50 protein-coding genes and 2 tRNA genes are annotated in these 49,606 nt (G+C 65.1%); 27 read left to right on the forward strand and 25 right to left on the reverse strand.

The genetic code is table 11. The annotated features are described in order from the left end of the window. From RT424_RS01425 to RT424_RS01445, 5 genes are all read left to right on the forward strand, one after another. The coding region (locus tag RT424_RS01425) for a flagellar biosynthetic protein FliR (RefSeq protein WP_313433958.1) at window positions 1–708 on the forward strand (708 nt) is incomplete at its 5' end. Continuing rightward, window positions 705–1,844, forward strand: a complete 1,140-nt coding sequence (locus tag RT424_RS01430; protein ID WP_313433959.1) for an EscU/YscU/HrcU family type III secretion system export apparatus switch protein — start codon at window positions 705–707, stop codon at window positions 1,842–1,844. The genes RT424_RS01425 and RT424_RS01430, both read left to right, overlap by 4 nt. Window positions 1,845–1,904: 60 nt before the next feature. Beyond that, window positions 1,905–3,335, forward strand: a complete 1,431-nt coding sequence (gene fliD / locus RT424_RS01435) for a flagellar filament capping protein FliD (protein ID WP_313433961.1) — start codon at window positions 1,905–1,907, stop codon at window positions 3,333–3,335. Window position 3,336: 1 nt separating this feature from the next. Next, window positions 3,337–3,708, forward strand: coding sequence for a flagellar protein FliS (gene fliS / locus RT424_RS01440; protein WP_313433963.1), 372 nt, complete (start codon window positions 3,337–3,339; stop codon window positions 3,706–3,708). A 165-nt stretch (window positions 3,709–3,873) separates the two neighbouring features. Further along, window positions 3,874–4,476, forward strand: a complete 603-nt coding sequence (locus tag RT424_RS01445) for a LuxR C-terminal-related transcriptional regulator (protein WP_313433964.1) — start codon at window positions 3,874–3,876, stop codon at window positions 4,474–4,476. A gap of 227 nt (window positions 4,477–4,703) precedes the next feature. Here the strand turns inward: RT424_RS01445 and RT424_RS01450 are convergent, their stop codons facing one another. Further along, a complete protein-coding gene (locus RT424_RS01450) occupies window positions 4,704–5,159 on the reverse strand; it encodes a hypothetical protein (protein WP_313433966.1) in 456 nt (151 codons plus the stop codon). Between the two features lie 208 nt (window positions 5,160–5,367). Then, window positions 5,368–6,087 carry an alpha/beta hydrolase gene (locus RT424_RS01455; protein ID WP_313433967.1) on the reverse strand — a complete coding sequence of 240 codons (720 nt, stop codon included), beginning with the start codon at window positions 6,085–6,087 and terminating at the stop codon, window positions 5,368–5,370. Between the two features lie 269 nt (window positions 6,088–6,356). Between RT424_RS01455 and RT424_RS01460 the strand changes: the two genes are divergently transcribed. Continuing rightward, window positions 6,357–7,184: a DUF3617 family protein gene (locus RT424_RS01460; protein ID WP_313433969.1), complete on the forward strand. Its 828-nt coding sequence runs from the start codon at window positions 6,357–6,359 to the stop codon at window positions 7,182–7,184. 12 nt (window positions 7,185–7,196) lie between these two features. Here the strand turns inward: RT424_RS01460 and RT424_RS01465 are convergent, their stop codons facing one another. From RT424_RS01465 to RT424_RS01480, 4 genes are all read right to left on the reverse strand, one after another. After that, window positions 7,197–8,351: an aminotransferase class I/II-fold pyridoxal phosphate-dependent enzyme gene (locus tag RT424_RS01465; RefSeq protein ID WP_313433971.1), complete on the reverse strand. Its 1,155-nt coding sequence runs from the start codon at window positions 8,349–8,351 to the stop codon at window positions 7,197–7,199. Window positions 8,352–8,862: 511 nt separating this feature from the next. After that, window positions 8,863–9,663 (reverse strand): SDR family oxidoreductase, encoded by an 801-nt coding sequence (locus RT424_RS01470; RefSeq protein WP_313433973.1) that lies wholly within the window; start codon window positions 9,661–9,663, stop codon window positions 8,863–8,865. A 13-nt stretch (window positions 9,664–9,676) separates the two neighbouring features. Then, entirely contained in the window at window positions 9,677–10,429 is a 753-nt protein-coding gene (locus RT424_RS01475) for an SDR family oxidoreductase (RefSeq protein ID WP_313433975.1), read from the reverse strand. A 159-nt stretch (window positions 10,430–10,588) separates the two neighbouring features. After that, a complete protein-coding gene (locus RT424_RS01480) occupies window positions 10,589–11,698 on the reverse strand; it encodes a helix-turn-helix transcriptional regulator (RefSeq protein ID WP_313433977.1) in 1,110 nt (369 codons plus the stop codon). A gap of 135 nt (window positions 11,699–11,833) precedes the next feature. Between RT424_RS01480 and RT424_RS01485 the strand changes: the two genes are divergently transcribed. From RT424_RS01485 to RT424_RS01505, 5 genes are all read left to right on the forward strand, one after another. Continuing rightward, window positions 11,834–12,964 (forward strand): LLM class flavin-dependent oxidoreductase, encoded by a 1,131-nt coding sequence (locus RT424_RS01485; protein ID WP_313433979.1) that lies wholly within the window; start codon window positions 11,834–11,836, stop codon window positions 12,962–12,964. Window position 12,965: 1 nt separating this feature from the next. After that, entirely contained in the window at window positions 12,966–14,129 is a 1,164-nt protein-coding gene (locus RT424_RS01490) for a sulfotransferase (protein WP_313433980.1), read from the forward strand. After that, window positions 14,129–14,938: a sugar phosphate isomerase/epimerase gene (locus tag RT424_RS01495; RefSeq protein WP_313433981.1), complete on the forward strand. Its 810-nt coding sequence runs from the start codon at window positions 14,129–14,131 to the stop codon at window positions 14,936–14,938. Before RT424_RS01490 ends, RT424_RS01495 begins: the two co-directional genes overlap by 1 nt. A gap of 4 nt (window positions 14,939–14,942) precedes the next feature. Then, window positions 14,943–16,202, forward strand: coding sequence for a DUF1214 domain-containing protein (locus RT424_RS01500; RefSeq protein WP_313433983.1), 1,260 nt, complete (start codon window positions 14,943–14,945; stop codon window positions 16,200–16,202). Window positions 16,203–16,323: 121 nt separating this feature from the next. Next, window positions 16,324–16,399, forward strand: a tRNA-Thr gene (locus RT424_RS01505). 20 nt (window positions 16,400–16,419) lie between these two features. Here RT424_RS01505 and RT424_RS01510 read toward each other — a convergent pair. The 3 genes from RT424_RS01510 to RT424_RS01520 form a co-directional block, all read right to left on the reverse strand. After that, complete coding sequence (locus RT424_RS01510; protein WP_313433985.1) at window positions 16,420–17,055, reverse strand: glutathione S-transferase; 636 nt, start codon at window positions 17,053–17,055, stop codon at window positions 16,420–16,422. Next, entirely contained in the window at window positions 17,045–18,043 is a 999-nt protein-coding gene (locus RT424_RS01515) for a rhodanese-related sulfurtransferase (RefSeq protein WP_313433987.1), read from the reverse strand. The genes RT424_RS01510 and RT424_RS01515 overlap by 11 nt, the downstream gene beginning before the upstream one ends. 132 nt (window positions 18,044–18,175) lie before the next feature. Beyond that, window positions 18,176–20,089: a ribonucleoside-diphosphate reductase subunit alpha gene (locus tag RT424_RS01520; protein WP_409521422.1), complete on the reverse strand. Its 1,914-nt coding sequence runs from the start codon at window positions 20,087–20,089 to the stop codon at window positions 18,176–18,178. A 1,103-nt stretch (window positions 20,090–21,192) separates the two neighbouring features. Here RT424_RS01520 and RT424_RS01525 point away from each other — a divergent pair. The 3 genes from RT424_RS01525 to RT424_RS01535 all read left to right on the forward strand — a co-directional run bounded on the left by RT424_RS01525 (window position 21,193) and on the right by RT424_RS01535 (window position 21,910). Further along, the gene (locus tag RT424_RS01525; RefSeq protein WP_313433989.1) at window positions 21,193–21,438 is read left to right on the forward strand and encodes a GlsB/YeaQ/YmgE family stress response membrane protein; all 246 of its coding nucleotides are present in this window, start codon (window positions 21,193–21,195) and stop codon (window positions 21,436–21,438) included. Between the two features lie 71 nt (window positions 21,439–21,509). Beyond that, window positions 21,510–21,704, forward strand: a complete 195-nt coding sequence (locus RT424_RS01530) for a DUF4169 family protein (protein ID WP_313433990.1) — start codon at window positions 21,510–21,512, stop codon at window positions 21,702–21,704. Continuing rightward, a complete protein-coding gene (locus tag RT424_RS01535) occupies window positions 21,704–21,910 on the forward strand; it encodes a hypothetical protein (RefSeq protein WP_313433991.1) in 207 nt (68 codons plus the stop codon). Before RT424_RS01530 ends, RT424_RS01535 begins: the two co-directional genes overlap by 1 nt. 39 nt (window positions 21,911–21,949) lie before the next feature. Here the strand turns inward: RT424_RS01535 and RT424_RS01540 are convergent, their stop codons facing one another. Together RT424_RS01540 and RT424_RS01545 are read right to left on the reverse strand one after the other, a co-directional pair. Beyond that, entirely contained in the window at window positions 21,950–22,450 is a 501-nt protein-coding gene (locus RT424_RS01540) for a hypothetical protein (protein ID WP_313433992.1), read from the reverse strand. Window positions 22,451–22,566: 116 nt separating this feature from the next. Beyond that, window positions 22,567–23,643, reverse strand: coding sequence for a L,D-transpeptidase family protein (locus RT424_RS01545; protein WP_313433994.1), 1,077 nt, complete (start codon window positions 23,641–23,643; stop codon window positions 22,567–22,569). Between the two features lie 156 nt (window positions 23,644–23,799). Here RT424_RS01545 and bioF point away from each other — a divergent pair, with 156 nt between their 5' ends. From bioF to RT424_RS01570, 5 genes are read left to right on the forward strand one after another with little or no spacing between them, the layout of a single operon-like run. Next, window positions 23,800–24,963, forward strand: a complete 1,164-nt coding sequence (gene bioF, locus RT424_RS01550) for an 8-amino-7-oxononanoate synthase (protein ID WP_313433996.1) — start codon at window positions 23,800–23,802, stop codon at window positions 24,961–24,963. Beyond that, window positions 24,960–25,580: an alpha/beta hydrolase gene (locus RT424_RS01555; RefSeq protein WP_313433998.1), complete on the forward strand. Its 621-nt coding sequence runs from the start codon at window positions 24,960–24,962 to the stop codon at window positions 25,578–25,580. The genes bioF and RT424_RS01555 overlap by 4 nt, the downstream gene beginning before the upstream one ends. After that, complete coding sequence (locus RT424_RS01560) at window positions 25,577–26,353, forward strand: methyltransferase (RefSeq protein ID WP_313433999.1); 777 nt, start codon at window positions 25,577–25,579, stop codon at window positions 26,351–26,353. The genes RT424_RS01555 and RT424_RS01560 overlap by 4 nt, the downstream gene beginning before the upstream one ends. After that, window positions 26,350–27,009 (forward strand): dethiobiotin synthase, encoded by a 660-nt coding sequence (gene bioD / locus RT424_RS01565; protein WP_313434001.1) that lies wholly within the window; start codon window positions 26,350–26,352, stop codon window positions 27,007–27,009. The genes RT424_RS01560 and bioD overlap by 4 nt, the downstream gene beginning before the upstream one ends. Next, window positions 27,006–28,259 carry an adenosylmethionine--8-amino-7-oxononanoate transaminase gene (locus RT424_RS01570; RefSeq protein ID WP_313434003.1) on the forward strand — a complete coding sequence of 418 codons (1,254 nt, stop codon included), beginning with the start codon at window positions 27,006–27,008 and terminating at the stop codon, window positions 28,257–28,259. The genes bioD and RT424_RS01570 overlap by 4 nt, the downstream gene beginning before the upstream one ends. A gap of 145 nt (window positions 28,260–28,404) precedes the next feature. On the opposite strand, the gene RT424_RS01575 is transcribed toward RT424_RS01570, so the two are convergent. Both RT424_RS01575 and RT424_RS01580 read right to left on the reverse strand, forming a co-directional pair. After that, the gene (locus RT424_RS01575) at window positions 28,405–30,630 is read right to left on the reverse strand and encodes a tetratricopeptide repeat protein (RefSeq protein ID WP_313434005.1); all 2,226 of its coding nucleotides are present in this window, start codon (window positions 30,628–30,630) and stop codon (window positions 28,405–28,407) included. A 129-nt stretch (window positions 30,631–30,759) separates the two neighbouring features. Continuing rightward, window positions 30,760–30,834: transfer RNA gene (locus RT424_RS01580), tRNA-Gly, on the reverse strand. Between the two features lie 213 nt (window positions 30,835–31,047). On the opposite strand from RT424_RS01580, the gene trxA reads away from it, so the two are divergent. After that, a complete protein-coding gene (gene trxA, locus RT424_RS01585) occupies window positions 31,048–31,950 on the forward strand; it encodes a thioredoxin (RefSeq protein ID WP_313434164.1) in 903 nt (300 codons plus the stop codon). A 2-nt stretch (window positions 31,951–31,952) separates the two neighbouring features. Next, window positions 31,953–32,567 carry an LON peptidase substrate-binding domain-containing protein gene (locus RT424_RS01590; protein WP_313434007.1) on the forward strand — a complete coding sequence of 205 codons (615 nt, stop codon included), beginning with the start codon at window positions 31,953–31,955 and terminating at the stop codon, window positions 32,565–32,567. 46 nt (window positions 32,568–32,613) lie between these two features. Here RT424_RS01590 and RT424_RS01595 read toward each other — a convergent pair whose 3' ends face one another. The 8 genes from RT424_RS01595 to RT424_RS01630 form a co-directional block, all read right to left on the reverse strand. Then, entirely contained in the window at window positions 32,614–33,030 is a 417-nt protein-coding gene (locus RT424_RS01595) for a hypothetical protein (protein ID WP_313434008.1), read from the reverse strand. A 71-nt stretch (window positions 33,031–33,101) separates the two neighbouring features. Further along, window positions 33,102–33,737: a MarC family protein gene (locus tag RT424_RS01600; protein WP_313434010.1), complete on the reverse strand. Its 636-nt coding sequence runs from the start codon at window positions 33,735–33,737 to the stop codon at window positions 33,102–33,104. Between the two features lie 5 nt (window positions 33,738–33,742). Then, window positions 33,743–34,444, reverse strand: coding sequence for a hypothetical protein (locus RT424_RS01605; RefSeq protein WP_313434012.1), 702 nt, complete (start codon window positions 34,442–34,444; stop codon window positions 33,743–33,745). Window positions 34,445–34,461: 17 nt separating this feature from the next. Next, window positions 34,462–35,358, reverse strand: a complete 897-nt coding sequence (gene folD / locus RT424_RS01610; RefSeq protein WP_313434014.1) for a bifunctional methylenetetrahydrofolate dehydrogenase/methenyltetrahydrofolate cyclohydrolase FolD — start codon at window positions 35,356–35,358, stop codon at window positions 34,462–34,464. Window position 35,359: 1 nt separating this feature from the next. Then, window positions 35,360–35,644 carry a YggT family protein gene (locus tag RT424_RS01615; protein WP_313434016.1) on the reverse strand — a complete coding sequence of 95 codons (285 nt, stop codon included), beginning with the start codon at window positions 35,642–35,644 and terminating at the stop codon, window positions 35,360–35,362. A 280-nt stretch (window positions 35,645–35,924) separates the two neighbouring features. Further along, a complete protein-coding gene (locus RT424_RS01620; protein ID WP_313434018.1) occupies window positions 35,925–36,476 on the reverse strand; it encodes a hypothetical protein in 552 nt (183 codons plus the stop codon). A 46-nt stretch (window positions 36,477–36,522) separates the two neighbouring features. Continuing rightward, entirely contained in the window at window positions 36,523–37,422 is a 900-nt protein-coding gene (gene argB / locus RT424_RS01625) for an acetylglutamate kinase (RefSeq protein ID WP_313434020.1), read from the reverse strand. 64 nt (window positions 37,423–37,486) lie between these two features. Then, window positions 37,487–38,164, reverse strand: a complete 678-nt coding sequence (locus RT424_RS01630; RefSeq protein ID WP_313434022.1) for a queuosine precursor transporter — start codon at window positions 38,162–38,164, stop codon at window positions 37,487–37,489. A gap of 103 nt (window positions 38,165–38,267) precedes the next feature. Between RT424_RS01630 and RT424_RS01635 the strand changes: the two genes are divergently transcribed. The 4 genes from RT424_RS01635 (at window position 38,268) to RT424_RS01650 (ending at window position 42,377) form a co-directional block, all read left to right on the forward strand. Further along, window positions 38,268–39,593 carry a NupC/NupG family nucleoside CNT transporter gene (locus RT424_RS01635; protein ID WP_313434024.1) on the forward strand — a complete coding sequence of 442 codons (1,326 nt, stop codon included), beginning with the start codon at window positions 38,268–38,270 and terminating at the stop codon, window positions 39,591–39,593. Between the two features lie 242 nt (window positions 39,594–39,835). Beyond that, complete coding sequence (gene tldD / locus RT424_RS01640) at window positions 39,836–41,254, forward strand: metalloprotease TldD (RefSeq protein ID WP_313434026.1); 1,419 nt, start codon at window positions 39,836–39,838, stop codon at window positions 41,252–41,254. A 113-nt stretch (window positions 41,255–41,367) separates the two neighbouring features. Continuing rightward, complete coding sequence (locus tag RT424_RS01645; RefSeq protein WP_313434027.1) at window positions 41,368–41,784, forward strand: hypothetical protein; 417 nt, start codon at window positions 41,368–41,370, stop codon at window positions 41,782–41,784. Window positions 41,785–41,906: 122 nt separating this feature from the next. Further along, window positions 41,907–42,377 carry a methylated-DNA--[protein]-cysteine S-methyltransferase gene (locus RT424_RS01650; RefSeq protein WP_409521417.1) on the forward strand — a complete coding sequence of 157 codons (471 nt, stop codon included), beginning with the start codon at window positions 41,907–41,909 and terminating at the stop codon, window positions 42,375–42,377. 180 nt (window positions 42,378–42,557) lie between these two features. Here RT424_RS01650 and RT424_RS01655 read toward each other — a convergent pair whose 3' ends face one another. Next, the gene (locus tag RT424_RS01655) at window positions 42,558–43,538 is read right to left on the reverse strand and encodes an aldo/keto reductase (RefSeq protein ID WP_313434030.1); all 981 of its coding nucleotides are present in this window, start codon (window positions 43,536–43,538) and stop codon (window positions 42,558–42,560) included. A 69-nt stretch (window positions 43,539–43,607) separates the two neighbouring features. Between RT424_RS01655 and RT424_RS01660 the strand changes: the two genes are divergently transcribed. After that, window positions 43,608–44,006, forward strand: coding sequence for a MerR family transcriptional regulator (locus RT424_RS01660; RefSeq protein WP_313434032.1), 399 nt, complete (start codon window positions 43,608–43,610; stop codon window positions 44,004–44,006). Here RT424_RS01660 and RT424_RS01665 read toward each other — a convergent pair. The 3 genes from RT424_RS01665 to guaA all read right to left on the reverse strand — a co-directional run bounded on the left by RT424_RS01665 (window position 43,994) and on the right by guaA (window position 47,477). Then, window positions 43,994–45,040, reverse strand: a complete 1,047-nt coding sequence (locus RT424_RS01665) for an NAD-dependent epimerase/dehydratase family protein (RefSeq protein WP_313434034.1) — start codon at window positions 45,038–45,040, stop codon at window positions 43,994–43,996. The genes RT424_RS01660 and RT424_RS01665 overlap by 13 nt on opposite strands. Before the next feature lie 42 nt (window positions 45,041–45,082). Then, window positions 45,083–45,646 (reverse strand): TetR/AcrR family transcriptional regulator, encoded by a 564-nt coding sequence (locus RT424_RS01670; protein ID WP_313434036.1) that lies wholly within the window; start codon window positions 45,644–45,646, stop codon window positions 45,083–45,085. A gap of 250 nt (window positions 45,647–45,896) precedes the next feature. Continuing rightward, window positions 45,897–47,477: a glutamine-hydrolyzing GMP synthase gene (gene guaA, locus RT424_RS01675; RefSeq protein WP_313434037.1), complete on the reverse strand. Its 1,581-nt coding sequence runs from the start codon at window positions 47,475–47,477 to the stop codon at window positions 45,897–45,899. A gap of 521 nt (window positions 47,478–47,998) precedes the next feature. Here guaA and RT424_RS01680 point away from each other — a divergent pair. Then, window positions 47,999–49,606, forward strand: a 1,608-nt coding sequence (locus tag RT424_RS01680; protein WP_409521423.1) for a DNA gyrase subunit B, incomplete at its 3' end; no start/stop codon positions are given.

The following is a 49,606-nucleotide window of genomic DNA, read 5'->3' on the forward strand; positions in this document are numbered from 1 at the left end:
GGTGCGGCGCTGGTGGCGGCGCCGCTGTTCGGCATAGCCGGCGTACCCCCGCAAGTGCGGGTGATCGGCGCCGGGGCCCTCGCCGTGCTGGTCTGTGCCTGGACCCCTGTCGTGCCGCCGCCGGTACTGCTGTCGGCGGCGGGAATGCTTGCCGTCATGGGTGAGGTCCTGGTGGGGCTGTCGCTCGGCTTCGTGCTGCAACTGTCGTTCGCCGCGCCGATCCTGGCCGCCGAACTGATCGGCGGATCGATGGGCATGAACGTGGCCACCGCCGTCGATCCCAGTTCCGGCGCGCAGTCTCCAGCGCTGGGGCAATATTTCGCGGTCGTGCTCTCGCTGGTGTTCCTGGCTCTCGGCGCGCACCTGCAATGGTTCGCGCTGATCGTGGAAAGCTATCGCGCGCTGCCGCCGGGACAGACCTGGCTGGGCGCCGCGCGCTTCGCGCTGATCGGCGCCTTTGCCGCGCGCATGTTCGCCACCGCCGTGACCATCGCCCTGCCTGCCTGCCTGATTCTGCTGGTGGTGCAGGTGATCACCGGCGTACTCGGCCGATCGGCGCCCTCGCTCAACCTGTTCTCACTGGGGCTGCCTGCGGGCGTGCTGGGCGGTATCGCGGCGTTGTTGGTGGGCGCGCCGGTCCTGACCGACCTCGTCGTGCGGCTCTCCGCCGACGCCATCCAGCAGACGGCGGAGCTTCTTGCGCCATGAGTGAGCAGGAAGGCGAAAAGAGCTTCGCCCCGTCAGAAAAACGGAAGCGCGAGGCGGCCCGGCGCGGCGACGTGATCCGCTCCCGCGAAATGGCTACCGCCGCCACGGTGGCGATCGGCGCGGTCTGGCTGATGCTGGCGGGGCCGTGGATGCTGGACCTGCTGGCAGCCGTGCTGCGCGCCGGCTTCACCTGGGACAGGGCGGCGCTGGACGACTTCACGCCGGGCCGGATCCTGACAGGCGCATTGATGGCCATGCTGCCGCCGATCCTCGTACTGGGCGCGGTCGTCATCCTCGCCTCGCTACTATCGCAGCTGGGGTTCGGCGAGGGCCGCTGGATCGGCGGCAATCTCGCGCCCAAGGGCTCGCGGATCAATCCGCTCTCGGGGCTCAAGCGCATGTTCGGCCCGACCGGGCTGATCGAGATGGTCAAGGGCATGGCCAAGGTCGCCCTGCTCGGCACGATCGCCTGGGTCTGGGCGAAAGACCGCCTGGACACATTCGCCCGGCTGGGCCGGGGCAACCTGTTCGGAGAACTCGCCTACGCCTGGGATGCACTGATCCAGTTGCTGTTCTGGCTGGCGGCGGGACTTGTCGTGATCGCCCTGGTGGATCTGCCGGTGCAACTGGTGCGCCGGATGTTGCGCCTGAAGATGACGCTCCAGGACGTGCGCGACGAGGCCAAGGAAAACGAAGGCTCGCCCGAGAAGAAAGGCGCGATCCGGGAACGCCAGCGCAAGATCGCCATGGGCGGCCTGGTGCCCGCAATGAAGGAGGCGCAGTTCATCGTTACCAACCCCGCGCACTTCGCGGTGGCGCTCGCCTACGATCCCGCCCGGGCGCCCGCCCCGATCGTCATCGCCAAGGGCCGGGGCGAGAGGGCCCTCGCCATGCGCGAGCTTGCCCCCGAATTCACCGTGCCGGTGCTGCGCTATCCCGCGCTGGCCCGGTCGGTCTACTTCACCACGCGCGAGAAGCAGATGATCCGCGAGGACCACTATGTCGCGGTGGCCGCCATCCTCGCCTTCGTACTGGCATTGAAGCGGGGGGAGCAGCGCCATGCGCCGGAGGTCTCGGTGCCGGTAACCGTCCGCTTCGACGCTGAGGGCCGCCTCGATCCGCGACAGGACAGATGAAGCAGCCTTTTCCGTGAAGATCATCCTTAACAAGCTTTCGCCACTGCCGTTCTTCCGCGCATGGCTATCTCCCCCACCTCCACTTCGCCGACCACATCCTCGCTGGTGACCGCGCTGGGCGGCGGCAGCGGCGTGGACATGGCCGCGCTGGCGAACAACCTCGCCACCGCACAGTTCGCCAACCGCAACGACCGGCTGACCGCCCGGTCCGACAAGCTCACGACGCAGATCTCCACCGCATCCAACATCAAGTCGATGATGCTCTCGCTCAGCACCTCGCTCGGCACGCTGGTGCGCTCGGGAGATCTCGCCCGCAATCCAAGCGTGGCCAACGGCGCGGTCGCCTCCGGCACGCTGACCGGCACCACGACGCCGAAGGGTAGCTATTCGCTCGAAGTGACCCAACTCGCCGGCGGCCAGCAGCTTGCCAGCCGGGCTTATGCCGCGTCGACGTCCACCGTAGGCGCCGGGACGCTGACCTTGCGCTTCGGCACCGTGTCCGGCGGCAGCTTCGCCCCGGATACGGCCCATGCCGCCGTAGATGTGACGATCGCAGCCGGAGCGACGCTGGCCGACGTGGCCAAGGCCATCAACGCCACCAATTCCGGCGTCAGCGCCTATGTCGCCCAGACCGTGGACGGTGCCCGGCTCGTCCTCAAGGGCCAGGAAGGCGCCGCCAATGGTTTCGTGCTGGAGGCGGCTGCGAACCCGGCCAATCCGGGCCTTTCCGATCTGGCCTGGACCCCGGCCTCGACCGAAGGCCAGCTTCTGGCCGGCGCCCGGGATGCCGCCTTCAAGATCGACGGCCTGTTCATGACGGCGAAGTCGAACACCGTCTCCGACGCCATTCCCGGCGTGAAACTGCAATTGAAGACCGTCAACCCCGGCGCCCCCACCACGGTTACGTTCGCAGACCCCGCCAGCTCCATCTCCGGCGCCATGCAGGATCTGACCGATGCCCTCAACGAAGTGATCTCCGCGCTCAACACGTCCACCGCGATCGGCGGCGAACTGGCCGCGGACAGCGGCGCGCGGGCGCTGAAGCGCGCGCTTTCCGGACTGGCCGGCTCGACGGTCATGCCCAATGCCACGGGCGTGGCGAAGACGCTGGCGGACCTGGGCCTGAAGACCCAGCGCGACGGCACGTTCGCCCTGGACACCGACCGCCTGACCAAGACCATGGCCGCCGATCCGGAAGGGGTCGCCGCGATGTTCACCAATGGCCTCCACGGCGTCTACGCCAGCTACGACAAGATCTACCGCGCCGCCAGTTCCACCACCGACGGCAACTCGCTGGGCGGCTCTATCGGGCGTTACACCAAGCAGCTCACGCAGATCGCGGAGAACCGCACGGAGCTTGCCGAGCAGCAGGAAAAGCTGCGCGCGCGCCTGGCGAGCCAGTTTACGGCTTCCGAAACGCGCATCGGCATCTCCAAGTCCACGCTGACGATGCTTCAGAACCAGATCGCCCAGTGGAACAAGAGCACTTGAGATGCGACGGCAACTTTCCCCGGTCGAGGCCTATCGTCGGGTAGACTTCGACGCCCGCGTCAGCGGAGCCGGTCCCGCCGAACTCGTGCATCTCTGCTACGAACACCTCGTGGCCGCGCTGGGAACCGCGATCCATGCCGACCGGAGGGGCGACAACGGGCTCAAGAGCCGGTCCCTCACCCGCGCCCTCACCGCCATCACCGCCCTGCACCTGGGAGTCACGGGCGACAGCGACGTGGCCGCCGCGCTCAACCAGCTCTACGATGCGGCCCGGCGCACGGTCCTCGACAGCGCCATCGCCTTCGACCCGGCCGCCATCGCGAACTTGCGCGCGGATTTCGCGGAGATCGGCCAGGCCCTCCTCGCCAGATGAGTTTCGGTAGAGGGTTAGGGCCGTTTCGGTTGTGGGAATTGCCAGTTCGCCACCGTTTACGGAGGTGCGCTACCGATCATAGGTCGATTTCGGAGCAGGTCCGGCAAGCGCCGGACGCGTCATGCGAATATCCCCCTAGGCACAAGCCGAAGAGGGAGAATATTCATGGAGCGGATTTCCAACCTCATTCTCATCGACAACGATCTGCGTAGACGCGCCGCCATAAGCCATGCCCTCTCGGCAGCGCAGATCCATGTCGAGCCGTTCGAGAATATTTCCGAACTTTCCGGCGCCTGGCCGCGCTCGGGCGTCATTCTGATCCAGGACGAGGCCGGATCGATCGACGATCTGATCGATAACATGGCCCGGCATGGCGAATGGTTCCCCATCATCGCCTTCAGCGAACAGCCCAGCGCCAACCGGATCGTCGAAGCCGTGCTGGACGGTGCCATCGACTACATCGCCTGGCCCATCGCCGCCGAGGAACTGAACGCCACGCTAGCGCGCGCCATCGACCGGGCCGAGCACGTCGGAAACACCAAGTTGCGCGAAGTCATGGCGCGTGCCCGGATCGATCGCCTGACCCGCCGCGAACGCGAGGTATTGGGCGGCGTCGCCAGCGGGTTGTCCAACCGGCTGATCGGCGAACGCCTCTCTATCAGCCCGCGAACCGTGGAAATCCATCGCGCGAACATGCTCAACAAGCTGGGCGCCAACCATACCTCCGATGCCATCCGCATCGCCATCGAGGCTGCCCTGGTCAATTGAAGTGCCCGCAGCCCCCGCCTGCGGCACCTGCCCTCGGGCATGAACCTAGCGCCTGTCCTACCAATGGTTAGGAGCCGCCATGCTACAGGATCGGTGCCGGCACGCCACTCCAACAGGGCCGGCCCCGCGTCGAATGAACGGGCCGTTCCCCTCCCGGCCACTTCGCGGGAACGCCGAACTGGCGGCGCTTCCGCATCGACGTGCGACGTTGCGGAACGCCGCCCCGTTCAGTGAAGCCTGACGCCCAGGGGCAGCCTGGCCTGGCTTTTTTCCTGGTTCCGCCGCTCCATCGTCGTCAGAAGTTTCGACACATAGGCTGCGAGGAGCGCCAGTGAAAGCGTGGCGGCCTCACAGATCATTTCCTCCGATCCATCCGCCATCACCAGCGTCGCCAGGCAGGTGCCGTTCATCCCGCGAGACAGCATGAAAGTATCGTCCGGGCCGATCAGGGCCAGCACCGCGCTTTCCGAGGCGTTGCAACCCAGCATCGCCTCGATCGCGGCAGGATCGAAGTGCGGACGATGCGGCTTGCCGTCCTCACGCGGGCGCGGGTCGTGCAGAAGCAACAGCACCGCCTCGCGAATGCGATCATGCTCCTCTGAAGGCGCGCTGCCCGCGCAATCGTGCAGGAAGTCCCGAAGACGCGCGGTCCAAACTTCCTTGCTGCATACGGGTTGGGTCAAGGGACTCGCCACCGAACTGTTGGTTGATATGCGCCAAAGGCTCCAACCGGCGCGGACTGTCAATCCGCACAACCCGGCACAAGGAGGTGCGCGTCCCAGGTTGCTACAGAGGTGCGACCAATGGTGAAACGCTACTCGCTGTTAAATGCCGTTTCACCAGGTTCGCAGATTCAATGACTTCCGTCGCGACTGGCGCGCATTGCCGCCTTCAAGCCTGCCGGGCGACGGCATCCAGTCGCTCCGCGACCCACTCCGGTTCGGTCAACATCAGGTCATGCCCGGTATCGATGTCCCACACCCGTCCTTGAGAGCGCGCCTCCAGCAGCGCCATGTCCCGGCCGGGAATCGTGGAAGTGCAGATAAGGTGGCTTTCCGGAATCGCCCGCATCGCCGCTTCGTTACGAAACGCGATCTTCTGCTCGAAGCATTTCCAGGGCTGCGCGGTCAGCCTGGCGTCGGTCCAGGCGCCCAGCGCGGGATCGGTAACGCCGAAGAACGCCGCGAACCCCGGCATCGGCGCCATGACCAGTTCCACGCCGTTCACCTCGTGCAGCCCCTGCTTCGCAGCGCTGATCTGCTCATGGGCATGATCGTGGAGAGACTCGCCGTCACGGGGATAGGCCGCGTCGAGGTAGACGCGATGGCCGACGCGCTCCGGCCGGCGATCCGCCGCGCCGGTGATGACCATGCCGCCATAGCTATGGCCGACGAGTATGGCATCGGTCAGGTCCTCGAATTCGAGCAGCCCCGCCACATCGTCGATATGGGTGTCGAGGTCGATGGCGGCGCTCAACACATGGGCCCGATCGGCTAATCCGCTGAGGCTTGGTGCGTGCACTTCATGCCCAAGTGCGCTGAGGCGCTTCGCCACCAGCTTGTAGCACCACCCGCCATGGCCACCGCCGTGGACCAGCACGAAAACCGCCATCGCTTGCCTCCCGCCATCTTTCGGGCATCAAGCGCCCAGCAATCCTGCACGTCAATCGCGGCAATTTCGCCCCTGCGATCGATCGATGGCCCGACCGTCCCGATCCCGGGGTTAAAACCTTGAAAAGGCGATGCCGGGAGAAGCGAAGCACTTGTGGGACTAACGAAGGCGCATATCATCCTATGATGAGAGAGAGGAACCCGGCGCGGCAAGCCGTTTGCTTTCTGGCTACCGCAACAATCGCGTTCGCGGCGCCTTCGCCCGTTGCCATGAGCCAAGAGCCCCTGCCCAATCCCGTACCTGCTCCCGCGTCTGATGTTGCAGTCCCCGAAACTCCATCCGGCGAGGATATCGTCGTGCTGGGCCAGAAGATACGCAAGGTAAGGCTGCAATATGCGCTCTGGGGCGCGCATATGAAACGCTGCGACGCGGTCATCTCCAGCGGCGACGCCGGCATCGACAGGTTCGTCTGCACAGTGCTCAACGCCTGCATCAAGGACGGCTTCCGTGATCCGGTCCCGGCCAAGGCCTGCCTGGACGAACGGATCGCCTCTGTGGAGTATCGTCCGCCGCCGTGGGACAGCGGGGAGCCCGAACCGGCTGGCCCCGAACCGGCCGGCATCGTCAAGCTCGATCCGGTTTCGACGCCCTCTCCCATCCCGTCGCAGCCGCCCGAACCGGAGATCGTCGTAACCGGAGGGCGACCGCACGTCGTACCGGGGCTCTGGCGGATAGAAGAGTCCACAACCTTCAGCGAGACGATCAACCGCCGGTTTCAGCCCCGTCCGGGCCAGATCCGTACCGTCTGCATTTCGCCCGAGCATGTCGAGCCGGCTCTGGAAAACCTTCTCTCGGCAGCGATCGGCCTGTCCGGCGGGGGACTTTGTACGATGTCCACCGTCCGTGTGAGAAACGGCAAGGTCACGGGCGGAAGGACTTGCAGCCTGCCAATGGGATCGCTCAGCTATGACCTGCACGGCAAGGTAAACGGGGATACGATGGAGGCCGCCGTTACGATAGTAGGCGAAACCGCGCATTCGAAGACGCGCTATCGTCGGCGCGTAACCGGCTCCCGCATCGGCACTTGCCCTGCCTGACCCGAACCCGGCTTACTTGCGCGCGGCGAACCAGGGCACCATGCGCGCGATCGCTTCCTCCACCAGCGCAGTCGAGACGGCGAAACTGAAACGGATGAAGCTGTGGCCGTCGACGGGATCGAAATCGATCCCCGGCGCGGTCGCCACACCCGTATCGCGCAGCAATTGCCGGCAGAAGGCCAGGCTGTCGTCCGTCAGGTGCCCGATATCGGCATAGATGTAGAAGGCGCCATCCGGCGGCGCGATGCGGTCGAGCCCGAGGCTCGGCAAGGCCGCCAGCAGCAGTTCGCGATTGCGGGCATAGTTCTCGACATGGCCTTCCAGTTCGGCCGTCTCATCCATGGCGATCAGCCCGGCATGTTGCGCCAGCACCGAGGGCGTCAGGAACAGGTTGTTCATGCGGGCCCGCGCGGCCGCCACCAGTTCGCGCGGTACCACCAGCCAGCCGAGCCGCCAGCCCGCCATCGAATAATACTTCGAAAAGCTGTTCACGACGACGGCTTCGGGCAGGTGCTGGAGCGTGGATTGCGCGACATCGCCGTATACCAGACCGTGGTAGATTTCGTCCGAGACGACACGGATGTTCTTCCGGCGGCAGACCTCGGCAATGGCGGCGAGTTCGTCAGGCGCGATCACGGTGCCGGTGGGATTGGCCGGGCTGGCCAGGATCAGCCCGTCCGGCACGGGATCGAGCGCATCCAGAGCGGCGGCGGTCACCTGATAGCGCTCCGCCGGCCCGCAGGCCATTTCCACCGGTTCGAGATAAAGCGTCTTCAGGGTATTGCGATAGGCCACGTAGCCCGGCCTCGCCAGCGCCACCCGCGCGCCGGGCACGAAGAGGCTGGAGAGCGCCAGCACGAATGCAGGCGAGGCGCCGCACGTGAGGATCACCCGCTCTCGATCGACCGTGACGCCGTAGGCTTCGTGATAGTGCCGTGCGATGCGGTCCATCAACGCCGTGCTCTCCCAGTAACCGCCGGGATCGTTGTCCAGAACGTGGTGAGCGGCGGCAATGGCGGCGGCGGGCGCGCCGGTGGACGGCTGGCCATACTCCATGTGGATCACGTCACGCCCCTGCTCCGCCAGCTCATAGGCAAGGCGGCCGATCGCCATGGCGTGGAAGGGGTCAACTTGCGCGATCCGGGCGGCGGGAGTCGATGCGGTCATGGGCGGCTTGCTAGGCTGGTTGGACCAGGCAGGCAATCGGGTCCGTGTCAGGGCGGAGCGTGATCTGCCTCACGGCGCGGGTTCGGGGAAGCTGCCATAACCATGTCGTCCGAATCGGAAGCGACATGCATCCGGCCCGGACACTGCCGTGAACCGGCCGACCCGTGATGCGACCCCACGGCAAGGCCATCCCGGCAGGCGATTTCGCATAACTCGGCGGCAATCCGGCCAGACGGCCGAACCAGTTTCCTCTGGACCAGCGCGTCTGGGGCCAGCGTGTCTGGGGCCAAACGCTCTGGGGATTGCCGCCGGCTTTGTTCGGTTTTCCAAGATCCGGCCCGACCGGATCGCGGCGCCGGTTCCTGTTCGCCCAGCGCGATGATCCCGGGGGGGAAGTCATCGCATGGGGGTGGCCTCCTCGCCGAGGCCTGGCGAATTTCAGAGGACCGGCGCCGCGCCTAGGCAATTACGCACTGGACGCGGCGTTCCTGTCGCTTTCTCACTCAGGCACTCACGCCGGATTGACGCTGGCAATACCCGGACGCTCCGCGCCCATGCCGGAAAAGCCGATGCAATAGCCGCCATCCACCGGCAGGACGACGCCGGTCACATAGGCCGCCTCGTCGCTGGCCAGGTAAAGCGCGGCTTGCGCGATATCCTTTGCCAGCCCCCAGCGCCCCATCGGAATACCCGCAAGAACCGGAAACTCGGCCGGTGGCTCGGCATGTGTGCGAGAAGCTTCAACCAACCCGGTCCACATCGTGCCGGGGGCGATGGCGTTTACGCGGATGCCCTGATCCGAATAGTCCAGCGCCGCCGCCTTGGTCAGCTGGTTCACGCCCGCCTTGGCAGAGCCATAGACCGCGTGGTGCTTCCAGCCGACGACGGCCGAGGCCGAGGTCGTGTTCACGATCGATCCGCCGCCGGTCCGGAGCATGGAGGCGATGCCATATTTCATGCCGAGAAACGCGCCGCGCAGGTTCGTCGCATGGACGCGGTCCCAGGTTTCCAGGGACTGCGTGTGCAGCGGCGCCATCGGTCCGCCGAATCCGGCGTTGTTGCACAACACGTCGAGCCGACCGAAGCGCTGCTCGGCGGCGGCTATCATGGCCTGCACCTGGACTTCGTCCGAAACGTCGCAGTGAATGCCTGCCGCATCGCCGCCCAGCGAAGCCGCCACGTCGTCCTGCCTGCCCGAGATGTCCGCAAGCACCAGCTTCGCGCCTTCGGCGTGGAACAGTTCGGCCATGGCCTTGCCCATGCCCGAACCCGCACCGGTCACGATGCAGACTTTGTCCTGAAGTCTTCCCATGATCGTTCTCCTCTCAGGCACTGGTGTCGATGGTCGGACGGATCGAGATCTCGGAGATGTTCGTCCGACGCGGCATGGCGAGGATGAAGACGATGGCCTCACCGATGTCGCGCGGTTTCACGGCGCCCTCCTTGCTGACATGGGCCTTGATCGCGGTGCGCCACTGCGGATCGGAGATCGAATCCGCCACTTCGGTCTCGGTGGCGCCCGGCATCAGGGTGGTGACGCGGATGTTCTTGCCGCCCAATTCCTGGCGCATCCCGTCCGTCATCATGTTGACCGCGTGCTTGCTGGCGGAATAGGCGCTGGTCATCGGCCCGCCCTTGCGGCCCGCCAGCGAGGAAATCGTGATGATGTCCCCCCCGCCCTGCGCCAGCATGTGCGGCACGGCGGCGGCGCTGGTGTAGACGGTGCCCATCAGGTTGATATCGATCACCCGGCGATAGATCGCCGTATCGCAGTTCTCGATCCCGCCCGCCTCCATGATCCCGGCCGAGTTGATCAGGATGTCGATCCGGCCGAACGCGGCCACCGTCTTCTCCACGGCGCCGCGCGCGTCTTCCTCTAGCGTCATGTCGCCGGGGATCGCCAGCGCCTTGCCGCCGACGGCCTCGATCTGCGCGACAAGCCCCGAGAGCCTGTCCACCCGGCGCGCGCAAAGGGCCACCGTCGCCCCCGCTTCGGCCAGACATAGCGCCGCCGCCTCTCCAATGCCCGACGACGCGCCGGTAACGAGCGCGACCTTCCCTGCAAGCTGGCCCGACATGCCTTCTCCATTTTCCCACGGCTCCTTGCGGCCGCTTTCGTATCCATTGGCTGAAGGGTGCCGAAGCTGAAGTCAACGGAAAACGCTGAACACATGTTCAAATCGCCAGCGCGAGGCGGCCGTAATGTATCCAGAATTGGGAAACGCGCCTTTTCCTGCTCAAGCAATCGCCAACACGCTGCGATGAATGAACCGCACCAGGTCCGCCTGCCCACGCGCGCCGGTCTTGGCGTAGATCCTCTTGGAGTAAGTCCGCGCCGACTCCACCGTCAGTCCCACTTCCGGCCCTGCCTCGGCAATCGACAACCCTCGGCTCAGGGCCAGCGCCAGCCGCGCCTCGCTCGCCGTGAGGTCGAACAACTGCGCAAGTTGCCCGCATCGATCCGCCGAGGACCAATGATCGGCATGAAGGTAGCAAAGCACCGCCGGTGGCGCCCGTGTCGTGCCCATGCGGCGGCCCGAGGGTATCAGCAGCAGGTCGAGCCAGGGCTCCCGGCGCAGTACCAGCGCACGCGGCCGGGCTTCTGGATCGCGCGCCAGTTCGCCGATGGCCTCCGCAAGCTGCCGTCGCAGCCGAGGATCGTGCGCGCTCAACCTGCCGTCGCGAGTCCGTGTGAGGCCGCTGCTCCCCGCCAGCATCCGCGCGCCCAGGGGATCGGCATCGAGCACCCGCCCCTCGCCATCGAGCGTGACCCAGCCGAAGTTCATCCGCCGCACGGCCTCGCGCTCGATCGCGGCTCCCATGCGCTCACGCTCCAGCGCCACGAAGCTGCCCAGCGCCGCGCGCAGATGGGGAGCAAGGGCTTCGAGCAGCCTGTCGACGTCCTTTGCAAACTCCCCCTCGCGCCGGGTGATGGTGACCCAGCCGTTCACCCCGCCCGGCTCGGTGAAGCGGATCATGCGCATGTGGTTCATGCCGGAGGGCGCCAGGAGCTGATCGAGGTAGGCATCGTGCTGGGGATCACCGAAGCGCAGCAATTCGTGCAGCGCATGGGTCCGCCCCTCCTGCATCGCGTGATAAGGCATGGGATCGCGCAGATAGAGGCTCTCCCGATAGAGCCGGGAGATCGGCGGGGGCGAGGGCTGGCCGGAGTAGAGATGGATCACCCGCGCCTCGGGCGTGCCCAGCGGCAGGGGCCGGAACACCAGGCTGGCATAATCAGCCGCGACCCGCGCGCGCAAGGCATCGAGGAAGCGCCGCCAGGGCGGATCTTCCACCAGTCCTGCGATCAGCGGCACCAGCAGCGCCGCGTCCTCTCCTTGCAGCATCCATGATCCCCAAATGGGAATTTGCCTTGGTCGATGGCTAACCCACAACCGGGCCGGGAGACAACGAGCGGCGTCGATCCATCACCCCAGCGGTGCAGGCCAGTGATGCAGGAAGCCGCCTGAGAGGATGATGCCATGCCCGAATCGACCAAAGTGCAACCGGCAGCGTTCCTGCGAACCACACTGCCGCTGGGGATCGACATGGCGCAGGCATACGATTCGGGGCGCTATCATTCGATCTGGCTGCCCGATCACATGGTCAGCTTCTGGCCCGATTCGATCTGGACGCCGGAATTCACCGATCTTGCCAAGGCTTCGCCTAGTCCGCATCGGCATCTCGACGGACTGGCCGTGGCGGCCGCTACCGCCGTGCTGACGCACAACACGCCGCTGGCAACCACGGTGGTCGATACCGTGCGCCGCCATCCCTCGCTGCTGGCGCAGACCGCACTGACGATCAGCCATCTCTCCAAAGGCCGCTTCATCCTGGGCCTCGGGTCGGGCGAGCTGGAGAACACCGTCCCTTACGGGTTCGATTTCGACAAACCGGTGGGGCGGCTGGAAGAGGCGATCAAGGTCATCAAGCTGCTGTGGCATTCGGACGGGCCGATCGATTTCGAAGGGCAGTTCTTCCACCTCCACCACGCGCGGATGGATACGGAGTTCTACGAGGGCAAGGCGCCCCCGATCTGGCTGGGTGCGGCGGGTCCGCGCATGCTCTCGATCACCGGGCGCGAGGCCGACGGTTGGTGGCCGGCGGGATCGTGGACGCCGGAGGATTATGCGGCGAAGCTTAAGGTCATTCTCGACGCGGGCGACGCGGCAGGGCGGGACATGAGCCACTTCACCCCCGCGATCACGCAGATGTGCCTGATCGGAGAGCCCGATGAGATCGACGAAATGCTGCGCGCGCCGATGGTGAAGTCGATCATCCTGATGATGACCGCCAAAGACCTCGCGCAGTTCGGCTACGCGCACCCGATGGGCCCTGACTGGCGCGGCATCATGGACTTCGATCCGGTACGCCTCAGCCGCGACAGGATGCTGAAGTTCTGCGAGGAGATGGACCCGCAGGCGATCCGCGACGTGCTGCCCACCGGCACGCCAAAGGAAGTCGCGCTCAAGATCAAGGGCTTCGCCGATGCCGGTATGCGCGTCTACAAGCTGATGGAATATGGGGCGATGGGCGGCATGAAGTTCTCGGCCACCAGCGCCGCCAAGGTTCGCGAAACAGAAGACGAAATCGCCCGTCTGGTGGAGGGCTGACATGACGAACCTCGACGCGCAGCAATTGCTGCGGGAGGCGCAGCATCGCACCGGCCTGTCGGACTGGGCGGATGAAAGCTTTCCCGAACGTTTCGCCCTCGCCGTGGCGCACATCAACGACATTGCCATGAACGAGGCAGGCCGGGCGGCAGCCGCGGAGAATGTGCTCTGGCTGTTGACCGACCGCCTGCGTTTCTTCGAGGACCGCAAGCGCTTCCCGCTGGCCGAGGAAGTGATCGACCGTCCCATGTTCGTCAGCGGCGAACCGCGTTCCGGCACGACCTTGATGCACGCCCTGCTCGCGGTCGATCCCGGCGCACGCGCGCTGCGGTTCTGGGAAGTGATGCATCCATCGCCTCCTCCGGGCACGGTAGAAGGCACCGACCCCCGCATCGCGACAGCCGATGCCGAATGGGGCGAGATCAACGCCAAGATGCCGCGCTGGCTGCACTGCCACCCCTACAACGACATGCTGGGCCACGGGCTGCCCGAGGACGAGCGCACCTGGGCCTTCGACTTTCGCGTGATGACGCCCACCGCCTGGTGGCGCGTGCCGATGCAGAACCTCTCCTTCGGCCTGCCCTCCGATCCGACCGAGCAATACCGCATCCACAAGGCCATGCTGCAGGCCCTGCAATATCGGCGCCCTGTGCGTCACTGGGTGCTGAAGGGCTTCCATACCACGCGGCTGGACGCCTTCTTCGATGCCTACCCCGATGCCTCGCTGGTTTGGCTGCACCGCGACCCGGTGATGGTCGCCGCCAGTTCGACGATGATGATGGCAGACATCATGGACGGCGTGGTCGGGAAAATCGATCTGGTGAAGGAAGCCCGCGCCCATGTGGAACGCGTGCGCTGGTCGATCGGCAATACGATGGCCCATCCGCTGGCGAACGACCCGCGCATCCAGCACGTTCGCTACCGGGATTTCGTGGCCGATCCGATCGGCGTGATCCGCGATTACTACGCCTTCGCCGATCGCTCCCTCACGCGGGAAGCCGAGGCGGCAATGCGGCGCTATCTTGCCGAGAACAAGGGCGATCGCCACGGCAAGTTCCACTACTCCACGCAAGTCCTGGTCGATGCCGGCTACGACATCGCCGCGCTGAACCGGGAGTTCGCGCCCTTCCGGGAACGCTTTGGCATAGAGATCGAGCAACGCTGATGCATCCGCGCGTCAGCCTGCATCAGGTGGCGATGATGGACCGGGAAACCGGCCCCTTCCTCGATTTTTGCTGCGAAATCGGCGTGCAGCATGCAACGCTCGTTTCTCCGCGCCTGCTCGCATCGAGCGAGTTCCATGCTGCACGCGAAGCCCTGCGGCATCGAACAGTGCGGATCGGCTGCATAAACCACCCTTTCGCCCTCCAGCCCGATCTCGAACGCGATACGGGAGCCGCCACGCGTGACCTGACGCAAGTGATCGACATCGCCGCCGACCTCGGAGCGCCGTCGATCTACCTCATCACCGGCGGACGCGGCGCGCTTTCGTGGGAACAGGCCGCAGCCCGCTTTGCAGACCTGCTCGCCCCGTGCCGCGAACATGCCGCGCGGCGGGGAATTGCGCTACTGGTCGAAAATGCGTCGCCGCTGACGGTGGACATCCACATCGCGCATAGCCTGCCCGATGCGCTGCGTCTGGCGCGGCTCTCCGGCATCGGCCTCTGCGTTGATCTCCACGCCTGCTGGATGGAGGCGGACTTGCGCACAAAACTGGCAGAAGCGCTGCCAGTCACCGGCCTCGTGCAAGTCAGCGACCATGTCCCCGGTGACCGCAGCACGCCTTGCCGCGCCGTGCCCGGAGATGGCGCGGTGCCGCAGGAAGCGATCCTGCGCGACGTGCTGGACCTTGGCTACGCCGGCCTTTTCGATCTCGAACTGCTCGGCCCACGCATCGAGGCGGAAGGCCCCGCCAAGGCCTGCACCCGCGCGGCCCAAACCCTTTCCAATCTCCTCACCAAGCTGGGAGCCTGACACGATGGCCTATGGCGACGGAACCGACGACACAGCCCTCAAAACTGCGTGGGACAGCTTCTGCGAGCAGTTGAAGCATGCCGGCATGTCCGCTTTCAAGGACGCCAATCCATCGAACCCGCTCCAGCGCGCCGATGCCTTCCGCTTCCTGACGCAAAGCCTCGGCCAAGCCTTCGACCTCGCACTGGAAACGCGCGATCCGGCATTCCCGCAAATCCACCGCTTCACCACGCCGACGATGAAACTGGGCGGCGACCTGGCCGACTTCACCTACCGTCAGGCCTGGATTTCCGGCGATCACGTCTACCGCCTCAGCGGCAAACGCGGCACCGCCCGCTGGCTCAACGTCACGGTGCAAGGCCCCCGCCCGGAGAAGATTCCCGGCACTCAGTGGCCCAGCCTCCACGAACCTTTCGGCGACATTCCCGAAGCCAACCTGTTCGGCCACCAGATCGAGACCGACGCGGATGGCCGCTTCGAAGTGACCATCGGCGGCCCGGCGCGGGAGAAGAACTGGCTTCCCACCACTCCGGACACGCGCAAACTGTTCATCCGCGAAGCCTTCGACGCCTTTGGCGAGACGCCCACGACGCTCACGATCGAACGGACCGGCATGGCCACCCCGCGCCCCCTGCCCTCGCCTGCACAGATGGCCGAAGCGATGGGTTGGGCCGGAAACTTCGTCACCGGCCTGATGCGCGACTGGCCCGAACACGCCTGGCTCACCTCGCGCGGGGTCTGCGATCCGGCCAGCCTCAACATGTTCCCGCCGGACAAGGCCGCCAACGACGCCAGCGACGCCAAGCGCGGGCGCATGGCCGCGCACATGGTCTGGCACCTCGAACCCGATGAAGCCCTGATCGTCGAGATGGACTGGCCAGAACAGGCACCAGAACAGGCAGGGGGGGGCTTCTGGCTGTTCGGCATGGGCGGCGCGCTGATGGGATCTATGGACTTCCTACACCGCCCCGTCAGCTACACCCCCGCCCGGACGAAAGTGGATGAAGACGGCGTGGTCCGCCTCGTGCTTTCCCATCGGGATTCCGGCGTGCACAACTGGCTCGACACGCAGGGCTTCTCGGACGGCAACCTGACCTACCGCAACCTGATGAGCCAGCAGCCGGCGACTTTCCGCACGCGACGGGTCAAGGCCGCCGACCTGCCGAACCACCTGCCCCCCACGACCGCCAAAGTAACGCCGGACGAACGCGCCGCCCTGCTGCTGGAACGATATCGCGCCATCAAACTGCGCTTTGGCCTATGACGGACCAAATATCCAAAAAAGATCATCGTGAGTGGGCGCAAAGCCCCTTGCGCGATCTCGCCGCGCTCGGTAAAGGCGCCCCCTGCCCGGCTCGGTATTCAACCCGAACCGATCACGGCAAGCCGCTTTAGCTCAGTTGGTAGAGCACATCATTCGTAATGATGGGGTCACAGGTTCGAATCCTGTAAGCGGCACCACTTTCTGACATCGTGAAGTTTCAGAGCGTCCCGGCGAAGCGGATTTGCTCGTCACCTGGTCGCCACGGGGTTAGTCGGAGCATCGTTGCCGTGAACAGGGGCGATGCCAGGTGATCGCCTAGCCACTTGTGCAGGAAGGGCAGAGGCTGCTCGGCAAACCAGTCGGGATCGGTTGCGGCGAACTGGCGCACGAAGGGCATGATCGCCGCGTCGGCCATTCCCCGGGCCTTGCCGCAGAGCTGGCCGCCTTGCTCCAGGCGCGCGTCGAGTTCGCGCAGGTACGTGAGGCCGCTTTCGCGGTGGACCAGGGCATCGCTTCCGTGGCGTTCGGGATATTTGTAGCGGTCGAGGTCGTGCTTGAACGGGCCGTCGTTGGTCGCGATCAGCGCTGCGTCGTCGCGCGCGAGCCAGCTCTCCGGATCGTTGCGCTGCAAGGCCCAGCGCATGATGTCGAGGCTCTGGTCGATCACCATGCCGTCGGGAAGGACAAGCACCGGCACCGTGCCCTTCGGAGAGGCTTCCAGCATCTCCGAAGGCTTGGCGGATAGCTTCACCTCCCGCAACACGCAGGCAGCACCGCTGACCAGCAGTGCCAGCCTGGCCCGCATCGCGTAAGGACAGCGGCGGAAACTGTAGAGAATGGGGTCAGCCGGCATCGGGCTCCGTCTCGCTACCTGCCTTGCGCACCGCGCCGACATGAAGTTCGCCGCGTTCGGCGGCCAACACTTCCTGGCGGTGACGTTCGCGATAGGAGGCGCGTTGTTCGTCGCTGCGCTCGTGGTGGCAGGCGGGGCAGCTCACCCCTTCCTCGTAGAGCGGCGAGGACTGGTCCTGGGCGTTTACCGGGCGGCGGCAGGCGTGGCACAGGGCATGGCTGCCCTGCACCAGTCCATGGCCGATGGTGACGCGCTGGTCGAACACGAAGCATTCGCCCTGCCACAGGCTCTCTGCCTCGGGCACCGTCTCCAGGTACTTGAGAATGCCCCCCTTGAGGTGGAAGACGTCCTCCACACCCTCCTGCTTGAGGAAGGCGGTGGACTTCTCGCAGCGGATGCCGCCGGTGCAGAACATCGCGACCTTGGGCGGCTTTCCGCTGTCGGCCCTTGCCGCGAGCAGCTTGTCGCGCTCGGCGCGGAACCACTCGGGAAAGTCCCGGAAGGTGGCGGTACGCGGATCGATGGCGCCTGCGAAAGTGCCGACCGCGACTTCGTAGTCGTTGCGGGTATCGATCACGATGGTGTCGGGATCGGCGATCAGCGCGTTCCAGTCCTGCGGCTCGACATAGGTGCCGACGATGGACAGCGGGTCGATGTCCGGCTGCCCCATCGTCACGATCTCGCGCTTGAGGCGCACCTTCATGCGGTGGAACGGCATCTCGTCCGCGCCCGAAAGCTTCACGTCGACGTCCGCGCAGCCTGGCAAGGCCCGCACATGAGCCAGCACGCGGGCGATGCCTTCGTGGCTGCCCGCAATAGTGCCGTTGATACCCTCGGCCGCGAGCAGCAGCGTGCCCTTGATGCCCTCCTCCTCGCAGAGCGCCAGCAGCGGAGGGCGCAGCGCGGCGAAATCCGCGAAGCGGGTGAACTGATAGAGCGCGGCCACGCAAATCGGTGCGCGGTCGGGATTCTCACTGGATGGGGTCATTGGAACAGGGCCATTCTGCATGGCGCGGCCCTTAGCGCGTAAATGCGCAAAAATGAATGCCACGCCGACACGAAGACGCCCCGGCAAGCTGGACTTGCCGGGGCGTCTGGAAAAATCGCCAATGCAATCAGATTACTGACAGGCAAGACACTCGTCGTAGTCGGTCGTCTCACCGATCTCGAACTTCGGCGCTTCGGGCGTGTTGTCCGCCTCGACGCCGCCGCCGCCCGCGAAGCCGGCGCGCTGCACCGACTTCGAGCGCAAGTAGTAGAGCGACTTGATGCCCTTCTCCCAAGCCTGGAAGTGCAGCATCATCAGATCCCACTTGTCGACGTCGGCCGGGATGAACAGGTTCAGCGACTGCGCCTGGTCGATATAGGGCGTGCGGTCGGCCGCGAATTCGAGCAGCCAGCGCTGGTCGATCTCGAAGCTGGTCTTGTAGACCGCCTTCTCGTCCGGCGTCAGGAAGTCGAGGTGCTGGACAGAGCCGCCGTGCTCCAGGATCGAATTCCACACGTTGTTGGAATCCTTGCTCTTCGTGGCGAGCAGCTTCTGGAGATAGGGGTTCTTCACCACGAACGAGCCGGAGAGCGTCTTGTGCGTGTAGATGTTCGCCGGGATCGGTTCGATGCAGGCGGAAGTGCCGCCGCAGATGATCGAGATCGACGCGGTGGGCGCGATCGCCATCTTGCAGCTGAAGCGCTGCATCACGCCCATGTCGGCGGCATCCGGGCACGGGCCGCGCTCGTTGGCGAGCAGCAGCGAGGCCTCGTCCGCCTTGGCGGCGATGTGCTGGAACATCTGCATGTTCAGCGCCTTGGCCATCGCGCTCTCGAAGGCAATGCCGCGCTTCTGGAGGTACGAGTGATAGCCCATGACGCCCATGCCGACCGAGCGTTCGCGCGCCGCCGAATAGCGGGCGCGGGCCATCTCGTCCGGGGCGCGGTCGATGTAGTCCTGAAGGACGTTGTCTAGGAAGCGCAGCACGTCTTCCACGAAGCGCTTCTCGCCCTTCCACTCTTCCCAGGTTTCCAGGTTGAGCGAGGAGAGGCAGCACACGGCCGTGCGGTCGTTGCCGAGGTGATCGCGGCCGGTCGGCAGCGTGATTTCCGAGCAGAGGTTCGAGGTCGAGACCTTGAGGCCGAGATCGCGGTGATGCTTGGGCATCGTGCGGTTCACGGTATCGGAGAACACCAGGTAGGGCTCACCGGTGGCGAGGCGAACCTCGACCAGCTTCTGGAACAGCGAGCGCGCGTTGACGGTGCCGCGCACCGAGCCGTCCTTGGGGCTCTTGAGGTCGAAATCGCGGCCGTCGCGCACGGCTTCCATGAAGTCGTCGGTCAGCAGCACGCCGTGGTGCAGGTTCAGCGCCTTGCGGTTGAAGTCTCCGCTGGTCTTGCGGATCTCCAGGAACTCCTCGATTTCCGGGTGCGAGACGTCGAGATAGCAGGCCGCCGAACCACGACGGAGCGAACCCTGCGAGATCGCCAGGGTCAGCGAGTCCATCACGCGGACGAAGGGGATGATGCCGCTGGTCTTGCCGTTGAGGCCCACCGGCTCGCCGATGCCGCGCACGTTGCCCCAGTAGGTGCCGATGCCGCCACCGCGCGAGGCGAGCCAGACGTTTTCGTTCCAGGTGGAAACGATGCCCTCAAGGCTGTCGTCCACCGAGTTGAGGTAGCACGAGATCGGCAGGCCGCGCCCGGTGCCACCGTTCGAAAGAACCGGCGTGGCGGGCATGAACCACAACTTCGAGATGTAGTCGTACAGGCGCTGGGCGTGGTCCTGGTCGTCCGCATAGGCGTCGGCCACGCGGGCGAACAGGTCCTGGTACTTCTCTCCGGGCAGCAGGTAGCGGTCGTCCAGCGTTTCCTTGCCGAAGTCGGTCAGCAGCGCATCGCGTGTATCATCGGTGACGATGACGAAGCGGCGGGCATTGATCGTCTTCGAATCCGGACGCGCCTTCGCGGTTTCCGGAGCGGCGGCAGCGGCCGCCAGCATGGCGTCGGCCACAAGAGCGGCCGTAGCGGTATCGGTCTTGTCCATCGCGATTGCCGGGCTCTCACCCGCCTCCATTTCTTTTTTCGCCGCCGCCTTCTTCACCGGCTTGGCAGCTTCGGACTTCATCCGCTCCAGCTTTACCGGCGCGGCCTGAACATCTTCCCGGGCCGATTCGACCTTGGGAGCCGGGGCCGTTGGGACCGGAGCCTTCGGGGCCGAAGCCTTGGGGGCCAAAGCCTTGGGGGGAAGCTCGAAACCGGGCATTTCAACCTGCCCATCATCCTGAATCATATCTGCCTGCACTAAGTCGGAGCTGTTCACGTCAGCGTCGCTTCCGTTCCTGAAATCCAATTGTCGCCCCCGTTCGTTCAGGCCGGCCGGTTCAGGCCGTCCAAAAATTTCGACGGCCTGCCGAGCCGCACCCTTTCGATCGTCACGATCGAACTAAATCCGATATCGACCATTCCGATCGAACCAACGTCATCGAAGCGCCAAGAAGCGCGTTCAGCATTGCACCGGAGCCGGCTCGAAGCCTTCGCGATTCGCCAGAGGGCCAGCGCCGACCGGGATACCACGAACAAGCACAAACAGGGAACGAATTCCCTGTTTACTCTGGGCCGACTCTGGCGCGCGCTTTTCGCGAACAGCCCTGGACACCGGAAAACCGCCTTTCGGGGCACCTGACTGCCCAAGGACGATTTTCTCTAGGTCTAGATGCCCCGCGATCGACGCGCCACAACCCATAGTGCCTGTTCTGCATTCTGACGCAAGAGGGCAGGCTCTGTGGGTAAGCTGGGCAGAGCCTCCCTCTTTACAAGGGAAGGGGCGCTGCGACGCGTGAGAACTCCTTCGCCGGGCGCTGGCGCAAGGGGCTATTTCAACGCTCCGGGTAAAAATTTTTCCACATAAAACGGGCGGTGAAACGAATCTCGCTTGCGATGAAGCGAGTGGCCGTTTTCGGAGATTTCCCTCTTGTCGAAGAACTTGGGTCGAGGGGCCCCGTCTCCCGGGATCATGCCGGGCTGTAGCCGAGCCTTGCCCGGCCTTTCGACGGTTCGAATCCGCCCTTTGCCGGAATCCTTTTGCAACCGTCCCGCACTTCGCGACTTCTAGGCCCAAAGTCGGTCTTTCGAAGGATTTCGCGAATCATGATCAACATCATCGGCGCCATCATCAGCGGCCTCATCATCGGCGTGCTGGCGCGGTTCTTCTATCCCGGCGCCGTGGAGATGGGCTGGATCGCGACGATCCTTCTGGGCATCGGCGGCTCGCTGATAGCGGGCCTGGTGACGACCCGCGGCAGCGCCGACTTTCAGCGCGCCGGTTGCCTCGCCTCGGTGATAGGCGCGATCGTGTTGATCTTCCTTGGCAGGCTTCTGAACATCTCGTTCTGATAGGACGGTTCTGAGCCACTGGGCAGCGCGGGGCCTTCCACCGAAAGGGTCCGCGCTGTAAGAAGGCGTCCATGGCCCAGATCATCAATCTCCGCATGGCTCGCAAGGCCAGGACACGCGACGCCGCGCAGCAACAGGCACAGGCCAGCCGCGCCCGCCACGGCCGCACCAGGGCCGAGCGCGATGCCGCCGAAGCCGAAACGGCACGCCTCGATCGGGTCGTGGACGGAGCGAAGCGCGAGCGGCCCGAGGATGGCGCCAACTGATGCGGACGACTTATCTCGAAGCCAGCGTGCGCCTCTACCACCTGGATTCCGGGTCGGAAGGCGGCGCCGCCAGCACGCTGTTCTACGGCTCGCTGACCGAAGCCATGAACCTAGCCGCGCAGCAGAGCGAAGATGTCCAGGAAGGGTTATTCATCGCCACCGACAACGATGTGGTGGCCTACCTCGATCTCATCGAAGGCTGGTAGCCTTCGAACCCAAGACCGTCGGCAGGCCACTCGTAGCCGTCAGAACCGTGCCTGGAGACCGGCTGCGAGGTAGTGATCGCCAAAATTGCCCTTTACGTCGATGCGGGGCAGGATCGGCATGGAAACGGTACCATAAGCGCGCAGATCGTCACCGATCAGGCGAGCGCCCACACCGAAGCCCAGTGCCATCGGCAGGCGATACATGGCTTCCACCTTGCCGAAGAATTTAGTGCCGGAATTGTCGCATTTGCCATCCGACACCCGGTCGCCGCTGTCCCGGCTGAAGCACTGCGAATCGTCGTCGAAGTAACCGGGATGGTCGCGGTGGTGGAAGAACACGCCGGCGGCGGGCGTGATGCTGAAGCCGCCGTCCGAGATGACCGGAACGCCCACTGCAAGCTCGCCGCCCCAATCGCCTTCCGAACGCGCCACGTTGGCCTCGGCCGTCACTCCGGCGGCGGCAGGCGTTGCGACCAGAGCGGCACCGGTCGCAGCAAGTGTGGCGATGGCGCTGAGGAAGGCGGCGGGACGGAATTTCATGGCAGGTCCTTGATCTGAAAACGTAAGCATTCTCCGGAGAGGCCTAGGATTCCAGCCGGCCAGCGCGCAAGGCGGGGGGATTCGATCCACCCCGGCCCAGGCTCCGTCCACCCCGCTCAGGCCTGGAACACGACCTTTGTTCCTGCCGAGACCATCTGCGCCAGCCGCGCCGCATCCCAGTTGGTCAGGCGCACGCAACCATGGCTCTCGGTCTTGCCGATGTTCTGCGGCTCCGGCGTGCCGTGGATGCCGTAATGCTCCTTGGACAAGTCGAGCCAGACCACGCCTACCGGTCCGTTCGGCCCCGGGGGCAGCAGCTTGTCCTTGGCATTCTTTTTCGCGTCCCAGAACAGGTCCGGATTGAAGTGATAGTCCGGGTTGCGCGCCTCGCCCACGATCTTCCAGGTGCCGAGCGGCAGCGGATCATGCCCGCTGCCGGTAGTGACCGGGAACTGGGCGACCAGCTTGTTCGCCGCATCGTAGACCCGCAGCGCGCCGTCGGACTTGTCGACCACGACATGATCGGCTTTCGGCTGCTCGCCCTGGACGCCCAGGCTCTGCAAGGTCTTGGCCCAACCGGTTTCGTCGTCCGGGATCTGCGCCAGTGCGGCGTCGGGAATGTCGGGCACGCGGATCGTCCGCCCGGCGCCAAGCACCGTGCCGGGGCCGTTGAGCGCCAGCAAGGTCTCGGGCGTGGTGTGGAAACGCTCTGCCAGGGCCTCCGACATGGCGCGATAGCCGAGATGGTCGAACTTCGCCTGTCCGGCCATGTCCTTCGGCAGGTCCGGGAAGAACGGCCCGCGCGCAAAGTCCCTGGGAATAACGACATTGCGGGTGGCGCCCTGGTTGCCCGAGAGCAGCGCCTGCTGCGTGGCCGGGTCGAGCTTTCCGCTTGCCGGAAGGCCGCGTGCCTCCTGGAAGCCTCTCAGGGCAAGTGCGTAGGAGGCGCTCTCCACGCCGTCGATCACGCCCGGCGAGAAGCCGGCGCGATCGAGCGCCACCTGGGCGCGCATGGCGATACTGTCGGCCGCTTCGGTCGCGCCGCCGCCGGGGGCATCGGCAAAGGCCATGGGATCGCCGGAGCGGGCCGCATCCTGCCCCCCCTGCCCACCGCGATCTTCCGAATGGCAGGCGGACAGCAGGAGAATGGCGGCAACCGAGAGCGGTGCAAACGAGCGCGGCAGGGTTCGCATCAGACGGGTATCCTTTGTTTTTCTCTTGCACACTGCAACGCACGAGGACCGCTACGGCTTCCGCCCCGCGCGCACTTGCCTCAACACTTCCCCCCAACACTTTCCCCCAACACTTTCCATTGTGCGGGAGGCTCGCTTGCCATACCGGCTAGGCCGATGAGCAGGCTCGATTCCTTCTTTGCCGCGGCGCTAGACCGGATCGACCGGGCCGGACAGCGCCGAACCTTGCGGCCCGCCGCGCTCGAAGACGACGGCCGCATCCGGCGCGACGGACGCGAACTGATCGATTTCTCCAGCAACGATTATCTCGGCCTTGCCCGCCACCCGCTGCTGATCGAGCGCGCCCGCGCCTGGACCGAGGCCCACGGCACCGGTTCCGGCGCCTCGCGGCTGGTGACGGGGACCAGCGAGCCGCATCTGGCGATCGAGGCGCGCATCGCCCGGTTCAAACATGCGGAAGCGGCGCTGGTATTCGCCAGCGGCTGGCAGGCCAATGCGGCGGTCATCCCTGCGCTGCTCGCCGCCGTACCCGGCGCGGCCGTATTCACCGACCGGCTGATTCACGCATCGATGCACGCGGGCCTCGCCATTTCCGGCACCCGGCAGCACCGCTTCCGCCACAACGACCTCGACCACCTGGAGGAACTGCTCTCCAGCAAGGGTTCCCAAGCCCCGGCGCGGCTGATCCTTACCGAAAGCGTGTTCTCGATGGACGGCGACCGCGCGGATATTGCCCGGCTCGCCGCGATCGCCGCCCGCCATCAGGCTTTCCTGTTCGTGGACGAGGCCCACGCCACCGGCGTTCTCGGCCCCGGCGGCGCCGGTCTTTCGGCGGAAGCACCCGGCGCCATCGACCTGGTGATGGGCACTTTCAGCAAGGCGTTGGGCGGCTTCGGCGCTTATGTCGCCGGCTCGCGGGTGATGATCGATTACCTCGTCAACACCGCGAGCGGCTTCATCTTCACCACCGCACCGCCGCCAGCCGTGCTGGGCGCGATAGACGCGGCGCTCGATCTCGTGCCCGGCATGGAGGCGGAGCGCGCGCACCTTGCGGCACTGGGCGACCGCCTGCGCTCCGGCCTTGCCACGCTGGGCATCGATCACGGCGCGTCGAGCACGCAGATCGTCCCTGCCGTGATCGGTGCGGAAGCCGCCGCGCTAGACATCTCGCGCAAGCTGGAGGACGGCGGACTGCTGGCCTCGGCGATCCGGCCGCCCACGGTCCCGCCCGGCACCAGTCGCCTGCGGCTGGCGCTGCGCGCCACCCACGCGGAAAGCGACATCGACACCCTGCTGAATGCGATCGAGGCCTCCCGATGAAACTGCTCTTCGCCCACGGCTGGGGCTTCGACGGCTCGGTCTGGACGCCGCTGTCCCGCCTTCTGGCAGACCTTCCGCAGGCCATCGACGATCGCGGCTACTTCGGCAGCCCCCGGATCATGACCGTGGATGGCCCGTGCCTCGCCGTCACACACTCGTTCGGCGCGATGCGCGTTCTGGCGGCGCCTCCGCCGGGCCTGGTCGGCATCGTCGCCATCAACGGCTTCGATCGGTTTTCGGCCCGGCCGGACCGCCCCGGCGTGCCGATCCGCGTGATCGACCGCATGGTGCGACGCTTCGGCGAAAACCCGCGCGCCGTGCTCGGGGAATTCCGCCGCCAATGCGGCACAGAAGCGGATTTCGAGGAAATCGATGCCACCCTCCTGCATGGCGACCTCCTTCGCCTGCGGGACGAGGAAGCTGCTCTGCCGACCGTACCGATCCTGTCGCTTCAGGGCGGGCGTGACCCCATCCTACCGGAAGCGATGCGGGCGCAGGTTTTCCCGCAGGCCGCCGTGCGCCGGATCGAATGCGAAGCGGGCGGTCACCTCCTACCGCTGGAAGCCCCGGAATTCTGCGCGGATATCGTGCGCGAAGCCATGGGAGCGCTGGCATGAACGTTCCGCGTGAACGTGTCGGCCGCGCCTTCGCCGCCGCGCCCGACTACGACGGCAATGCCCGCATCCAGCGCGAGGTCGCGCAGGCACTGGCGGACCGGATCGCCGCGCTAGACCTGCCGCAGAACCCGCGCGTGCTGGAGATCGGATGCGGCACCGGCTTTCTTACGCAGGCGCTCGCGGCGCTTGGCGGCGACTGGCTCGTCACCGATCTTTCGCCCGAAATGCTGGAACGCTGTCGTGAACGCCTGGGCGCAAGCGCCATGCATCGCTTTGCCGTGCTGGACGGAGAATACGGCACGCCCGAGGGCGGACCTTTCGACCTGATCTGCTCCAGCCTGGCGGTGCAGTGGTTCGACGATGCCCCGGCCGCGCTTTCGCGCATGGCGGGCTGGCTGGCCCCGGGCGGACACCTGATGATCACCACGCTCGGCCCCGGCAGCTTCGCGGAATGGCGCAAGGCGCATGAGGCGGAAGGGCTGGAACCCGGCACGCCCCGCTTCGCAAGCGTCGCGGCGCTCGGCGATCTGGTCCATGACGTTCGCAATCACCTCGATCATCATGCCGATCCGCTGGCGTTTCTCCACGCGCTCAAGGCGATCGGTGCCCAGACGGCCGAGGCCGGCCACCGCCCCCTGTCGCCGGGCCAGCTTCGCCGCGTCATGGCAACGTTCGCGCAGGGCGCCCCCCAAAACGGATGCCCCCGAATTGGATGCGATGTGACTTACGAAGTCGTGACCTGCCACTTACACCGGAAACCGATTTCTTCATGAGACCTCTTATCGTCACCGGAACCGATACCGAGATCGGCAAGACCGTGTTCGCCGCCGCGCTGGCGGGAGCACTGGGCGCGCATTACTGGAAGCCGGTCCAGGCCGGCCTGGAGGAAGACGGCGGCGATGGAGACCGCGTCGCGCGTCTTTCCGGCCTGCCCGCGAGCCATATTCTGCCCGAAGCCTATCGCCTTGCCACGCCGTGCTCGCCGCACCTTGCCGCCGAGATCGACGGCGTGGAGATCGATCCCGAACGCCTTGCCCTGCCTCGGGTCGACGGACCACTGGTGGTCGAGGGCGCCGGCGGGGTCATGGTTCCCCTCACGCGCGCGTCCACTTATGCCGATCAGTTCGCGCGATGGAACGCCCCGGTGGTGCTCGTGGCGCGCACGATGCTGGGCACGATCAACCATTCCCTGCTCTCGATCGAAGCCCTTCGCGCACGCGGCGTGGACGTGCTGGGCGTGGCTTTCGTCGGCGATCCGGTGGAGGATAGCGAGGCGACGATCTGCGCCATGGCGCAAGTCCGTCGGCTCGGCCGCCTGCCCCGTCTGGCGTCGCTGACCCCGGAGAATCTGGCCCAGGCCTTCTCCGAAAACTTCCTCGTCGAGGATTTCAGGCGCGTCGAGGATTTCAGGGAGGACTTCAGGGCATGACATCGTCGGTCTGGCACCCTTTCACGCAACATGGCCTGGAGGAACCGGTCCCGCTCGTCACCCATGCCGAGGGCGCGCTGCTCCATACCGCGGACGGCCGGTCGGTGGTGGATGCCGTGTCGTCATGGTGGGTGACGACGCACGGTCATTCCCATCCGCGCATCAAGGCCGCGATCGCGGAACAGGCCGGGAGGCTGGACCAGATCATCTTCGCCGGCTGGACTCACGAGCCCGCCGAGCAGGTCGCGGCCGGGCTTCGCGCCATCATGCCGGAAAGCCTGACGCGGGTTTTCTTCTCCGATTCGGGGTCGACCAGCGTGGAAGTCGCGCTGAAGATGGCGCTCGGCTACTGGCACTGGCGCGGCGAGAACCGCCACCGCATCGTGGTGATGGAAAACTCCTATCACGGCGACACCATCGGCGCGATGTCGGTGGGTGAGCCCGGCGTGTTCAACCAGCCTTACGCGCCGCTGCTGTTCGACGTCGGCCGTATTCCCTTCCCCGCCGCCGGAGCCGAACAGGCAACGCTGGACGCACTCGAAGCGCTCTGCCGCCAGCCGGATACCGCCGCGCTGATCGTCGAGCCTCTGATCCTCGGCGCGGGCGGCATGCTGGTCTATTCCCCGGCCACGCTGGCGGCGATGCACGCGATCTGCGCGCGGCACGGCGTGCTCTTCATCGCCGACGAAGTGATGACCGCCTGGGGCCGCACCGGCACCCTGCTCGCCTGCGAGCAGGCCGGGATCGTCCCCGATATCCTCTGCCTCTCGAAGGGCCTCACCGGCGGCGCGGTTCCGCTCGCAGTGACGATGGCCAGCGAACCGATCTTCGAGGCCCATTATTCCACCGACCGCGCGCGGATGTTCTTCCATTCCTCCAGCTACACCGCGAACCCGATCGCCTGCGCCGCCGCCGCCGCCAACCTGGCGCTCTGGCGCGAGGAACCGGTGCTGGACCGCATCGCCGCACTTGCGGGCAAGCAGGCCGCGTGGATCGAAAAACTCGGCCAGTTCTGCCATTACGACAATCCGCGCACGATCGGCACCATTGCCGCGCTCGACCTCAAGACCTCGGGCACCAGTGGCTATATGAGCGACCTGGCGCCGCGCCTCATGGCCTTCTTCCGCGAGCGGGACGTGCTGCTGAGGCCGCTGGGCAACACCGTCTACGTCATGCCGCCCTACTGCATTACGGACGATCAGCTTGGGCAGGTTTGGGATGCCATCGGGGAAGCGGTGATTTCGTTTTGAGATGAACGTCGCCCCGGACTTGATCCGGGACCGCTGGCAGTTCTTTAGGCGATAGCTTGCGAAAAAGCGCCCTGCCGAGAGGTGGGCTGGTCACGGCCAGCGGTCCCGGATCAAGTCCGGGACGACGATTCCCTCAGAACCCCGCCTAAGCCACCTCGAAATGATCCGGCAAAAGCCCGGCTAACCGCCGCCGGTGCATCTGCTCGAACGCCGCCTCCACCCCCCGTGTATAATCGGCGGTACGGAACAGCGGCGAAGTCAGCCGATTGGCGGCGAGACGTTCGCGGAGATCTCTCAGGCCCCTTGGATCATGCGCCAGGGCGAGCGCCGTTGCCTCGTAGCTGTCCCGGTCCGGCGCCGCCAATTCCGGCAAACCCACCGCATGGACAAGGCTCGTCGCCACCCGTGCGGCAAACTGGTGTCCCGTCATCGTCAACACCGGCAAACCGCTCCAGAGCGCGTCGCTGGCGGTCGTATGGGCGCCCACGGCGAACGTGTCGAGGAACAGGTCGGCCAGCGCCAACCGTCCCAGGTGCTCGCCGTGCGGAACCCCGGCCGAAAACACCAGCCGCGCAGGATCGATACCCCGCGCCATGGCTTCGCGCCGCAGGTTATCCTCCGCCCAGCGATTGGAACGCAGGAGCCAGAGCACGCTCCCGTCGATCTGACCAAGCAGCCGCATCCAGATATCGAACGCATCCGGGCAGATCTTGTAGGTGTGGTTGAAGCAGCAGAATACGAATCCGCGCTCCGGCAGGCCCCAGCCCCGGCGCCCACGCCTATCCGGCACGATGGCGCGCCGGTCGTCGTTGGCCTGATAGCAATGAGGCAGCCGAACGATCTTCTCGGTGAACCAGGCCTCCCCGCCCGGCGGCAGGGAAACGGCGTCGGCGATGAAATAGTCCATGCAGGGATGGCCGATCGTACCGGGGTAGCCCATGTAGCTGACCTGCACGGGTGCGAGCCGCTGGCCGAACAGCGCGGTGCGGGTGCCGCGCGTATAGCCCTTGAGATCGACCGCGATATCCAGCCCGTCGGCCCTGGCACGATTGACCACTTCGGCATCCGTCAGGTGCCCGATCTCGGTAAAGGTATCGGCATGACCGCGCAGTGCCCGGCGCGAGGCATCGCCATCGCAACGCGGCCCATAACTGTAGAAGCGGATGTCGAAGCGGGTGCGGTCATGTTCGCGGAACAAGCCGCTCATCAGATACATCGTCGCGTGGTCGTGAAAGTCAGCCGAGAAATAGCCGATTCGGATGCGTCCATCGGCGGATGGCGCAGGAATGGGCAGGCTTTGCGGTGGCGGTCCGAACTTCACGCCCGCGCAGGCCAGCGAGCGGCGATACTGGTGCGCCGGATCGTCCACGAACGGCAGCGCCGCGAAGGGCTGGACGGCGGCGGCGGAAGGACCATCCGTCGACCCGAACTGCGCCCGGTTGCTCCAGTCGCAGATGTGCGCCTCTTCGAACAGCGCCTGGAGCAGAGCCGAGCGGTCGGCCGGATCCAGCGCCCAGGCCTTGCGAAAGGCCGCGATCGCTTCCGGAAGATCGCCCTTGAGCACGAGCGCCTTGCCGCGATTGACCATGGCCTGCGTATTGACCGGAGCCGCCGCCAGCGCCTTTGCATAGGCGTCAAGGGCAGCGTCCAGCCGATCGAGCAGCAGCAGTTCGCCGCCCATGTTGTTCCAGGCAAGCGCATGGTCCGGCTTCAGCGCGACGGCCCGTTCGTAGGCCTCGACCGCCTCCTCACGCTTTCCGCGCTTTGCCAGCAGATTGCCGAGATTATAGTACGCTTCCGTATAGCCCGGATCGAGCGCGACCGCCTTCGCGAAACCCTGTTCCGCTTCGGGCCAACGCTCCTGGGCATCGAGCAGGTTCGCCAGATTGAACTGCGCCTCGGCATAGCCGGGGTGACGGGCGATCAGGTCGCGGTAGATATCCTCGGCCTCTGCGAAGCGATTCTGGCGCCGCAAGGCAACGGCCAGGTTGTTTCGGCAGGCCGCCGCATCGGGATCGGCCTCGATGGCGCGGCGAAAGGCTGCCTCGGCGGCAGGGAGCACGCCAAGCGCCAGCAGGGCCGCGCCCTGAAGGTTATGGACGGTGAAGCTCTGCGGAAATTCCGCGGCCAGACGGGCGCCTTCCCGCGCGGCTTCCTCCATGCGGCCGGACCGATAGGCACCGAGCATCGCATCGAGCCGGGTCGAGGGCGGATTCGCATTCGCGGCATCGAGAGCTTCCAAGGCCGCGCGAGCCCGGCCGTTACGCGGAAACCGGCCCAGCGCCTCTCGATAGAGCGTGCGCGCCATGAGGGTATCGCCCCGCTTCGCCGCGCCCCTGGCCTTGATCAGCAGCGCTTCCAGTCCGCTCACGCACCCCTCCGCGATAGTCGTTGCCGGGGTAGGTGAACGAGGTTCACGGCAGGTGAGCGCACAAATCAGGACATTCGCGTAAAGCGACGATCAGGCTGTGAAGATGTCTGGATTTCCACGGAAGGAAACTGGAGCGGGCGAAGGGATTCGAACCCTCGACCCCAACCTTGGCAAGGTTGTGCTCTACCCCTGAGCTACGCCCGCTCTGACGTTCAAGACCTGCTGGAAAGTCCGGCAGGTCCGGGGTGGAGGCGCGCCACTAGCAGTGCCTTTCGGGGTCGGCAAGAGGAAAATCGAAAGAATTTTCAAAACCCCCTCCCCGCGCCATCCAAACCGACAAGAACCCTTCACAAATCCCTTCCGAGGGACGATCTAGGGTTCCATTCGATTTTCACGGGAGCACGTATCTTGGCCAGCATGGGTCTCAACCTCGACGAACAGAAGGCGGTCGACCGGTTCCGCAAGACGGTGGCCGAACCGTCGATGACGAAGCTGGTGATCCTCGATTTCTGGGCCGAATGGTGCGGCCCCTGCAAGGCGCTGACGCCCGTGCTGGAAAAGGTGGCCGAAGACTATGCCGACAAGGGCGTGGTCCTGGCCAAGGTCAATGTCGATGAAGAACAGTTCATCGCCTCGCAGTTCCAGGTGCGTTCGATCCCCACGGTCTATGCGATCTTCCAGGGCCAGCCCGTCGCCGACCTGACCAATGCCCGCACCGAATCGCAGCTCAAGCAGACGCTGGACCAGCTGCTTTCCCAGCTTCCGATCCAGCCGGACGGCGCCGAACCCCAGCCGGACCTCGCGCCGCTGATCGCCATGGGCGAGGAAGCGTTGGCCGAGGGCGACGGCGAGCGCGCCGCGTCGATCTTCATGCAGATCCTCGAACTCGCGCCCGAGAACGCCGAAGTCATCGCCGGCTTCGTGCGCGCTCTGGTGCTCGCGGGCCGCGTCGAGGAAGCCGAACAGGTGCTCGCCAGCCTCGAACCCGCCCTTGCCGCCGATCCGCTGGTAGAGCGCGCCCGTTCCGCACTCGCGCTCGCCAAGGACAAGCCTGAGGACAGCGAACTGGCCGCCCTGCGCGCCGCTGCGGCCGAGCGGCCAACCGACATGGAGGCGCAACTGGCCTTCGCCAATGCCGCCTTCGCTGCCGGGGAGCGCGATGCCGCCGCCGACACGCTGCTGCGCATGGTCGCGGCCGACCGTGAATGGAACGAGGGCGCCGCCCGCGCCAAGCTGCTCCAGATTTTCGAGGCAACCGGCCTCGAAGATCCCTGGGTCGCCGCGACGCGCCGCAAGCTCTCCACCGTATTGTTCGGCTGACGGTGACGCGAATCACCATCTTCCCGCTTCCGGGCGCGGTGCTCTATCCGGGGCTGCAATTGCCGCTCCACATCTTCGAGCCCCGCTACCGGGCGATGGTGAGCGACGCACTCGCCCGCGATCGGCGCATCGGCATGATCCAGCCGCAGCGCCCGGTCGAGGGCGCGCCGCTCTATTCCATCGGCTGCCTCGGCCGCATCGGTGACGTGGAAGCGCTGGAGGACGGACGCTTCAACATCGTGCTCACCGGCGAATCGCGATTCCGCCTTCTGCACGAACTCGACGTGACCACGCCGTTCCGCCAGATCGAGGCGGAACTTCTGCCGGAGCGCGATGACGAAGTGCTCGCCCCCATCGAACGCGCAAGCTTCGAACGCGAGGCCAAGCGATTCGCCGACGCCCAGGGCTATGCCGTGGATTGGGACCAAGTCGGCCGGCTCGACGATCAGTCATTGATCAACGGCGTATCCCAGATCGCGCCTTTCGACGCCGCCGCCAAACAGGCGCTTCTCGAGGCGGACACCCTGCCGGTGCGCTGCGAGCTGCTGGTGCAGCTGATGCAGTTCTTCGGCCGCCATTCGGACGACGACGACGATGGCGGCGTGACGCTGCAATAAGTGCTTCCGGGGCGCGTTCGCCGTGCCCCATCGACGTCACGCCCCGTCATCCTGAACTTGGTTCAGGATGACGGGGAATAGGGACTGATCTCAGCGCTTGCCCTTGCCGGGCAGTCGCGCCTGACTTCTCCAGCACGCGCTCGCGCATGTAGAGTTCTTCCGCTTCCCGCGGCGACATTCCGTCGTCGCCATAGCGCTGCGCCAGCGATTCGATCTGCTGCCGTTCCCGGCGGAGGCCCTTGGCGTCCTGCTTCGAAAACCGTCCGGTCTCTCGCCCTTCGCGAATGACCTTGTCCACCTCGCGAAGATCGAGGCGATAGCGCGCTTCGTCGTCCTTCTGCCCGGCGTCGCCATAAGGTGGACTGCTCGGCCGAGGCGCGGGAGGCCCAACGATATGGGCAGCCGCTCCCGATGCGGCCAACAGCAAGGGCAAGGCGCAAGCGGCAGATAGCAGGCGGAGCATCGCACTCTCCTGGGCAAGCAGAGAAGCACCAGACTGCCGCAAGCCGCTGAACGCCGACTGAATTTCGCCCACTACTGCGAAAGGACTGTCTTCACCCCATCGATTACATATTGCGCCGCAAGTGCGGCCAGCAGCACGCCCAGCAGCCGGGTGATGACGGCTTCTACCTTGTCGCCCAGGATCCGCATCAGTGGTCCCGCCGCCGCGAGCGCCGCGAAGCTGAGCGCCATGACCGCCACCATCGCCGCCAATACCGCTACCGTCTGCTCCATGCCATGCGCGCGAGACGTCAGCAGCATGATCGTCGCGATCGAGCCGGGTCCGGCCAGCATCGGCATTGCCATCGGGAACACCGAAACGTCATCGACCTGGGGCGTCTCGGCATTGTGGGCAATGATCTTCTCGGCTCGTTCCTCTCGGCGCTGGGTGCGCTTTTCGAAAACCATGTCGATCGCGATCATGAACAGCATGATGCCGCCCGCGATGCGGAAGGCATTGAGTTCGATGTGCAGCGCGCCCAGCAGCCGCGCTCCGAACAGGGCGAAGACCACCAGGATGGCGGTGGCGATCATGCAAGCGCGGGCCGCCATCGAAATCGCCTGCGAACGCGTGGCGTCGGCGGAAAGGCCGGCGTAGATTGGCGCGCAGCCCGGCGGATCGATCACCACGAAGAGCGTGACGAAGGCGCTGAGAAAGATTTCGTACATTCGGCTTATGGCCCCTTGGGCGCGGCTACGTCGCTGCGCAGCACTTCGGTCATGGCACCGTTCTTCAGCAGCGAAACCTGAAGCCAGCGCGATTTGTCGGGATCGACGTGATACCGCCACGTCAGCGTGCCATCCTTGGAACGGCCACGACCATCCATGCCGGGGACACCATTCTCCCTGTCCCGCTCGACCAAGAGTTCGTCGCCGCCCGGCCCGCGTGCGCAATCGGCCACCGAAGCGGACAGCATCTGCGGCTCCTTGAGCGGCTGTTCCAGATCGTCACCCTGGTCCAGCACCCAGCGATAATCGCCTTTCTTGCGCTTCTGCCAGATCGTCGTGAAATAGCCGACCGACCCGTCAGGGCGCTGCCAGGCGCCCTTGGTGACGCCCATCGTGCCGTCGCAGCTCATCCAGACCTGATGGGGCTGCCACTGCACCGTCGCCGCCGGTTCCTTGCGGCCGCTGAGCCAATCCTTCGCACGGACGGGATCGGGCACAAACATGATGGCGTCATCGTCGGCGAATTCGCCGAACGCCTTCCACTGGCCCTTCTCCCGCGCCGTCCGCGCGAAGGCGATCTCTGCCGCTACGAGAGCGCTCGGGTTGGCCGTACCCGCGCCGGGTGCATATTCGGGCCGCTTGCGGGCATCCGCTGGAACGGCGATGACCACCAGCACGGCGGCTCCGATCGTCAGAGCCGCCTGCACCGGACGCGGCGCCGGGTTCAAAGGGTGCTCTCGTCCAGCGTGAGCCCCGCGTTGCGATGGGCGGCGACGATCGTATTGCGCAGCAGGACGGCGATGGTCATCGGCCCTACCCCGCCCGGCACCGGAGTGATGGCGCCGGCTACCGGCGCGGCAGACGCGAAATCGACATCGCCCACCAGCCGGCTCTTGCCTTCCTCGGCGCCCGGAACGCGGTTGATGCCCACGTCGATCACGGTCGCGCCCGGCTTCAGCCAGTCGCCCTTGACCATTTCCGGACGGCCGACAGCGGCGACCACGATGTCGGCGCGGCGTACCACTTCCGGCAGGTCTTTCGTGCGGCTGTGCGCGACCGTCACCGTGCAGCTTTCCGCGAGGAGCAGCTGCGCCATCGGCTTGCCGACGATGTTCGAGCGGCCGATCACCACAGCGTCGAGGCCGGAAAGCGAGCCCAGCCGGTCCTTCAGCAGCATCACGCAGCCCAGCGGCGTGCAGGGAACGAAGCCCGGCAGGCCTGTGGCGAGACGCCCGACATTGACGACATGGAAGCCGTCCACATCCTTGTCGGGATTGATCGTGGCGATGACCTTCTGCTCGTTCATGTGCGGGGGCAGCGGCAGCTGGACGAGAATGCCGTCCACCGCCGGATCGGCGTTGAGCCGCTCGACCACCGAAAGCAGTTCCGCTTCCGAGGCATCGGCCGGCAGCTTGTGCTCGAAGCTTTCCATGCCCGCGGCCACGGTCTGCTTGCCCTTGCTGCGGACGTAGACCTGGCTGGCCGGATCCTCTCCCACAAGCACGACCGCAAGGCCCGCCTTGCGACCGGCCTGCGCCTCGAAATCGGCGGCGACGACGGCGATCCGGGTGCGAAGGCCTTCGGCAAAGGCCTTCCCGTCGATGATGTTCGGGGCGGTCATGTCAGGCATAGGCCATCGGCTGGAGGATCATGATGAGCACGTTAAGACCGATGATCAGCACCATCGGCGAAAAGTCGATCCCGCCAGTATTCGGCATGATACGACGGATCGGGCCGAGGATCGGTTCCAGCAAGGCATTGAGCGCGCGCCAGACCGCCTCGACGAACCGGTTTTGCAGGTTCACCACGTTGAAGGCGATCAGCAGGCCCAGCACGAACTGGACAAGCACGAGAGTCGTCAGGATCTGGACGAGGTAGATAAGGGCGTTGATCACACCGCCGAGCATGGGCGTGGGGCCTTTCTGAGGAATGAAGCGCCCGCCTGATAGCCGAGGCAGGGGGCGGGGAGCAAGCGCGGGAGCGGGCCTTAGGGTCCGAGCAATGCTCGCTTACAGAGTTTTCGGGATGGCTGAGGGCGGGCGCCCTGGGTGTGTGGGTATTCAGTCCAGGTGGAGCCGAGAATAGTGGACTTCCGCGACCCGGAGCGCAGCGTACTTTCAGTACGTGAGCACCGAAGCGCAGGAAATCGCGCTTCGCAGGCCCGCATGAGCTTAATGTCGATCCGCCCTAGCGGGTGACCGTGGACATCCGCTCTATCCGCCAATTGAGCTGCTGCTCGCTGGCGCCCGGCACGTCGTTGACCCGCCGCAGGACGATGGTGCCCCGGCGCGAGGGGCGGCCGTCGGAAAAGTCCAAGACCACGGGCGCCTCGTAGAACAACGAGCCCGCCGCATTGCTGCTGTCGCCATGACCCAGCGCGATTCGCGGACCGGCATCGCCGCCGAATTCCTCGGCAAGCCGGTTCGGCGTCATCTGGGCATCGAGAGTCCAGGCCCTGGCGGCATCCTCCCAGTCGCCGATGCGCAGGGCGTTGATGTAGAAGCGCAGCAGGCGCTCGGGATCGCGGCGTTCGCCCAGCGCGCTCTGGTCGAGCTGCGCGGAAAGGCCGCTGTCCGCGCTCTGCGAGGCATCGACAACGGGATCTTCGGAAGCGGCGATGGCCTCGCTGGCGAAGACAGTCGCATCCCCGGTAGGCTCGACGGACGGCTCCCTGTTGCAGGCGGCAAGCAGGAGAGAGATGGCCGACAGGGCACTGGCGATGACGACGGTATTACGCATGGAGCTCGAAGCGCCTTTCAGCCGGATAGTTCCTCTTGCAGTACGATCAGCCCGCCCGGATCAGCGTGCCGGCACCTTCCTGCGTGAAAATTTCCAGCAACATGGCATGGGAAACCCGCCCGTCAAGCACGACGGCGGCCTCGCACCCGGCTTCCACCGCGTGGATGCAGGTTTCCAGCTTGGGGATCATGCCCCCGGAAATCGTGCCGTCGCGCTGGAGGTGGACGATGTCCGCGGGCGTAAGGTCGGTCAGAAGTTCGCCCTGCTTGTCCAGCACGCCGCGCACGTCGGTGAGCAGGAACAAGCGCGATGCCCCCAGCGCCGCGGCGACGGCGCCGGCCATGGTATCGGCGTTGATGTTGTAGGTCTGGCCGTCCTCGCCCGGCGCGATCGGCGCGATCACCGGGATCATGCCGGCGGCGGAGATTGTCTCGATCACGCCGATGTCGATATGGGCTGGTTCGCCCACGAAGCCGAGGTCGACCACGCGTTCGATATTGCTATCGGGATCCTTGGCGGTGCGCTGCACCTTGCTGGCCGTTACGAGGCCGCCGTCCTTGCCGGAGATGCCCATGGCCCTGCCGCCGGCCTGCGCGATCCAGCCGACGATCTCCTTGTTGATCACGCCCGACAGGACCATTTCGGCCACTTGCGCGGTCTGCTTGTCGGTAACCCGAAGGCCGTCGACGAAGCGCGATTCGACGCCCATGGTCTTGAGCATGGCGCCGATCTGCGGGCCGCCGCCGTGGACGACCACGGGGTTGATGCCCACCGCCTTGAGCAGGACCACGTCCTCGGCGAAATCGCGCGCCAGTTCGGGATCGCCCATGGCATGGCCGCCATACTTCACGACGAACGTGCGACCGGCATAACGCTGCAGGTAAGGCAGCGCATCTACGAGCGTCTCGGCTTTGGAGAGCATGGCGGGATCGTGCGGAATCGGCATGGGGCGCTATTAGCCCTCCCACACAGAAATAAAACCCGTTTCAGGCCCGTAACGACCGTTTATTTCACTCTCCATCCAGCTTTCGACCCAGCTTGACGAACAGCCAGATGAACGGCGGCACCATGATCGTGGAGAGCACCAGCTTGGATATGATCTGTCCTCCCATGATGTCCCACAGCGGAAGCACGCCTGCAAAAGAGATCGTGATGAAGATCAGCGTGTCCACCACTTGCGACAGCAGGCTGGCGATCCAGGCGCGAAGCATCAGCATCCGGCCCTCGCGCCCCGCTGAAAGGCGGGAAAACACCGTGACGTTGAGCGTCTGCGAGACGCCGTAGGACACCAGACCGGCGAACTGCATGCGCGCGCCCTGGCCCAGCAACCGGGCATAGGCGTCCTGGTCGTCCCAGAACGGGGCAGGCGGGACGACGTGGATCACCAGCGTCAGCAGCGACATCGACACGATCAGCGGGATGAATCCGAAGCGCACCAGTCGATTGGCCACCACCGTCCCGTGGAGTTCGGCCACCGCGCTCGACAACACGACGAGCAGCAGAAACGCGAAGATTCCCGATTCGACGGCGAGGTCTCCCAGCATCGGCCAATGGCCGAGGGAAGCGATCTTGATGCCCAGCACACCCGCCAGGACGACCAGCCCACCATAGAGCGTGGAGAACACGAACATGGAGCGGGGAATGGCGATGGCGCGGGATTGCGCGGTGTAGGGGGCTTGCGGTTCCATGGCGATGCTCTAACGGGCGCGGAACAATTGCACTAGCCGTCATGAATGCGCGCCTTTAGGTTTGCGCACAGATTCAGCACGTATTTTCGGAGAAACGGGGACGATGCACGTCGCCTACAGTCTGCTCGGCATCGTTCTCATCATGGCCGTCGCCTTTCTGCTCTCCACCAATCGCCGGGCGATCCGCCTGCGCGTGGTGGGTGCGGCCTTCGCCTTGCAGGCGGGCCTGGCGGCACTCGTGCTCTACGTGCCGCTCGGCAAGGATCTGCTCGGCGGCGCGGCTTCCGGCGTGGAAAGCCTGCTCGGCTATGCCCATGCCGGCGTGGACTTCCTGTTCGGCCCCCTCGCCAGCCCCGAGATCGGCGGACGCAGCTTCGCCATCTCCGCGCTGCCGGTGATCATCTTCTTCGCCTCGCTGATCTCGATCCTCTACTACCTCAAGATCATGCCGCTGGTGGTGCGCTGGATCGGCGGCGGGCTGGAGAAGCTCACCGGCATCAGCAAGGTCGAGAGCCTCTGCGCCGCTTCGAACATCTTCGTCGGCCAGAGCGAAGCCCCGCTGGTGATCCGGCCCTACCTCGCCAGCCTCAATCCCTCGCAGCTGTTCTGCGTCATGAGCGTGGGCCTGGCGGGCGTGGCCGGCACGATCCTGGCGGCCTACGCCTCGATGGGCATCCGCATCGACTATCTCGTCGCCGCCGCCTTCATGTCGGCGCCGGGCGGCATCTTCATGGCGAAGCTGATCATGCCCGATCCGCGTCCCGTGGCAGGCGAAGAGCTCGACGTGCACGAGAGCACCCTGCCCCCCGCCGGTGCCGCTGCCGCCGCATTGAATCGCGCCGATGTGACGCACCTCCCCGGCGTCCACGTCGATGAGCCCGAAGCCGTAGAGCACGAGGAAGAAAAGCCCGCCAACATCATCATGGCCGCCTCGCAAGGCGCGCAGACCGGCGTGAAGCTGGCCGTCGCCGTGGGCGCCATGGTGCTGGCCTTCGTGGCGCTGATCGCCCTCGCCAACGGCCTGGTCGGCTGGATCGGCAGCCTGTTCGGCTTTACCGGCGTGACCTTCCAGGGCCTGCTCGGCTACATCTTCGCCCCCGTGTTCTACCTGCTCGCCACGCCGGACTGGAACGAGGCCATGCAGGCCGGCAGCCTGTTCGGCAGCAAGATCGTGCTCAACGAATTCGTCGCCTTCATCGATCTCGGCCAGATGAGCGCGCTGTCTCCGCGCACGGTGGCGGTAGTCACTTTCGCGCTCTGCGGTTTCGCGAACTTCTCGTCGATCGCCATCCAGATGGCCGTGACCGGCAGCCTCGCGCCCAACCAGCGCCCGATCATCGCCAAGCTCGGCGTGCGCGCCCTCTGCGCCGGCAGCCTGTCGAACCTGATGAGCGCCGCGCTGGCGGGGCTGTTCCTCGGCCTGGGTTGAGAGTTTTTGTTCGGGCTCACGCCCGGAAGCGGAAGTGGCCCGAGTCTTTGTTTGGTGCGCTCGTCACGTCCGTGACGAGCTTGCGGCACCGGCCCCCCAAGTTTCTTAGGCGCCCCCACCCGACCTCCCACAACAGTGTATCCTGGATGGGAGGTCGGGTGGGGGCGTGGGCCGGTGCCGCTTCCGGGCGAGAGCCCGGATAAGAAATTGCCTCCTGCCGCGCGGTGCCTATATCAGGCCCTATGACCATGACCGATCCGCGCTCGCTCCTCTACCGCCAGCTTTCGCCCGAGGACGCCCAGGCGCTCGCCGCCGAGACCCTGCGCAATTGCGAGGACGGCGAACTCTACATGCAGTTCATGGCTACCGAGGCTTTCGGCTTCGATGACGGCCGCCTGAAAACCGCGGATTATTCGCGCGACGCGGGCTTCGGTCTGCGCGGCGTCACCGGCGAGATGACCGGCTTCGCCCATGCCAACGAGATTTCGCCCGCCGCCATCCGCCGCGCGGGCGAGACCCTGCAATTGCTCGATCCGGCAGGCGCCATGCGCGCCGCCCCGCCGCAGAAAAGCAACCTCCACCTCTACACCCACGTCTCGCCGCTCGATCTGGTTCCTTTCGAGGAGAAGGTGAAGCTGCTGGAGACGATCGACGCCGCCGCCCGCGCCCGCGACCCCCGCGTATCGCAAGTCAGCGCCAGCCTGACAGGGCAGTGGTCGGTCATCGAGATCGTGCGGCCGGACGGCTTCATCGCCACCGACGTGCGCCCGCTGGTGCGCCTCAGCGTCTCGATCGTCGCGGAAAGCAACGGCCGCCGCGAAACCGGCTCGTTCGGCATGGGCGGCCGCCATCTCTACGATTCGCTGTTCGACCCCGCCAACTGGAACCGCGCGATCGACACCGCGCTGAACCAGGCGCTCGTGAACCTCGAAAGCGTGGACGCGCCGGCGGGTGAAATGACCGTCCTGCTCGCCCCCGGTTGGCCTGGCGTGATCCTGCACGAGGCTGTCGGCCACGGCCTTGAAGGCGACTTCAACCGCAAGGGCACTTCCGCTTTCGCGGGCCGCATCGGCGAGCGCGTAGCCGCCCCCGGCGTCACCATCGTCGACGACGGCTCGATCGCCGATCGCCGCGGCTCGCTGTCGATAGACGACGAGGGCACGCCCACGCAGGAAACCGTGCTGATCGAGGACGGCATCCTCAAGGGCTACATGCAGGACCGGATGAACGCGCGCCTCATGGGCGTCCAGTCCACCGGTAATGGTCGCCGGGAAAACTACGCCCATGCCCCGCAGGTCCGCATGACCAACACATTCATGAAGGCAGGCCATGACGATCCCGCGGAACTGCTCTCGCGCATGAAGAACGGCATCTTCGTAAAGTCGATGGGCGGTGGCCAGGTCGACATCGTTTCGGGCAAGTTCGTGTTCTCGTGCAACGAGGCCTACAAGGTCGAGAACGGAAAACTCGGAGCGCCGATCAAGGGCGCCACCCTGATCGGAGACGGCCCCTCGGTGCTCACCCGCGTGACCGGCATCGGCAACGACCTGGAACTCGACCGCGGCGTCGGCGTCTGCGGCAAGGGCGGCCAGAGCGTGCCTGCCGGGGTCGGCCAGCCCACGCTGCTGATCGAGGGGATCACCGTCGGCGGCACGGCCTAGGGTCGGCAACAGAGGTCTTTCCAAAGGAAACCGCGGGAAAACCACCATGGCACTTCAGCCCGCGTTAAGCCGAACTGTGCCATACCCGCGACCTAGGGTTGGGAAAGTGAGGTATGACCATGTCACTGAAGCATGTCGTCGGCGCCACGCTGATCGCGGCCAGTCTTTTTGCCGCGCCCACCGTGAACGCAAAGCAGAAACTGACCGGCGAAGAGCAACTCGCCAAGATTCTTGACGGCCGGGTGGCCGGCAAGCCGGTGAACTGCATTTCGCTCAATCAGGCCCAGAACACCCAGATCGTCGACAAGACGGCGATCGTCTATCGCGTGGGCAGCACTTACTACGTGAACCGGCCTGCCAACGCCGAAACGCTCGATTCCGACAACATTCTGGTGACGAAGCTCTACTCGAGCCAGCTTTGCCGGCTCGACACCATTCAGCTACGCGATCGCACGACCCCGAATATGTGGAACGGCTTCGTCTCGCTGCAGGAATTCGTCCCCTATACCCGACCTAAAGCTGCCAAATAGGCGTGAGGACAGGGGGCCCGCCCAGCAGGTCCCCTTTTCCCCTTGAAGGCTGTGCGAGAATGCGCCGGCCGTTCATCCGCTCGCACCCAGGACAAATCCCCGTGGCTCTGGCCCGCAGCAAAATGCCCTCCCCCGTTGGTGAATTGACCTTGATCGCCAGCGACACGGGACTGGTCGCCGTACTGTGGGAAAACGACGATCCGCTCCGCGTAAGACTGGGAGACATGGATGACGATGCCGACCATCCGGTGCTCGTCGCCGCCCGAACGCAATTGACGGAATACTTCGCAGGCCAGCGCCGTGCCTTCGATCTTCCACTCGATTTTCGCGGCACGGATTTCCAGAAGAGCGTCTGGGCGCAGCTTCTTGCCATCCGTTTCGGCGAGACCCGCAGCTATGGCGAAATCGCTGTCGCTCTCGGCAGCCCTACCGCCAGTCGCGCGGTCGGAGCCGCCAACGGGCGCAACCCTATTTCGATCATCGCGCCATGCCACCGCGTCGTCGGCACGAGCGGCGCCCTGACCGGCTTCGCCGGAGGCCTGCAAGCCAAGGCCTTCCTGCTACGACACGAAGGCCCCGATCTTCTCCTCTGAACACCGAAAAAGCCGATCTCCCGGCGGTAACCGGCTTTTTCGAACTCATCGATTAGAGCGGTTTCCGATCCGGTTGCACCGGATCAACCGCTCTAAGTTTCTGGTTTGCCGCATTTTCCGAGTCATCAGGTGATTCCACCTGATTAGAAAATGCTCTAAAGAAGATCACTCCCACTGTATTCAGATGGCAATCCCTGCGACTTCGCGAGCCAGCGGCTCCAAAGCAGCCATCGTCATCGGATCGAGCGTCAACGATGCGGCTGCCACGTTCTCCTCCAGACGCAAGCGATCGCGGGTGCCGGGAATAGGCGAAATGGCCACACCCAGTTCCGCAGCTTTGGCGTAGAGCCAGGCGATTGCGACTTGTGCCGGTGTAACTCCCTGCCCTTCGGCGATCTCCTCGATCCTGGTCACGAGGCGCTTGTTCGCGTCCCGGTTCTCGGCAGAAAAGCGGGGAAAATAGGATCGCGCATCGCCTGCGCCGAGGCTCTCGGCAAACGCCCGGCCGGTCAGCATCCCGCGACCCAACGGCGAATAGGGCACGATCGTCACGCCCAGTTCAAATGCTGCGGGCACCACTTCCGCCTCGATATCCCGCGTGAAGATCGACCATTCCGATTGCAGCGCGGCGATCGGGTGGACCGCATGTGCCTCGCGCAGTTCCTGCGCGCTGACGGCGGAGAGCCCCAGAGCGCGCACTTTGCCCTCCGTCACGAGGTTCGCCATCGCGCCGATCGATTCTGCGAGCGGCACATCGCCGCTGCGGCGGTGCATGTAGTACAGATCGATGACCTCGATGCCGAGGCGCTGGAGCGAGTTCTCCGCCGCGCGTCGAATGAACGCCGGGCGGTTGTCCAGGCTCCAGTCGTCCGGGGTCTCAGGGGTCCGGGCATAGCCGAACTTGGTGGCAATGACGGCCCCGTCGCGGTGCGCCTCGATAAAGGGCGCAAGAAAACGCTCGTTCTCACCCATGCCGTAGACATCGGCGGTATCGAACATCGTGACGCCCAGATCCAGCGCTCGCTCAAGAGTGGCGCGAGCCTCTGTTTCATCGGTATCACCGTAAAATTCGCTCATGCCCATACAGCCCAGGCCCTGGATGCCGATGGTCGGACCATCGCGTCCGAGCGCGATCTGAGGAAGGGGATTGGTGTCAGTCATCTTTCAACTCCGGATATTGACAGGCAGCTTCTGTAAGTGTGGAGTATGGTCCATGGTCAAGGCACATTCATGCTGATTTCCCAGTTCGCCAAGGCGACCGGACTTTCGGTCGATACCGTGCGGTTCTATATCGCCAAGGGCCTGCTGAAGCCGGAGCGCAGCGCGAGGAAAGGCGGGGCCAATCCCTATCAGGTGTTCAGCGCAGACGATGTCACCGCTGCGCAGATGATCCGGCTTCAACAGTCACTGGGATACTCGCTTGCGGAGATCGGTGCGCTTGCCGAGGAATACAGGCGAGGTGCCGGCTCGCCGGAGCGTACCGCCGAGGTCCTGCGCAAGCAGATCGCCCGGCTTGAGGAACGCCAGCGCGAACTCGATGCCGCACTGGCCTTTCTCAAGGGCAAACTGGAATGGGTGGAAGCAGGTCAGCCCGGCTCCGCTCCCGTGCCCACCGCCTACTTCTGCTGATCGCGTTTGGGAGAAGCGAGGCGCTTCAGTTCCGCCATGCCTTCTTCCACCGAAACCACCGGGGCATATCCGAGATCACGTTTCGCCTTGGTTATGTCTAGCGTTACCTCAACAGCCATGGTCGCCAAATCCTGTCGCGTGACTGGGGGCTTGATCCGACCACCTGAGAGCCACGCCGCAGCTTCGCCGACGCGCGCAATGGTACGCACCAACCATGAAGGCACCACCTTTTCAAGAGGTGCAATCCCTTGTGTCTCCAGCAAGCGGGATACGAAGCTGCGGAAAGTCGAGGGTTCGCCATCGGTGATGAAATAAGCTTCGCCCGCAAGCCCCCTCCGCAGAGCCAATTCGATGCCGTGGCAAGCGTTGGCGACATGCGTGGCCGAAGTGAGATAGTCGCCGCCGTCGATCCATGCCATCTGACCTGAACGCGCGGCTGCCGTCAGGATCGGCAGCGCCGTGGTGTCGTCACGGCCCCAGACGAAGCGCGGACGCACGATCACCACCTCGAAACCATCGCCGTTCAGCGCCTGCACGACGCGCTCCGCTTCGGCTTTCGTCCGCGAGTAGGCACCGGGAAAGCGCGCGGGCATGGCCCGGTTCTCATCGACATTGACGAGTGCCCGCCCGTCGAGAAGCACCGATTCCGTACTGACATGCACGGCCCGCCGCACGCCCGCCTGCCGGGCGGCGCCGAACATGGCGCGCGTTCCCTCGACATTGACGGCAACATGCTCGGGCGTCTCCGGGCCGTGACTGGTATGGGCCGCAGCATGGACCAGCGAGCGGCATCCTTTCATCGGCTCGGCCAATGCCGGATCTGAAAGAGCACCGACGATCGGCCTTGCTCCAAGAGCGCGAACCACATCCGCCGCCTTCTGCGAGCGGACGAGCGCAATGACCTGGACGCCGCTCGCAACGAAGTGGCGGATCAGGTTACGCCCGAGATAGCCGCTGCCGCCGGTCAGAAAGAGCGGAGACAGCAGTTCGGGATCGGAAGCGCGAACGCCTCCGATGGCTTTGTAATCGTTCATGGAGTTTCTGCCTTTTAGATTAGGGGCACCGATGCGGCCCGCTCATCCCGGAGGACCGGACGCGAGCCAGCGGATATCGTCGAGCAGCGCTTGGCGCTCATCATCAGCCCATTGGAAGTAATCGAGAGTTTCGAGCAGCTTGAGGCCTTCCAGCGCGAGATAGGCCAGCATTGGGCCCCTCGCAGCGCCCGCTTCCTCGCGAATGCGGCCGATCACGGCGGTCTGGTTCTTCTGGATAGCGGAGCGCAGCGAACGATCCTGTGCCAGCGCTGCACAGATATTCAGCGCAACCGCCCTGAACTCGTCGGGAAAAGGCTGGCTCGCTGCGGAGATCCGCCCGTTCAGCGTCGCATTGTCTCTGCCCGCGAAGGACTCCGCGGCAGCCTCATTGAAGGCATTGTCACGCACGACCGCGCGTTCGACCATAGCCTCGATCAGGGCTTGTTTGGTGCCGTAGTCATAGACCACGCTGCCCTTGCTAATGCCGGCTTCCTGAGCGACACCATCCAGCGTCAAGCGCGCAGCACCCACGCGGGCTACGACCATTTCGGCCGCATCGAGAATATGGTCCAGATCGATACTCTTTTTGCGACCCATCAACGCCATCCATTTTTATCTGACTGGATGGATATAAATGGATGGCACGCAACAGTCAACGCGCGCGCGGATCGTGCGTATATGGGACGCTCACTCGGGAATGCGCGATACCATGCCGCCGCAAATTGACGGGGCATGGTATCGATCTTGCGCGGCAAGGGCGGGATCAACGCACCATGAGAGATGCCATTGATAACCCACTCGATTTTCGAAGTTTGGTAGATTTATACGCCTGTTTTCAGACCGCTACAAACCAACCTCACTCCCACTCGATCGTGCCGGGCGGCTTCGAGGTGTAGTCGTAGACCACGCGGTTGATGCCCTTTACCTCGTTGATGATGCGAGTAGCGACACGCGACAGGAACGTGGCGTCGAAGGGGTAGATATCGGCGGTCATGCCGTCGGTCGAAGTGACGGCGCGGAGAGCGCAGACGCTGTCGTAAGTGCGGCCATCGCCCATTACGCCAACCGTCTTCACCGGCAGCAGCACCGCGAAGGCCTGCCAGATCGCATCGTAGAGGCCCGCGTTGCGGATTTCCTCAAGATAGATCGCGTCGGCCTTGCGCAGGATGTCGCAGCGTTCGCGCGTCACCTCGCCGGGGATGCGGATCGCCAGGCCCGGCCCGGGGAACGGGTGGCGGCCCACGAAGATCTCGGGCAGGCCGAGTTCCCGGCCGAGCACGCGGACTTCGTCCTTGAACAGTTCGCGAAGCGGCTCGACGAGCTTCATGTTCATGCGCTCGGGCAGGCCACCGACGTTGTGGTGGCTCTTGATCGTTACCGAAGGGCCCCCGGTGAACGAGACCGATTCGATCACGTCCGGATAGAGCGTGCCCTGCGCCAGGAATTCGGCGCCGCCGATCTTCTTCGCCTCGTCCTCGAAGACGTCGATGAAGGTCTTGCCGATGAACTTGCGCTTGGCCTCGGGGTCGGTGACGCCGGCAAGGCCGTTCAGGAACAGCGTCGAAGCATCGACGTGGACCAGCGGAATGTTGTAGTGCCCGCGGAACAGGCTGACGACCTGCTCGGCCTCGCCCATGCGCAGCACACCGCCGTCCACGAAGACGCACGTGAGCTGATCGCCGATCGCTTCGTGGATCAGCAGCGCGGCTACCGCCGAATCGACACCGCCCGACAGGCCGCAGATCACCCGCTTGTTGCCGACCTGGGCACGGATCTCATCGACCTTGGTCTTGCGGAACTCGGCCATGGTCCAGTCGCCGGCCAGTCCGCAAACGTGGCGGACGAAATTCTTCAGCAACTTTCCACCGTCGGGCGTGTGTACGACTTCGGGGTGGAACTGCATCGCGTAGATGCGCTTCTCGTCGTTGGCGATGACCGCGAAAGGCGCGCCCTCGCTGGAGGCGACCGGGCGGAAGCCGGGGGCAAGGCTGGTCACCTTGTCGCCATGGCTCATCCACACCTGATGCCTCTCGCCCTTGGCCCAGAGCCCGTCGAACAACGCGCAATCGTCGCCGATCTCGATGAAGGCGCGACCGAATTCACCCGAATCGCCGGAGAGCACTTCGCCGCCGAGCTGATGCATCAGCGATTGCTGGCCATAGCAGATGCCCAGCATCGGCAGGCCGCTTTCGAGAATCTCGGCGGGAATGCGCGGTCCGCTTTCATCGAGCACCGAAGCCGGCGAGCCCGAGAGAATAACGCCGGCCGGTTTCATGCGGGCGAAGGCATCCTTCGCGGCATTGAACGGAGCGATCTCGGAATAGACGCCCGCCTCGCGCACACGGCGGGCGATAAGCTGCGTCACCTGACTGCCGAAGTCGATGATCAGGATGGAATCGGACGGCTGTGAAGTCTGGCCAGAAGTCTGATTAGTCATGGGCGGCCACTATAGCGGGATAGTTCGGGTGTCCAGTATCCGCGGTTGCCACGCGCCAATTTCGCCCGCCATCGCCACCTAAGTGCAATTGCAAAACATGCAAGCAATATTGTTTCTTTCGACGTTGCGAAAATTCCAAGACCGCCTATCTCGCACCTGCAGCATGACGACGAGAAGCGCCATGCATGCGATAAAAACAAAACAATAAGTTTGCAGGAGCAATTCCATGACCATCGTCGAAAAGACGTTCGGTTTCGCTGCAGCGCTGGGTGTGAGCGCTCTGGCATTTGCCGTCACCCTCATCTGAGGACCGGCATTCCGACTAGACAGAAGGGCGGCCCATGTGGCCGCCTTTTTTGTTGCCTGTCACGCAGCAATACCTCCCGCCTCTCGTGCGCGGCGCGCAACTTTTCGCAACTTGGCGCGGTCTGGCGGCAGAGCGGCGCAACCGGCTCCGTCTCTTGTGGAAAAGCCCTGTGGCGGAGCCGCTTTTGCTTGGGTTTATGACCGTCAAACCCTATATGCTCGCCATGGCAAGCACCGAAGACAACACGCCCGCGACCGCGGCCGACCGCAACGCTTTGGACAGCGGCAAGAACCAGAACAGCTACGGCGCGGATTCGATCAAGGTCCTGAAGGGCCTGGATGCGGTCCGCAAGCGTCCCGGCATGTACATCGGCGATACCGACGATGGCTCGGGCCTGCACCACATGGTCTTCGAAGTCTCGGACAATGCCATCGACGAGGCACTGGCAGGTCATTGCGACCTCGTGCTCATCGAACTCAACGCCGACGGTTCCGTCTCTGTCGAAGACAACGGCCGCGGCATTCCCACCGGCATCCATGCCGAGGAAGGCGTCTCCGCCGCAGAAGTCATCATGACCCAGCTCCACGCGGGCGGGAAGTTCGAGAACACTTCGGACGACAACGCCTACAAGGTGTCCGGCGGCTTGCACGGCGTGGGCGTTTCGGTGGTCAACGCCCTGTCCGAATGGCTGGAACTCGCGATCTGGCGCGAGGGCAAGGAACACTGGATGAAGTTCGCCCACGGCGATGCCGTGGCCCCGCTGGAAGTGCGCGGCCCGGCCCCCAAGGTGAGCGACAACCCGGACGACAACGGCTTCAAGAAGGGCACCCGCGTCACCTTCCTCGCCTCGACCGAAACTTTCAAGAACGTCACCGAGTTCGATTTCGACAAGCTGGAACACCGCTATCGCGAACTCGCGTTCCTCAACTCGGGCGTACGCATCAAGCTGCGCGACAAGCGCCATGAAGAAGCCGTCGAGCACGATCTCTACTACGAAGGCGGCATCGGCGCTTTCGTGAAGTATCTCGATCGCAACAAGCAGGCGTTGATGCCCGAACCGATCGCGATCGGCGCGGACAAGGACGGTATCGGCATGGAAGTCGCCCTTGAATGGAACGATTCCTATTACGAGAACGTGCTCTGCTTCACGAACAACATCCCGCAGCGTGACGGCGGCACCCACCTGGCCGCGTTCCGCGCCGCGCTGACGCGCACGCTCAATGGCTATGCCGAGCGTTCGGGCCTGCTCAAGAAGGAAAAGGTGTCGCTTTCGGGCGACGACATGCGCGAAGGCCTGACCGCGATCGTCTCGGTCAAGCTGCCCGATCCCAAGTTCTCGTCGCAGACCAAGGACAAGCTGGTCAGCTCGGAAGTGCGTCAGCCGCTCGAGTCGCTGATGGCCGACAAGATGAGCGAATGGCTGGAGGAAAACCCCGGCCACGCCAAGACCATCATCCAGAAGGTGATCGACGCCGCCGCCGCGCGCGAAGCCGCCAAGCGCGCCCGTGAACTCACGCGCCGCAAGGGCGCGATGGACATCGCCTCGCTGCCGGGCAAGCTGGCCGACTGCCAGGAGCGCGATCCCAGCAAATGCGAACTGTTCCTGGTCGAGGGTGACTCCGCAGGCGGCTCCGCCAAGCAGGGCCGCGACCGCAAGACCCAGGCGATCCTGCCGCTCAAGGGCAAGATCCTCAACGTGGAGCGCGCGCGGTTCGACCGGATCATTTCCTCCAAGGAAGTCGGCACGCTGATCCAGGCCATGGGCACGGGCATTCGCGACGATTTCAACCTGGACAAGCTGCGCTACCACAAGATCGTCATC

Source organism: Novosphingobium sp., assembly GCF_032093395.1.
In the GTDB taxonomy this organism is placed as follows: domain Bacteria; phylum Pseudomonadota; class Alphaproteobacteria; order Sphingomonadales; family Sphingomonadaceae; genus Novosphingobium.

What these genes read in the sequence shown, in the direction of transcription:
- RT424_RS01595 (WP_313434008.1), bottom strand. Translation starts at nt 33,030, where the DNA reads ATGCTCCGCCTGCTATCTGCCGCTTGCGCCTTGCCCTTGCTGTTGGCC.
- RT424_RS01535 (WP_313433991.1), top strand. Translation starts at nt 21,704, where the DNA reads ATGCGGACGACTTATCTCGAAGCCAGCGTGCGCCTCTACCACCTGGAT.
- tldD (WP_313434026.1), top strand. Translation starts at nt 39,836, where the DNA reads ATGACCATGACCGATCCGCGCTCGCTCCTCTACCGCCAGCTTTCGCCC.
- RT424_RS01665 (WP_313434034.1), bottom strand. Translation starts at nt 45,040, where the DNA reads ATGAACGATTACAAAGCCATCGGAGGCGTTCGCGCTTCCGATCCCGAA.
- RT424_RS01530 (WP_313433990.1), top strand. Translation starts at nt 21,510, where the DNA reads ATGGCCCAGATCATCAATCTCCGCATGGCTCGCAAGGCCAGGACACGC.
- RT424_RS01460 (WP_313433969.1), top strand. Translation starts at nt 6,357, where the DNA reads ATGAGCCAAGAGCCCCTGCCCAATCCCGTACCTGCTCCCGCGTCTGAT.
- RT424_RS01545 (WP_313433994.1), bottom strand. Translation starts at nt 23,643, where the DNA reads ATGCGAACCCTGCCGCGCTCGTTTGCACCGCTCTCGGTTGCCGCCATT.
- RT424_RS01445 (WP_313433964.1), top strand. Translation starts at nt 3,874, where the DNA reads ATGGAGCGGATTTCCAACCTCATTCTCATCGACAACGATCTGCGTAGA.
- RT424_RS01485 (WP_313433979.1), top strand. Translation starts at nt 11,834, where the DNA reads ATGCCCGAATCGACCAAAGTGCAACCGGCAGCGTTCCTGCGAACCACA.
- RT424_RS01475 (WP_313433975.1), bottom strand. Translation starts at nt 10,429, where the DNA reads ATGTCGGGCCAGCTTGCAGGGAAGGTCGCGCTCGTTACCGGCGCGTCG.
- RT424_RS01495 (WP_313433981.1), top strand. Translation starts at nt 14,129, where the DNA reads ATGCATCCGCGCGTCAGCCTGCATCAGGTGGCGATGATGGACCGGGAA.
- RT424_RS01670 (WP_313434036.1), bottom strand. Translation starts at nt 45,646, where the DNA reads ATGGCGTTGATGGGTCGCAAAAAGAGTATCGATCTGGACCATATTCTC.
- bioD (WP_313434001.1), top strand. Translation starts at nt 26,350, where the DNA reads ATGAGACCTCTTATCGTCACCGGAACCGATACCGAGATCGGCAAGACC.
- fliD (WP_313433961.1), top strand. Translation starts at nt 1,905, where the DNA reads ATGGCTATCTCCCCCACCTCCACTTCGCCGACCACATCCTCGCTGGTG.
- fliS (WP_313433963.1), top strand. Translation starts at nt 3,337, where the DNA reads ATGCGACGGCAACTTTCCCCGGTCGAGGCCTATCGTCGGGTAGACTTC.
- RT424_RS01620 (WP_313434018.1), bottom strand. Translation starts at nt 36,476, where the DNA reads ATGCGTAATACCGTCGTCATCGCCAGTGCCCTGTCGGCCATCTCTCTC.
- RT424_RS01465 (WP_313433971.1), bottom strand. Translation starts at nt 8,351, where the DNA reads ATGACCGCATCGACTCCCGCCGCCCGGATCGCGCAAGTTGACCCCTTC.
- folD (WP_313434014.1), bottom strand. Translation starts at nt 35,358, where the DNA reads ATGACCGCCCCGAACATCATCGACGGGAAGGCCTTTGCCGAAGGCCTT.
- RT424_RS01490 (WP_313433980.1), top strand. Translation starts at nt 12,966, where the DNA reads ATGACGAACCTCGACGCGCAGCAATTGCTGCGGGAGGCGCAGCATCGC.
- RT424_RS01560 (WP_313433999.1), top strand. Translation starts at nt 25,577, where the DNA reads ATGAACGTTCCGCGTGAACGTGTCGGCCGCGCCTTCGCCGCCGCGCCC.
- RT424_RS01510 (WP_313433985.1), bottom strand. Translation starts at nt 17,055, where the DNA reads ATGCCGGCTGACCCCATTCTCTACAGTTTCCGCCGCTGTCCTTACGCG.
- RT424_RS01635 (WP_313434024.1), top strand. Translation starts at nt 38,268, where the DNA reads ATGCACGTCGCCTACAGTCTGCTCGGCATCGTTCTCATCATGGCCGTC.
- RT424_RS01660 (WP_313434032.1), top strand. Translation starts at nt 43,608, where the DNA reads ATGCTGATTTCCCAGTTCGCCAAGGCGACCGGACTTTCGGTCGATACC.
- RT424_RS01520 (WP_409521422.1), bottom strand. Translation starts at nt 20,089, where the DNA reads ATGGACAAGACCGATACCGCTACGGCCGCTCTTGTGGCCGACGCCATG.
- guaA (WP_313434037.1), bottom strand. Translation starts at nt 47,477, where the DNA reads ATGACTAATCAGACTTCTGGCCAGACTTCACAGCCGTCCGATTCCATC.
- RT424_RS01525 (WP_313433989.1), top strand. Translation starts at nt 21,193, where the DNA reads ATGATCAACATCATCGGCGCCATCATCAGCGGCCTCATCATCGGCGTG.
- RT424_RS01615 (WP_313434016.1), bottom strand. Translation starts at nt 35,644, where the DNA reads ATGCTCGGCGGTGTGATCAACGCCCTTATCTACCTCGTCCAGATCCTG.
- RT424_RS01500 (WP_313433983.1), top strand. Translation starts at nt 14,943, where the DNA reads ATGGCCTATGGCGACGGAACCGACGACACAGCCCTCAAAACTGCGTGG.
- argB (WP_313434020.1), bottom strand. Translation starts at nt 37,422, where the DNA reads ATGCCGATTCCGCACGATCCCGCCATGCTCTCCAAAGCCGAGACGCTC.
- RT424_RS01630 (WP_313434022.1), bottom strand. Translation starts at nt 38,164, where the DNA reads ATGGAACCGCAAGCCCCCTACACCGCGCAATCCCGCGCCATCGCCATT.
- RT424_RS01470 (WP_313433973.1), bottom strand. Translation starts at nt 9,663, where the DNA reads ATGGGAAGACTTCAGGACAAAGTCTGCATCGTGACCGGTGCGGGTTCG.
- RT424_RS01650 (WP_409521417.1), top strand. Translation starts at nt 41,907, where the DNA reads ATGCCCTCCCCCGTTGGTGAATTGACCTTGATCGCCAGCGACACGGGA.
- RT424_RS01480 (WP_313433977.1), bottom strand. Translation starts at nt 11,698, where the DNA reads ATGCTGCAAGGAGAGGACGCGGCGCTGCTGGTGCCGCTGATCGCAGGA.
- RT424_RS01555 (WP_313433998.1), top strand. Translation starts at nt 24,960, where the DNA reads ATGAAACTGCTCTTCGCCCACGGCTGGGGCTTCGACGGCTCGGTCTGG.
- RT424_RS01570 (WP_313434003.1), top strand. Translation starts at nt 27,006, where the DNA reads ATGACATCGTCGGTCTGGCACCCTTTCACGCAACATGGCCTGGAGGAA.
- RT424_RS01455 (WP_313433967.1), bottom strand. Translation starts at nt 6,087, where the DNA reads ATGGCGGTTTTCGTGCTGGTCCACGGCGGTGGCCATGGCGGGTGGTGC.
- trxA (WP_313434164.1), top strand. Translation starts at nt 31,048, where the DNA reads ATGGGTCTCAACCTCGACGAACAGAAGGCGGTCGACCGGTTCCGCAAG.
- RT424_RS01600 (WP_313434010.1), bottom strand. Translation starts at nt 33,737, where the DNA reads ATGTACGAAATCTTTCTCAGCGCCTTCGTCACGCTCTTCGTGGTGATC.
- bioF (WP_313433996.1), top strand. Translation starts at nt 23,800, where the DNA reads ATGAGCAGGCTCGATTCCTTCTTTGCCGCGGCGCTAGACCGGATCGAC.
- RT424_RS01645 (WP_313434027.1), top strand. Translation starts at nt 41,368, where the DNA reads ATGACCATGTCACTGAAGCATGTCGTCGGCGCCACGCTGATCGCGGCC.
- RT424_RS01430 (WP_313433959.1), top strand. Translation starts at nt 705, where the DNA reads ATGAGTGAGCAGGAAGGCGAAAAGAGCTTCGCCCCGTCAGAAAAACGG.
- RT424_RS01540 (WP_313433992.1), bottom strand. Translation starts at nt 22,450, where the DNA reads ATGAAATTCCGTCCCGCCGCCTTCCTCAGCGCCATCGCCACACTTGCT.
- RT424_RS01515 (WP_313433987.1), bottom strand. Translation starts at nt 18,043, where the DNA reads ATGACCCCATCCAGTGAGAATCCCGACCGCGCACCGATTTGCGTGGCC.
- RT424_RS01655 (WP_313434030.1), bottom strand. Translation starts at nt 43,538, where the DNA reads ATGACTGACACCAATCCCCTTCCTCAGATCGCGCTCGGACGCGATGGT.